Consider the following 57,671-nt stretch of genomic DNA (forward strand, 5'->3'; position numbering starts at 1 on the left):
GTCCTCCCCCGTCCCGAGCCGCACGCCCTCTGATTCCAGCGTGATGCTGGCCAGATTCATGCCCGGCGAGCCGATGAAGTAGCCCACGAAGGTGTGAGCGGGGTCCTCGAACAGCTCGCGCGGGGTACCGAACTGCACGATGCGGCCTTCATACATCACCGCGATCTTGTCGGCGAAGGTCGAGGCCTCCAGCTGATCATGGGTGACGTAGACCATGGTGATGTTGAACTGCTCATGGATCTGCTTGAGCTTGCGCCGCAGCTTCCACTTGAGGTGGGGGTCGATGACGGTCAGCGGTTCATCGAACAGGATGGCGGCCACGTCATCACGCACCAGCCCGCGGCCCATCGAGACCTTCTGCTTCTCGTCGGCCGTCAGGTTGCTGGCACGCCGCGTCAGCAGGTCTTCCAGCTCCAGCACCTGGGCGATCTCACGTACCCGAGACTGCACCTTGTGCTCCGGCTGGCGCTGATTGCGCAGCGGGAAGGCCAGATTGTCGAAGACGGTCATGGTGTCGTAGACCACCGGGAACTGGAACACCTGAGCGATGTTGCGCTCTTCCGGCGGCAGCCGATTGACCACGCGATCATCGAAGCGCACCTCGCCCTCGGAGGGGGCCAGCAGCCCGGAGATGATGTTGAGCAGCGTGCTCTTGCCACAGCCCGACGGGCCGAGCAGCGCATAGGCACCGCCCTGCTGCCAGACATGGTTCATGCGCCGGATGGCGTAGTCACTGTCAGCCGTAGGCGCCGCCAGGTAGCTGTGCGCCAGATCATTGAGGTGTATTTCCGCCATCAGGCCAGCCCTCCGCCAGTCGTGGTGGGTCGCTCGGGCGAGCGGATCAGTGCCCCGTCGCCGCCCGGGCCTGCCACTTCACCGCCAGCGCGGCCCTTGTCATCCGCGAAGACGAACAACTTGTGCGCGGGGGCATAGACCCGGATGGCATCATCCACGGCGAAGTCGTGGATACCGGACAGGTGCAGCACCAGGGAGTGATCGTCATTGCTGACATGCAGGAAGGTTTCGGAGCCGGAGATCTCGGCGATATCCACCGTGACGGCGAACTCGAGATCATCGTCGGCCAGCGGCGCCAACCCCAGATGACTGGGACGGATACCGAAGCGATAGGCCCCGCTCTCGAGCCCCACCAGTGGTGTGGGCAGCACGAACCGGCTGCCCTGCTCGCCGGCACTGGCGGCACCGGAGAACGCCAGTTCACGCCCACGCACCTCGGCCTCGAACAGATTGATCTGCGGCTCGGAGTAGAGCTTCGCCGCCTCGACACTCACCGGATGATGGTAGACGGCCTCGGTAGGCCCGGACTGCAACACCCGCCCTTCATGCATCAGGGTGGTGGTGCCACCGAGCGCCAGCGCCTCACCGGGTTCGGTGGTGGCGTAGACGGCGATGGTGTTGCGGGTCGCGAACAGGCTGCGCATCTCGTGGCGCAGCTCTTCGCGCAGCTTGTAATCAAGATTGACCAGCGGCTCATCGAACAGCACCAGGTCAGCATCCTTGACCAGCGCCCGCGCCATGGCCGTACGCTGCTGCTGACCGCCGGAGAGCTCCGCCGGCTGACGCGCGAGGAACTGCTCGATATGCAGCATCTCGGCGATCTCGTGCACGCGGCGACGGATTTCCTCCGGCGCCATGCGCGCCAGCTTCAGCGGCGAGGCGATGTTGTCGTAGACGCTCAGACTCGGGTAGTTGATGAACTGCTGATAGACCATCGAGATATTGCGCTCGCGCACCGGGCGGCCGGTCACGTCCTCGCCGTTCATCACGATTCGCCCATCACTGGGCACATCGAGGCCTGCCATCAGGCGCATCAGTGAGGTCTTGCCGGACAAGGTGCGTCCCAGCAGCACATTGAAGGAGCCGGGCTCGAAGGTCAGGTCCACCCTGTCGATATGGGTCTCGCGGCCAACCCGGCGGGTGACCGCCTCAAGGCTCAAGGACATGGCGCTGTCTCGTCTGGTGAAAGTCATCGGGGCAGGGACACGGCCAACCACTGCCGAGTGTTCATACCCACCTGGTGACTCTCATCTAGCGAACCCTGTGCCAGCCGCGCGCAATCCCGTCGTCACAGACGCCCTCCACACGCCCTCGGATACCGCCAGATCGCCCTCTTTCGCTGATCATTCAGCCACTTGCCAGATGCGACCAAGGCAGGGGCAGACCATGGTCTAGCCCGTCAACCACCCCGTCTGCCGCTACTCTGATGAACAGTGTCTGAACACTGGAGTCCTCGGAACTGAACACTCGCCACGCACAAGTGAACATTGCCGTGAACACTCCCCCAGACCGATAACAGCATCAATAACAACAGAGGCCTGAAAGGCCCGCCGCACAAGGGATGTCTCATGACAGCACGCCATCATTCCGCCAGCCACGTCGACAACCATGTCGATAACCACACCGCCGCCACCCCAGCTCACTCCACGCCCCATCCCGCCGCTGCTCCCGTGGCACTTCAGCATTCCTCACTGGTGTGTCCGCCGGAAGAGCTCGTCTGGCGTCAGCGTCAGGCCGCCAGCCTGATGGCGACGGTGGCGTCAGCGGTGGCCGGTCATACCCTTAACCTGCTCGATCACTGGCAGGCGTGTCTGGTACTGACCGACCGCGACGGCGTGGTGCTGGCAAGCTACGGCCATCAACAGCTCCTGGGCAATGACGCCACCCTGCTGCGCCCCGGCGCGCGCTGGCGCGAGGAATCGCTGGGGCATAACGCCATCGCCGAGACGCTGAATGCGCCACGTGCCAATCGCCTGGCACGCATCGCGCTTGACGCGCATGACGCCGAGTGCCTCAAGGGGCTGGCCAGTGCCAGTGCCGCCCTGCTGGCGCCCGCGAGCTGGAACAGTCGCCGCGGGCTGACCCCCGGTGCCTGCGAGGGCTGCCTGGGGCTGATCTGCGACCCCTATCGCGTCCGCCAGTACAGTCTCGGCATGCTCGGCGTCCTGGCGGATGACATCGAGCAACGCCGTCTGGGCGAGGCGCTCGGACATGATCATCATCTGTTGCGCCTGCATCTCAACCGTTCTCAGCTGGACTCGCCCAGCGCCGCCCTGCTGGCTGTCACGCCGCAGGGCCAGGTCGCGGCCGCCAGTCGCAGAGGGCTGCAGCTGCTGGCAGCGCACCTTGAGCTCCCGCCATCGCCAGATTGCGCGGAACACCCGGCGGACAACGACAGCTGCGCCACGCGCGATGACCTCCATCTGTTGCTGGGCCAGCCCCTGGCTCGCTGGCAGCTGGACTGGGCACCGCTGGCCCAGCTTGACGACGCGGAGTGCCTGACGCTCACGCAACACCCGCATTTCACGGGCTACGCCTTGTGCGGTGTCCTGCCCAGGCCACGCATTCAGGCACGCGCTCCAGCCACTCACCCCACCGATGAGCGAACTGGCCCGCTGGCCACTCAGGCCGCTGCCTGCCATCCGAGCCTTGCGCGCCTGCATCATGGCGATGCCGGCTGGGCCCGAGTCTGCGAGCTGCTGGCACGGCTGGTGAACGCTCGCCTGCCACTGCTGCTGCAGGGCGAGACAGGTGTCGGCAAGGAAGAGGTGGTCAAGGCGCTGCATCAGGCCAGTCATCGCGCCCATCAGCCACTGGTCGCCATCAATTGCGCGGCATTGCCCGATGAGCTGGTCGAGGCTGAGCTGTTCGGGTATCGGCGCGGCGCCTTCACCGGTGCCGACCCTGCGGGGCGCGAGGGCCGACTGATCGAGGCCAATGGCGGACGCCTGTTTCTGGATGAAATCGGCGATATGCCACTGCATGTCCAGGCGCGTCTGCTGCGCGTGCTGCAGGAGCGTGAAGTCACCCCGCTGGGCGGCGGCAAGCCGCAGCGAGTCGACTTCGAACTGGTGGCCGCCACCCATCAGCCTCTCAGCGAGCTGGTCAAGGCAGGTCACTTCCGGGCGGACCTCTACTACCGACTGTGTGGCGCCAGCATCGCCCTGCCGCCACTGCGCGATCGCCAGGACATGGCTGGATTGAGCCATGCCCTGCTGACACGGCTGTGCCGGGAGCAGCAACGCGAGCTGCCACGCATCACCCCTGATTTCCTGAACCGTCTCATGCAGCATGATTGGCCGGGCAACGTGCGTGAGCTGGACAATGTGTTGCGTCTGGCACTGGCGCTGTGCGATGGGCCGTCTCTTGAAGCGTGCCACGTGATGCTGTCGGGCGAATTCAGCAGCGCATCGCATGCACAACATTGCGCCATGCTGCCGCCCGAGAAGCCTCCCCTGCCCCCGCTGCATGACCTCTCCAGTGCCGAGGAGCTGCAGAGCGCGCTGGACGCGCTGGGCGGCAACGTCTCGCGTCTCGCTCGGGAGCTGGGCATCAGTCGCACCACGCTCTACAAGCGACTCGGCGCGGCCTGACGCAGCAGGCTTCTCCTTAAGCCCCGGCCCTGAAACGCCCGTGCCCCCGCAGACAGACTCTGCGGGGGCACGGGCGTTTCTTGCGACCCCTATTTCTCACAGCCATCAAGCGCTCAGCACTCAAGGGCAGAGGGTCGAGGAAAAAGATCAGCTCGGCGTCAGGCCGCGTAGGCGCTCATTGCGACGGCGAATCAGCTCCAGTGTCGTCAACAGCAGGATCGAGACCAGCACCAGCAGCGTGGCCACCGCCAGAATCGTCGGACTGATCTCCTCGCGGATACCGGACCACATCTGGATCGGGATGGTGGTCTGCGCCGGCCCGGCGATGAACAGCACCACCACGACTTCATCGAACGAGGTGATGAAGGCGAACAGCGCACCGGACACCACGCCCGGCGTCACCAGCGGCAGGATGATGCGGAAGAAGGTGCGACTCGGGCTGGCCCCCAGCGAGTGCGCCGCACGCGTCAGAGAGTGATCGAATCCGGACAGCGTCGCCGTCACCGTGATCACCACGAAGGGAATGCCAAGCGCGGTGTGCGCCAGAATCACGCCCAGATAGGTCTGCGTCAGCCCCAGCTTCGAGAAGAAGAAGAACATCGCCGCGGCACTGATGATCAATGGCACGATCATCGGCGAGATCAGGATCGCCATGATCGTGTTGCGAAACGGCATGAAGCGACTCGAAAGCCCAAGCGCGGCAAGCGTGCCCAGCACCGTGGCCAGCACCGTGGCACACACCGCGACGAAGATGCTGTTCTTGATCGAGCGCATCCACTCATCCGACGTGAAGAACTCCTGATACCAGCGCAGCGAGTAACCCTCCGGGTCCAGCGACAGCATCTTCTCCGAGAAGGTGAAGTAGGGTTCGGCATTGAACGAGAGCGGAATGATCACCAGGATCGGGCCGATCAGGAACAGGAAGATCAGCGCACAGAGTGCGCAGAACACCCAATGCCAGATCCGCTCACCACGTGTTGCATAGGAAGGTATGGCCATCTGTCACCCCAGTTTGACCTTGTCGACACCGATCAGGCGGTTGTAGACGAGATAGAAGAGGATCACCACGACCAGCAGGATCGAGCCAATGGCCGCTGCCAGTCCCCAGTTGAGCGAGGTCTGCATGTGATAGGCGATGAAGTTGGTGATGAAGCGGCCCGACTGCCCGCCCACCAGTGCCGGCGTGATGTAGTAGCCGATGGAGAGAATGAAGACCAGAATCGAGCCTGCTCCGATACCCGGCAGGGTCTGCGGGAAGTAGACGCGTCGGAAGGCGGTGATCGGCCCGGCACCCAGCGAGCGCGCCGCGTGCATGTAGCTGGGCGGAATGGTCTTCATGACCGAGTACAGCGGCAGGATCATGAAGGGCAGCAGGATGTGGGTCATCGCGATGATAGTGCCGGTCTTGTTGTAGATCATCTGGATGCGCGCCTCCTCGGCGAGTATCCCGACGCCTACCAGCATGTCGTTGAGCACCCCCTGCTGCTGCAGGATCGCGATCCATGTCGTGGTGCGTACCAGAAGCGAAGTCCAGAACGGCAGCAACACCAGAATCATCAGCAGATTGCCGCGCCCGGCAGGCAGGGTCGCCAGCAGCCAGGCCACCGGATAGGCCAGCAACAGACATAGCCCGGTGATCGCGGCGCTCATCCAGAAGGTCCGGATGAACAGCGAGACATGGATCTGCAGATATTCCGGCTTCTCGACGATCTCGCCAGTGGGAGAGAACTGACGATCCACCGCGGCCAGATAGTAGGAAGCCGTGTAAGGCGTGGACTCGCGCTTGATCAAGCGCCAGATGTCCGGGTCCTGCCAGTCCTCATCGGCCTCGATCAATGCCGCCTTGTAAGGGGCCTCCATGCGAGCGGCCTTGCGTGCACTCTTCATGAACAGTGAGCGCATGCCCGACATTTCATAGTTGAGACGTGAAGCGACACGCCCGAGATTGCGCGCCTTGAGGCCCGCGGCAAGGTCATCTGCCAGCGCGGCGTAGGTAGCCTCATCCGGCAATCCCTCGCCGTCCCAGTCAACCAGCGCCTCACTGGTGCGCGGCAGATAGGTGGAGACTTCCGGGTTGTCGACACTGCGCGACAGCATGTCGAAGATGGGCATGACGAAGGCCAGCCCGATGAAGATCAACAGCGGTGCCACCAGCAGCAACGCCTTGAGACGGCTGCGGCGGATGGCACGATTGAGACTCTGTTTCAGGGGCACGCCGTCGGCGGTGGTCAGTGCCGCGCCGGGTGCTCCATTGGGGTCATGTTCTGCGCTTCCGGACGTGGCCGGGGCGGAGGAATCGCTCATCCTGCACTCCTTGATCGGCTATCCGAGGATGCCTGAGCCGTCAGCCGATTCCCGCACGTGAAGGCGGGGACGAGCACGAACTGCCGGGCGATCAGGCATGATCAAAAAGGCCCCGGCGCGCGGTCGTGCGCCACCGGGGCCATCGGGTCAGTGCGGAATCAGCGTGCCAGCCAGGCGTTGAAGCGCTGGCTCAGCTCATCGAGGTTGTCGGCCCAGAACTCGTCATCCTTGGGAATGGCGGTCTCGAAGTTGGGGCCGTAGGTCGGCATGTGCGGCTTCATGTCGATGCCCGTATCGGCGTGGGTCGAGACCAGCGCCGCAGACGAGGTACGTGCCGGGCCGTAGGAGATGTACTTGGCCTGGTCCGCCAGACGCTGGGTGTCGGTGGCAAACATCAGGTAATCCTTGACCTTGTCGAGCTTGCCGGTCGGGACGACCCAGCCGTCCAGCTCGAACACCTGAGCATCCCAGACGATGGCGAAGGGCTGCTTCTCGTTGACCTCGGCATTGAAGATACGGCCGTTGTAGGCAGAGGCGAAGGCCACTTCCTTGTCCGCCAGCAGCTGCGGCGGCTGGGCACCCTCCTCCCACCAGATGACGCTGTCCTTGATGGTATCGAGCTTGGCGAAGGCACGCTCGATGCCTTCATCGGTCTCCAGCATGTCGTAGACCTCTTCCGGTGCCACACCATCAGCGACCAGTGCCCATTCCATGTTGTTGATCGGCTTCTTCTGCAACGCACGCTTGCCGGGGAACTCCTCGAGATTGAAGACATCATCGATGGAATCCGGCTGCTTGTCCTCGGGGAACATCTCGGTATTGAAGGCCACGATGTTGGAATAGACGATCTGCGGCACGAAGCACTCACTGAGCGAGCCTTCGATGAAATCCTCACTGGCCGGTGTTCCATCCGGCGCTGCCGCGAACAGGGTGTCCGGGTCCAGCGGCTCGATCAGCCCTTCGGAGCAGGCGATCAGCGCGTCGCTGGGCAACATGTCGACCAGATCCCAGGTGACGTTGCCTGCCTGTACCTGGGCACGCAGCCCCGAGAGCGCATTGGACGACTTGTCGATATTGACGACGGTATCGCCGCTCTTCTCTTCCCATGGCTCGTGATAGGCCTTGAGCTGGCTTTCACTGTACGCCCCGCCCCACGACACGATATTGAGTGTCTCGGCCTGAGCCGCGGTGGCGCCAAGGCTTGCCGTGGCGACCGCCACGACCAGAGCGGCACGCAGTGGCATGCTGGCCCCTGCGCAGGAACGCGACACCTGGGCGATGCGACGTGAAGAGATGAATCGATTGATCACTGACATGGGTGAATCTCCCTGAATTCTTGTTGTTGTACTGCACTCTTGTCGCGAATCGTGCTGTTGCTCTCTCGGGTAAGGCCTGCGTTCGTCTCCTGTGCTGTCGTCAGGCATCCAGTGCTCGGCAATCGCAGGCATCCCACCCGACCTGCAATGTCTGTCCGGGCCGCAAGGGTGGATAGCCTTCGGCATTGGGTGTCTTGATGATGAATTCGTCACTGCCACATACCGCCACTCGCGTGCGCAGATGATCTCCAAGATAGATCACCTCAAGCACCTCGGCGGTAAAGACATTGTCGGGGGGGGATGAAACACCTGCCTCTTCGCTGGACAGCAGGCGCACCCGCTCCGGGCGGAGCGACAGCTGGGTACGCTCGCCAATCTCATTGACGGCGACCTTGAGTGCCCGCACCTGCTCGCCACTGTCGAGGGTCACGGTGCAATGCGCGTCTTGTGCTTCCAGCTGTGTGACCTGCCCGTTGAGGCGGTTGTTCTCGCCGATGAAATAGGCGACGAAGGCATTCTCCGGCGCTTCATATAGCGCCTCGGGGGTCGCCAGCTGCTGGACGATGCCATCATTGAAGACCGCGATGCGGTCCGACATGGTCAGCGCTTCCGTCTGATCATGGGTCACGTAGAGCATGGTGACGCCGAGACGCTGGTGGATGCGCTTGATCTCGAACTGCATCTCTTCACGCAGATTCTTGTCAAGCGCCCCCAGCGGCTCATCCATCAGCACCAGTTCCGGCTCGAAGACCAGCGCGCGCGCCAGGGCGACCCGCTGTTGCTGTCCGCCGGAGAGTTGCCCCGGGCGGCGATCCCCGAATTCGCCGAGCCGCACCATGTCCAGTGCATTGGCCACCTTGGTGGAAATCTCTTCCTTGCTCATGCCGCGCACTTCCAGCGGAAATGCCAGGTTCTCGGCCACGCTCATGTGCGGAAACAGGGCGTAATTCTGGAAGACCATGCCGATGCCGCGCTTGTGCGGTGGCAAGTCGTTGATGGGGGTACCGTCGAGAAGGATGTCGCCATGAGTCGGCGTTTCGAAGCCCGCCATCATCATCAGGCAGGTGGTCTTGCCGGAACCGGACGGCCCCAGCAGGGTGACGAACTCGCCGCGCCGAACTTCAAGATTGAAGCCCTTGACCACCAGCGTTTCGCCGTCATAGCTCTTTTGCACATCATTGAAGATCGCGAAGCAGGAGCTGGTCTCCTGCGGCGCGTCGGGCTCTGCAGTCATGACCATGCGTGGTATCCATCATGTTGTTGTTATCGCGAAGCCCGCGATCGACCGGGCTTCACCCGCCCCGTGATCACTGCTCTCACTGCCATTTGACCCTACGGCGGCAGACCAAAGGCGACAAGCGGCACTCCCGCTGAATAGCGTTGAAAGCAGGCTATGCGAAAGTCTGAACATTGGACTATAGGCACGTTGCTTCCCGCCGCGAACCTCTCTCGCGGGACTCACGGGGCAAGGGCCGTGCCCGGCGAGCGCCCACTAGAAAGCCCCGCCTGCACGAATGTCAGACGGGGCTTCAGGTCTTTCAACTTTCCAGGCCAGGTGGCGGCACCGATCATGTCAGCCGGTCGAATCAGCCGGTCAAGTTCGCAATGCCTCACGGGATGCGAACCCGCCACACGGGGCCCGGACCGGGTCGCCCGGACCGGGTCAGAACTTGGTGATGACCCACACGGCGTGGATGATCCCCGGCAGGAAGCCGAAACAGGTCAGGATGATGTTGATCCAGAAATGCTTGTTGGCGACCCCCACCTGCATCAGTACGCCCAGCGGCGGAAGGATGATGGCCAGAATGATGCGAATGATATCCATAGTTTGCTCCTTGCGGGTGGAATTGGGTGACCTGATCCTCTCGTCCAACGTCTACCTGCAGCGTGACACACGAATGACGCACTCATGGCTTCCGTGGCGGTTCGTCCTCATCTGTCGAGTCCTGCGACTTGACCCGGGAGTCACGATTGACCTTCTGTGCAAGCGACTCGGACTCCGCTGCCAGTTGCTCGTGATAACGCTCCCAGTCCTCCCAGTCATGTGGCGTGCCACTGCGGGGGCGGTGACTGCCCGACTCACGTGCACGTGCCCAGGCGTGTTCTTCCAGACTCTGAGGCTTGTCCTCCTCCTTGTCCTTGTCGCCATCCAGGCCGTGCTTTGCCATGTACTCTCTTGCGTTCATCTGCTGCCTCGCTTGTCAGGCGCGAAACCTGACGATGCTGTGACTTACCCACTATCTGCGGCTGACACCGAGCAATATCAAGCCTGCACACCGCTTTCGAACAAAAAACTCCGCAAACGTTCAGTCGTCCAGGCTCACGTCATCAAGAAAAGCTATCGCATCGCTTGATGCAATCAAATTCACCCGCCCCCGGCATCTGCATAGACTGGCTCCAGTTTCGCAAGGCACTGATTCTTCGAGGTCCTGCTTTCCTTTTCGAAGTCTTCATCGCCTGCCAACCCATTCAACATTCTCTTGTCGAGATCGGAGCCAATTTCATGCAACTCGAGTCACACGAAGGCCAGCAAGTCCCCAACGTCAGCTTCAAGATTCGCCGCGACGGCCGTCTGGTCGAGCGCACCAGCGAGGAGATCTTCTCGGGCCGCAACGTGGTGGTCTTCGCCCTGCCGGGTGCCTTCACCCCGACCTGCTCTTCCACCCACCTGCCGCGTTACAACGAACTGGCCGATCGTTTCTATGCGGTCGGGATCGACGAGATCGTCTGCCTGTCGGTCAACGACGCCTTCGTCATGGAATCCTGGGGCGAGCATCAGGAAGCCGAGAACCTGAGCCTGATCGCCGATGGCAACGGTGACTTCGCACAGGGCATGGGCATGCTGGTGGACAAGAGCGATATCGGCTTCGGCAAGCGCAGCTGGCGCTACTCCATGCTGGTGCGCAACGGCGTGGTCGAGAAGCAGTTCATCGAGCCGCAGAAACCGGGCGACCCCTTTGAAGTCTCCGACGCCGACACCATGCTGGATTATCTGGACCCGGAAGCCGGCCGTCCCAGCTTCGCCACCCTGTTCAGCAAGCCGGGCTGCCCGTACTGCGCACGTGCCAAGCAGATGCTTGATGAAGCCCGCATCAGCTACGAAGTCATCGAAGTCGGCACCCGTGGCGTGACCTCTCGCACCCTGCGCGCCATGACCGGCCAGGCCACCGTGCCTCAGGTCTGGATCGACGGTGAGCACGTCGGCGGCAGCGATGAAGTCGCCCGCTACTTCGGCAGCCTGACCAGCGCCTGAGCGCTTCACGCTGACGTAACCCCATCGCCATCTCGTTTCATCATGCGCGGGTCACCCCGCGCCTGAGACCCCATTCAGTCAGGTGCGCCGCTGGCGCACCTTGAGGAGTACTACGTGAACGAACGCCAGGTTGAAGTCGCCATCATCGGCGCAGGCAGTGCAGGACTCGGCGCCTATCGCGCCGCCAAGGCCCACACCGATTCCGTGGTCATGATCGAGGGCGGCCCCTACGGCACCACCTGTGCCCGTGTCGGCTGCATGCCCTCCAAGCTCTTGATCAGTGCGGCGGAAGCCGCGCATCACGCCCGTGATACCGCACCGTTCGGCATCAATATCGAAGGCGAGGTCAAGGTGGATGGCCGCGCCGTGATGGACCGCGTCAAGCGGGAGCGCGACCGCTTCGTCGGTTTCGTGGTCGAGTCCGTGGAAGGCATCCCGCCGCAGGACAAGCTGCGCGGCAATGCACGTTTCGAGACCGCCAACAGCCTGATCATCGGCGACAACGAGACCCGCGTGACCTTCGAGCGTGTCGTGATCGCCACCGGCTCGCGCCCCAGCTACCCGGGCTTCTTCGAGAATGCCGGTGATCGCCTGATCATCAACGACAACGTCTTCGAGTGGGACGACCTGCCGGAATCCGTCGCCGTCTTCGGCCCGGGCGTCATCGGGCTGGAGCTGGGTCAGGCGCTCACGCGTCTCGGCGTGCGCATCCGCATGTTCGGTGTCGGCGGTGCCATCGGCCCGCTGCGTGACGAGAAGCTGCGTGCCAATGCCGATCGCGTCTTCAACGAGGAGTTCTATCTGGACCCGGACGCCAAGGTCGAGAAGATCGAACGTGTCGAGGACGAGAACGGTGCCGGCGTCGAGATCACCTTCATCGAGCGTGGCAGCGAAGCTCGCCTGACCGAGCGTTTCGACTATCTGCTCGCGGCGACCGGTCGTCGCCCGAATGTCGATCGTCTCAATATCGACGCCCTCGGGCTGAAGCTGGACGAGCGCGGCGTGCCGATCTTCAATCGCCACACCCTGCAGACTCGCCTGAGCGATGACACCCCGAGCCATGTCTTCATCGCCGGCGACGCCAACAACGACCTGCCGCTGCTGCACGAGGCCTCCGACGAGGGCCGTATCGCCGGTGACAACGCCGGTCGCTTCCCCGAGGTGCGTGCCGGTCACCGCAAGAGCACCATCGCCGTCGTCTTCAGCGATCCGCAGATGGCGACCATCGGCCTCTCCACCGCCGAGATCGAACAGCGCTACGGTGCCTGCGACTGCTACGCGGTCGGCGAAGTCGACTTCACCGGCCAGGGCCGCTCCCGCGTGATGCGCATGAATAAGGGCATGCTGCGCGTCTATGGCGAGCAAGGCACTGGCCTGCTGCTGGGTGCCGAGATCTTCGGTCCCCGTGCCGAGCACCTCGCCCACCTGCTGGCCTGGTCCCATCAGCAGCGCATGACCATCGAGCAGATGCTGGAAATGCCCTTCTATCACCCGGTGATCGAGGAAGGTCTGCGCACCGCGCTGCGGGATCTCAATGCCAACCTGCAGCTGGGGCCGGCCGTGGTCGAACGCTGCATGGAGTGCGGCCCGGGCGACTGATCTCGCCGCACGACGCTCGGGGAGTCTGATGGCCACTGGCGATCGGACTCCCCGAGACAAGGCGACAAGCGGCGTCGGGCAGCTCACGATTGGATGCTCTATGCTCTGAACGAGACGTCGACATGCCGTCGGCTACCGCCTGGCGGGTAGCCGACATCCATCGAACGACCCCCTGCCCGGGCGTCGTCAGCGGCGAAGCAGGAGACCTGCCCATGAAAGCCACACAACTGAAGGTCCCTTCGACCCTTCGCGACATCATGTCCCGCGACTGTTATCGGGTGAAGGCACGCACCAGCATTCTGGAATTCGCCCACGGCCTGACCCATCACCGTCTGCCGGGTGCGCCTGTGGTCGATGACCTGGATCGTCTGGTCGGTTTCATCTCGGAGCAGGACATCCTCGGCAAGCTGCTCGACAGCGCCTATCACTGCGGCCAACACGCACAGGTCGGTGACCTCATGCGTCACGAGGTCCTGAGTGTCGGCCCCAATGACAGCATCACCGACCTTGCACAGCGCATGAATGGTCATCAGCCCAAGGTCTATCCCGTGGTGGAACAGGGACGCCTGATCGGTGTGGTGACACGTCGTGATGTCCTGAGTGCCCTGCTCACCATGCAGGCGGGTTGCTGAACTGACATCCGGCACGTGATTGCCTGACGACGCTGGCCAGACATGGCGCCGCATGAAGGAGCATGCAGAAGCATGCAGCGCCCATGAAAAAGCCCGCGCAGACATCCTGTCTGCGCGGGCTTTTTCATGTCGCTCCGACCATCCGATGTGCGAGGCCTTGCCTCACATGATTACCTGCCAGCTAACCCATTCATGTCCGGGTCATGATCTCTGGAGCGTCACCCCAGGACGGAAAAGTGCTTGCGAACGCAAGCCATGACGTTCTCTCGGGCAATGACGCCGTAGCATTGACTCGATGACCACGCCCTCGTGACCAAAAAAAACCGCCAAGCAGTGCATGGCGGTGGATAAGAACAGTTAAAGCCAGACATAACATCGCGATAACATCATGTCCTTGCCAACTATGACTGCAGCTTTGGCATTTCTATCCCGAGGGTGGCCAAAAAAATCGGCCTTTTTTGTCACAGACCTTTACCAGATGTGAAAGCTGGGCTACGTGCGTTGCCTGATGAAGACGCATGAGTCGGCTCGCATCATGTGCAGGGCCGAATGTGCAGGCCCGATTGATCCGAGACATGTCGGGCAAGGACGCGCTAGCCTGAGGCCTGTTCCACATTGCTGCGCAATCGAGCCCCCCATCACAAGGACATCGCATGTCTGCCACGCCCCATGATCTGAGTGCCCTCACCCTGCATCATCCGGAAATTGCCACCTTGAGGGCTCGCCGGGAAATCAGCTGGCTGAATCCCGGACGACTCGACATCACGCAAGCGCAGGCCTCGCCGGCATTGCAGGCAAGTGGCGTGGGCGAACAGGATATCGAGGCTGCCGAGGCGCGCCTGGCACGTTTCGCGCCCTGGATTGCCGAGGCCTTTCCTGAGACGGCCGCCGCGTCAGGGCGCATCGAATCACCGCTGGTGGCAGCGCCCAGCTTGCAGCAGGCGCTGGGCGAGTCCCTTGCCACGCCTGATACCTCCCATGCCTCCGGGCAGACACTCCCCGGCCGCCTGATGATCAAATGTGACCATCAACTGCCGATCTCAGGGTCCATCAAGGCACGTGGTGGCATCCACGAGGTGCTCAAGCATGCCGAGCGTCTCGCCGTTGACGCAGGGCTTGTGCGTCTTGATGACGACTATCGCGCCTTCGAACACCCCGCGATTCAGGCACTGCTGGCCAACCAGCGGATACTGGTGGGCTCCACCGGCAACCTGGGACTCAGCATCGGGATCATGAGTGCCCGACTCGGCTTTCGCGTCACCGTCCACATGTCGGCGGATGCCAAGCAGTGGAAGAAGGATCTGCTGCGCTCGCGTGGCGCAGAGGTCGTGGAGCACAGCGGCGATTACAGCAAGGCGGTCGAGGCTGGACGCCGGGAGGCGCAGCAGCCAGACGCCCACTTCATCGATGATGAAAGCTCGCGGGATCTGTTCATGGGCTACGCCACGGCAGCCGGCCGCCTCGCGCGGCAGCTCGAGGATCAGGGGATTGCCGTGGATGCCCGCCATCCGCTGTGCGTCTACCTGCCGTGTGGCGTCGGCGGCGGCCCGGGCGGCGTGGCCTACGGCCTCAAGCAGGTCTTCGGTGACGCCGTGCACTGCTTCTTCGCCGAGCCGGTCAATTCCCCCTGCATGCTGCTGGGCATGTTGACCGGGAAGCATGACGGCATCGCGGTGGAGGATATCGGACTGGACAATCGCACCTGTGCCGATGGCCTGGCGGTGGGGCGCGCCTCGGCCTTCGTCGGACAGGTGATGGCACCGCTGCTCAGTGGCATCTACACCCTGTCGGATGACAGCATGCTCGAATGGCTGGCACTGGCGCATGACAGCGAAGGGCTCAAGCTTGAGCCATCGGCGCTGGCCGGGGTGCCCGGCATCATCCGCGTGCTGCGCAATGACGCTCCCGAGTGGCACGCCTGGCGAGCGGCTGTCGGGCTGGATGACGGCGAAGTACAGGCCAACACCACCCATGTCATATGGGCCACCGGCGGCAGCATGGTGCCCGATGAGATCTGGCAGGCCGACTATCAGCGTGGCAAGGCGTTGCTGGCGACTGCCGGCAGATCAAGCGATGAACGCCTGCCATAACCACACGCCCGTCAGGGTCAGCCCGATCACGCCCAGCGGGCGTGAATAGCGTTGCCAGAGGGCCATCGCCTGATCCTCGACCAGTGCCACCAGGGCCGCCAGTCCGAAATAGCGCACTCCGCGCCCGACCAGTGCCGCCAGCAGGAACAGCCCGACCGGATACCCGCTGGCACCGGCGACCAGCATGGCGCTCTGAAAGGGAATCGGCACGATGCCGATCAGCATGATGGCGAGGAAGCCCTGCTCGCTGAAGCGCTGCTGGAAGGCTTCGAAGGCCTGCTGGCCGCCGAAGAAGCTGATCAACCCATCGCCCCACGCCGCCAGTGCATAGGCCCCGAGATAGAACCCCAGCAGCGCCGCGGTGAGGTTGCCGGCCAATGCCACCGCGGCCACTCGCCAGCGGCGCTCGGGATGGCGCAGCATCCACGGGATCAGGATGACCTCGATGGGAATCGGGATCAAAAGGGTTTCCAGCATCGAGGCGATGAACAGCCACAGCATGGCGTGGCGGGATTGATTGAGGCGGTCGAGCCAATCACTCGCGGAAGAGAGTTTCCACATGAAGGCAGCACGTTGTCCTGGATGATGAGCTGACCACTTTGCCTTGAGTCCGCCCCGCTTGCCAGCCTGGCCACACGCCTGACCTCGAAGCCTGTTCTCAAGGCCAGCTCTCAAGATCAGCTCTCAAGGCCAGCTCTCAAACCCTGCGCGCTACTCGAAGCCTTCCAGACGCATGGCAGAGCGGATGAGCCGCTCATCTTCCGCTTCCAGCTCACGCAGACTGTCGCGAATGCCGTGCAGGTGGTCCAGCGCCGCTCTTTCGGCAGCGTCCGGCTGCTGGTCCATCACCGCACGATAGATGGCCGTGTGCTGAGCATTGATCTGGCCGCGGGGAATCGGCCGATGATAGAGATTGCGCAGCGAGGCGAACACCGAGCTGAGCAGCAGGTCATTGATGCCCTTGAGCGTATGCACCAGCACCGGATTGTGGGACGCCTCACAGATGGCGTGGTGAAAGGCGTGGTCGTGACGCGCCAGCTGCTGGGCATCCGGCAGCACCTCATCGCCCTGGGCTGAGGACGGGAAGTCCGGCGGATACTCGCGCACGCAGGCCGCCATTGCCTCGTAATGACGCCGGATCAGTACTCTATCCGCCGGCGTGCCCCGCTGGGCGGCCAGTCGCGCCGACTGCCCCTCCAGCAGCGCGCGCACCTCGAGCAGGTCATACAAGGTGCGCGGCTGGTCCCGAAACAGGTGCATCAACGGACTGATATCGCCGCTCGGCAACAGCTGAGCGACGCTGGAGCCCTTGCCGTGGCGAGTCTCGATGATGCCCTTGCCACGCAACAGCCTCAGCCCTTCGCGCAGCGAGGCGCGTGAGATACCCAGTCGCTCACAGAGCCTGCGTTCCGAAGGAATCATCTGCCCCGGCTTGAGCACACCATCCAGTATCAACTGCTCGAGGCGCGCCGCCGCATGCTCCGGCGCACGCTGCTCACCGCACGCCATTCTCTCTGACACCTGCATCCCTGCCCCTCCCCTGATGAACCGGCCGAGCCAGTCCGGCTGGCCTCTCCCGGGGTGCTCGTCTCTCGTCTGCCGCTCGCCTGCCCACATGCGGCAAGGAGACTGCCGCCTTTCTCACTGGTCAGACCACGCTCTCTACCCTAGCGAGCTCTCCTGTCGGCAGCGATACCCGATGACATGAACTAGACGAATGTCTGGTCAGACCACTGTGGCTTCGCATGGACAAGGCGCAGCCCTCACTGCCAGATTGGAGACACACCCACGCATCGTGACCTGCACACCCGACACGCCGCATGCATCACCGGCGCAATGGACACCTGACACGGCATCGCGAGTACCGGACTCTCCTGGAGGCATGGCATGAATATCCTGTATGACCCGACGCTGGATGGCCCTCTCCCCCAGCACGACAAGTCCCGGGTACTGGCGCACCTCACCACGCTGCTGCCCGACCTCACCCTGCTGCATCGCGAAGAGGATCTGCATCCCTTCGAATGTGATGGACTGGCGGCCTATCGCGTCATGCCGATGCTGGTCGCGCTGCCCGAGCGTGTCGAACAGGTCGCCGCCCTGCTGCGCGAATGCCACTCGCTGGGGGTTCCGGTGGTCACGCGCGGTGCTGGCACTGGCCTTTCCGGCGGCGCCTTGCCGCTGGAACAAGGCGTGCTGCTGGTGATGTCGCGCATGGCGCGCATTCTCGAGATCGACCCCGATGCGCGTACCGCGCGCCTGCAACCCGGGGTGCGCAACCTGGCCATTTCAGAAGCTGCCGCCCCATACGGGCTCTACTACGCGCCGGACCCCTCCTCGCAGATCGCCTGCTCCATCGGCGGCAACGTGGCCGAGAATGCCGGCGGTGTGCACTGTCTCAAGTACGGCCTCACCGTGCACAACCTGCTCAAGCTCGAGGTGCTGACCATCGAGGGCGAGGCGATGACGATCGGCGCCGACAGCCTTGACTCCCCCGGACTGGACCTGCTGGCGCTGATGACAGGCTCCGAAGGCATGCTGGGCGTGGTCACGGAAGTCACGGTGCGTCTGCTGCCCCGCCCCGAGACGGCCAAGGTGCTGATGGCAAGCTTCGCCGATATCGACAAGGCCGGCCGTGCGGTGGGCGACATCATCGCCTGCGGCATCATCCCCGGCGGGCTCGAGATGATGGACAACCTCGCCATCCGCGCCGCCGAGGACTTCATCCACGCGGGCTATCCGGTGGAGGCCGCGGCCATCCTGCTCTGCGAGCTGGATGGTGCCGAGGCCGATGTCGTTGATGATTGCGCACGGGTTCGCGAGGTGCTGGAACGCGCCGGTGCCACCGAGATCCGGCTCGCCCGTGATGAGGCCGAGCGCGCGCGCTTCTGGGCCGGACGCAAGAATGCCTTCCCTGCCGTGGGTCGCATGTCGCCCGATTATTACTGCATGGATGGCACCATCCCGCGCCGCGAACTGCCCGCCGTGCTCAACGGTATCGCCGAACTCTCGCGCCAATCGGGGCTCGCGGTGGCCAATGTCTTCCATGCCGGTGACGGCAACATGCACCCGCTGATCCTGTTCGATGCCAACAAGCCCGGGGAGCTTGAGCTGGCCGAGGAGGTCGGCGGCAGGATTCTGGAACTGTGCGTGGCCGCCGGCGGCAGCATCACCGGCGAACATGGCGTGGGCCGCGAGAAGATCAACCAGATGTGCGCGCAGTTCAATCACGAGGAGATCAGCGTCTTCCATGCCGTGAAGGCTGCCTTCGACCCCACCGGGCTGCTCAATCCCGGCAAGAACATCCCGACGCTGGCGCGCTGTGCCGAATTCGGTGCCATGCATGTGCATCACAACCAGCTGCCACATCCGGAGCTTCCGCGTTTCTAGACAGCTCTTGAATTCGCCGCCACCAGACCTTCTGCCACCTGATTTTCGCCACTTCATCGCCACTTCATAGCCACTTCATAGAGATATGCCATGCCAGAGCCAGATGATTCGCTCCAGGATCAGGTGCCAAGCCATGCCGAGTGCGCCACACCTGCCGCCAGCCAGCACAGGCAGGAACACGATGCCAGTGAGGCACTTTGCGAGCAGGTCCGCGCCGCCCATGAGGCGAGACGCCCGCTGCGCATCGCCGGCAGTGGCAGCAAGGCCTTTCTCGGGCGTAATGTCGAGGCCGAAGGTGTCCTGGACATGCGCACGCACCACGGCATCACCCACTATGACCCCGTGGAGCTGATGGTCTCGGTACGTGCCGGCACACCACTGGCGACGCTGGAGGCCGTGCTCGCCGAACAAGGCCAGCATCTGAGCTGCGAGCCGCCCCACTTCGGCCCCGAAGCGACCGTCGGCGGCACTCTCGCCTCTGGACTCAGCGGTCCACGCCGCCCCTGGAGCGGCAGCCTGCGCGACCTGGTGCTGGGCACGCGCATCATCAGTGCCGACGGCAAGGCGCTGCGCTTCGGCGGCGAAGTGATGAAGAACGTGGCGGGCTACGACCTGTCGCGCCTGATGTGCGGTGCCCAGGGCACGCTGGGCGTGATCAGCGAAGTCTCGCTCAAGGTGATGCCGCGCCCGGTGGCGAGCGAATCGCTGTGCCTGGAGCTCAGTCTCGCCGAGGCGCTGACTCGCCTGGATGCCTGGGGGCGCACGCCGCTGCCGGTCACGGCGACCAGCTGGCATGACGGTCGCCTCACCCTGCGCCTGGAAGGGGGCGAGCGTTCGGTCCAGGCCGGGCGCGAGCAATTGGGCGGCGAAGTGTTGATGCCTGATCAGGCATCGGCGCACTGGACCGAGTTGCGTGAGCACCGCCTGCCCTTCTTCACCGCGCGTGCGCCACATCAGGCCCTGTGGCGACTGTCCTTGCCGCTGGCACTGGATCACGTCGAATGGCAAGCCGCCGTCAGCGAGCTGCTGGGTCATCTTGAGGACGCCGACCTGCTGTGTGACTGGGCGGGCGCCCAGCGCTGGCTTTACAGCGACGCCCCTGCTGACAGGGTTCGTTCGCTGGCCAGCCGGCTGGGTGGCCATGCCATCTGCTACACCCCGGGAGCCGTCGCTGCCGAGGACAGTCCACTGATGCCACTGGCTGCCATCAATGCCCGCTATCACCTCCAGCTCAAGCAGCAGCTGGATCCTCACGGCATCCTCAATCCCGGTCGTCTATATGCCGAGATGTGATTCACTTCATGACGGGAGACGCACCTGAATGCAGACCCACTTCAGTGACGCCGCACTTGCCAGGCCGCACATCCAGCGAGCCGACAAGGTTCTGCGCAGCTGTGTGCATTGCGGCTTCTGCAATGCCACCTGCCCGACCTATCAGCTGCTGGGCGATGAGCGCGATGGACCGCGTGGACGCATCTATCTGATCAAGCAGCTGCTGGAAAGCGACCCCGAAAGTCCCGACGAGGCAGTTCGCGAGCAGGCAACGCAGATCACCCGCGAGACACAGCAGCATCTGGATCGCTGCCTGAGCTGTCGCAGCTGCGAGACCACCTGCCCGTCAGGCGTGCAATATCACACCCTGCTGGATATCGGCCGTCAGGAACTGGAACGCCGCGTCGGACGCCCCTGGCGTGAGCGCCTGCTGCGCACCGGGCTGCGCCATGCGCTGGTCGAGCCTGCTCGCTTCAAGGCCTTGCTGGCACTCGGGGTGCGCTTCCGCCCGCTCGCCCCGGGCGCGCTGGCCGACAAGATCCCGCTGGCCCGCGAGCACGACCGTCACGCTGAGCACCCGGCCGTCCCCGTCACCGCGACGCCTTCTGATCAGGCGCTTTCGCGCCAGGTGCTGATGCTGGAGGGCTGCGTGCAACCGGGCCTGGCTCCCAACATCAACGCCGCCACCGCCCGTGTGCTGGCGCGCTTCGGCATCGGCGTCACGCCGATCCGCGAGGCCGGCTGCTGCGGCGCCATCGACTATCATCTCAACGCCCAGCAGGCAGGGCGCGCGCGCATGCGTGCCAACATCGATGCCTGGTGGCCGGCCATCGAGGCGGGCGCGGAAGCGATCGTGCAGACCGCCAGTGGCTGCGGCGCCTTCGTCAAGGAATATGGCGAGATGCTGGCCGATGACCCGGACTATGCTGAGCGCGCCGCGCGCGTCAGTGCCCTGGCGCGTGACATCGTCGAGGTGCTCGGTGAGGAGATCGCCCGCGATGACCGACCGACACTTTCCGCCGCCTCCCCCGACCCGCAGCCGCTGGCCTTCCACTGCCCGTGCACCCTGCAACATGCCCAGGGTCTGGGCGGTGAAGTGGAGAAGATATTGCGCGCGCTGGGCTTCACCCTGACCCCGGTCGCCGAGGGGCATCTGTGCTGCGGTTCCGCCGGCACCTACTCGATCACGCAACCGGAGTTGTCACGCCAGCTGCGAGACCGCAAGCTTGAGGCGCTGGAGGCCAACGGGCCTGCGCGCATCGCCACTGCCAACATCGGCTGTCAGACGCATCTCTCGAGCGCCGGACGCACGCCGGTCAGTCACTGGATCGAACTGGTGGATGACGCCCTGCCCGAGACGCTGCCGCAGGCATGACGATTCACCGTTATTGTTATTGTTACTCTTGCTGTCACTTTCACTCACTCGCACCACTTGCCAAGGAAGCCCGATGATCACTCGCCACGTACTGACCCTCGCTGACGTCAATCAGATGCTGGACGCCGCCCAGAAGGAAGCCGAGACCAACGGCTGGGCCGTTTCCATCGCCGTTGCCGACGATGGCGGCCACCCGCTGGGCCTGCGTCGCCTGGACGACACGCCGGCGATGACCGGCTACTTCGCCCAGCAAAAGGCCAAGAGCGCTGCCCTGGGGCGCCGCGAGACCCAGCTGTTCGAGGACTCCATCAACGGCGGACGCACCGCCTTCCTGTCAGCGCCGGAGCTGGAAGGCATGCTGGGCGGCGGCGTGCCGGTGATGGTCGAGGGCCAGATCGCCGGCAGCATCGGCGTATCCGGCGTCAAGCCGGAGCAGGATGCCCAGATCGCCAAGGCCGGGGTCGCCGCACTGGGTCTCTGAGACCCCGCCAGCCTGGTCAAGAGGCCTCACCGGTCTGAATAAAAGGCGATTAAAAAGACCGCCGCGCCCATCAGGGCACGGCGGTCTTTTTGCATACGCCACTCTTGCGTCTGTGTCTTTCGGTCACGCACTGCGAGGTGGCATGGCGGCTTCCACCGCCGCCATGAAGGCGCGCAGCTTGCCCGACTGCGGCAGGCGCTGGGGATAGAGCATGTAGATGCTGTTGGGCTCGCCCTCCTCGTGCGCCAGCAGACGTACCAGACGCCCCTCGGCCAGCTCACGATCCACCAGGTAATGAGCGACCCGGATGATGCCGGCGTGATCCAGCGCCTGCTGCTTGAGCAGACGATGATCATTGATCGCCAGTCCGCCAGCGGGGCTTATCTCACCACTGGCCAGCGGCCAGCCGGATTGCCCGGCCCAGCGGTGGCAACGGTGGTCGGCAAGTGCTGCGGCCGTGTGCGGGGTGCCCTGCGCCGCAAGGTACTCGGGCGAGGCACAGCAACAGTGGACGTAATCCAGCAGGCGCCGCGCGATCAGGTTGTCCGGTGGCGTGCGCGTGGCGCGAAACGCCACGTCAAACGGTTCGCGCGTCAGATCATGACTCTCGTAACTGACGTCCAGGCGCAGCTCGACCGCCGGGTGGCGGGCCTGGAAGGCATTGCAGACCCCGATCAGATAGCGCTCGGCAAACAGCACCGGCGCAGTGATGCGCAATACGCCGCTGAACCCCTGTCGTGGGTGATCCCTCCCATGCTCGAGGTCGTGCTCGAGGTCACGCTCCAGTGCCAGCAGCTCGCTGCGCACGCCTTGCATGCGCTGGCGGATACGCTCGCCCTCCTCGGTCAGGCGCACCGCCCGCGTGGTGCGAATCAGCAAGGGCGCCCCGATATCGTGCTCAAGCCGCCGCACCTGCTCGGAGAGATGGGCGCGCGAGATGCCCAGCACCCTGGCCGCCTGCGTGAAGCTGAGCGATTCCGCCACCTGAGCGAACAACATCAGGCGCTCTACCTGCTTGTGATGCTGCATCCAGCCTGCTCCTCATGCCAGCTAACCGGGATTGGAGGGATCGAGACTGCCACAGCATTGTGCGCTATGGCGAACAATCTATTCGTTCGCATGTACTTATCAGACCGACAGACGCGACCTAGACTGAAGGCGTCATCCGAGGTCATTTCCTCCCTGAGACATCCCCGCCTTCACTCGCGAAAGGACTCCGCCATGCGCTATACCCCGGCTGAAGATCGCTACGAACGCATGCAATACCAGCGCTGCGGCAAGAGCGGCCTCAAACTGCCCCGCCTGTCACTGGGGCTTTGGCACAACTTCGGCAACAACGCCCATGAAGACAATGCGCGCGCCATCTGCCACACCGCCTTCGATCTGGGCATCACCCACTTTGATCTGGCCAACAACTACGGGCCGCCCCCGGGCAGCGCCGAGGAAATGTTCGGCCGCATGCTCAAGCGCGACTTCGCCGGCTATCGCGATGAGATGGTGATCTCCACCAAGGCGGGCTATCACATGTGGCCTGGCCCCTACGGCGAATGGGGCAGCCGCAAGTACCTGCTCTCGAGTCTGGATCAGAGCCTCAAGCGCATGGATCTCGATTACGTCGACATCTTCTACTCGCACCGCTTCGACCCCGACACGCCGCTGGAAGAGACGATGGGGGCGCTGGACAGCGCCGTGCGTTCCGGCAAGGCGCTCTATGCGGGCATCTCCTCCTACAATGCCCAGCGCACCCGCGAAGCGGCCGCCATCCTGCGCGAGCTGGGCACGCCGTGCATCATCCATCAGCCCAGCTACTCGATGATCAATCGCTGGATCGAGGAAGACGGCCTGCTCGACACCCTCGATGACGAGGGCATCGGCTCCATCGTGTTCTCGCCGCTGGCCCAGGGCGTGCTGACCGACAAGTATCTGGGCGGCGTGCCACAGGACAGCCGCCTGGCACGTGGCGGGGCGATCAAGGAAGACCACCTCACCGAGGACAACCTGGAGCGGGTGCGCGCCCTCAATGCCATCGCCGAGCGGCGTGGCCAGTCGCTGGCGCAGATGGCGCTCGCCTGGGCACTGCGCGGCAACCGCGTCACCACCGCACTGATCGGCGCCAGCCGTCCGCAGCAGGTCAGTGATTGCGTCAAGGCGCTGGATCACCTCGACTTCACCCAGGCGGAGCTTGATGAGATCGACCGCTACGCCGTCGATGGCGGCGTCAATCTATGGGCGCGCTCGTCCAATGCCTAAGCTCGTGCATAAGCTCGCATCCAAGTTCTCGCTCAAGCACGCAATATAGAGCCTGATAGCGTACGAGAGCCTGATAGCGTACGTATGAGCTGAGACTGATACAGTGAAGTGCCTGAAACACATCGCCCCCGCCGAGTGAGTCTCGACGGGGGCGATGTTGTCTGGCTTGAAGCGCTGATGGCAGGAATTCAGCCGCCGGTGGGAATGCCGTGCTCGCTGGCCAGCAGCGCGCGGTAATCGGCATAGCCCTTGCGGTAGGCGGCCACTCCCTCGGGCTGGGGCTGGGTGTGGGTCGTCAGGTCCAGCGCCACCAGCCGATCACACAGCGCCTTCAGCGTCTCGCTGCGGGGCCCCTCTCCCTGCGCGTCCCGCTGGCGCAGACACCAGCCGGCCTGAATGGCGGCGCCCAATGCGGCGGCCTCGGTCACCTGCGGGCAGACCACCTCGAGGTCGAGAATGTCCGCCAGCATCTGACGCCACAGCGGGCTCTTGGCACCTCCCCCCACCAGCCGAATCTGGCGCGCCGCACTGCCCAGCGGCCCCATGCACTCAAGCGCGTAGCGCAGGCCGTAGCTTGCGCCTTCCATGGTCGCGCGGCACAGGTTGGCCGGGGTGGTGTTGCGGCTGTCCAGCCCATGGAAACTGGCCTGGGCACGCGGCAGCATCGGCACGCGCTCGCCATTGAAGAACGGCAGGATCTGCACGCCCTCGGCCCCGGGAGGCGCACTTGCCACCTGCGCGGAGAAGGTATCGATGTCGAAGCCGAACATCTCGCGCACCCGTGTGGTGGCAGAGGTGACATTCATGGTGCACACCAGCGGCAACCAGCCGCCATCGCTGGCGCTGAAGGCAGCCACCTGAGGGTCACAGCCCTCGGGATACTGAGCTGACCACGCGCATACCGTGCCGGAGGTGCCCATGCTCAGCGTGACGCGCCCCGGCGCGATGTTGCCGGTACCGATGGCACTCATCATGTTGTCCCCACCACCACTGGAGACGGCGACATCCGGGCGCAGTCCGAAGCGCGCGGCGATCTCGGGCCGGATATGCCCGGCGGGCTCATGGGATTCGATGAGTCTGGGCAACACGCGCCGGGCATCAAGCTCCGGGGCGATCTGCGCGAAGACATCCTGATGCCAGCAGCGGCGCCGGGTATCGAAATAGCCGGTGCCCGAAGCGTCGCCATATTCGGCGACATGCTCCCCGGTCAGCCAGAAATTGAGATAGTCATGCGGCAGCAGGATGCTGGCGATGCGCTGATAGCGCTCGGGATGCTGCTCACGCAGCCAGGCGAGCTTGGAGGCGGTGTAACCGGTCTGCAGCACCAGTCCCAATGCCTCCAGACAGCCCGCCTCTCCTCCCAGCGCCTCGACCAACGCGGCGTTATGCTCGCGGGTCTCGGTATCACACCACAGCTTGGCCGGATAAAGGGGCACGCCCGCCTCATCCAACACCACCATGCCATGCTGCTGACCGGACACCCCGATCGCCTCGATGCGCAGCGGGTCCAGCCGCGAGGTGGTCAGTGCCTCATCGAAGGCACCTTCCAGCGCGGCGACCCAGTCGAGCGGGTCCTGCTCACGGCGCCCGTTGGCCCCTTCCTGCAGCGCATGACTGCGCTGGCCCTGGGCCACGATCCGCCCGAAGTCCGGGTCGAGAATCACCACCTTGGTGCTCTGGGTTCCACAGTCAACGCCAACCCACATGCGGCTCTCCTTGCCATCCATCATTCAGCTGTCATCCGCGTCGGGGCCGATGGGGTCGTTCGCCAGACGCCAGCGCCAGTCGGCGTTGAGCGAGTCCTGCTTGATCAGATGCGCATTGAGCATGTCCTTGTGATGGGTACGCTCATGGGCACCCCGCGCATCCTGGCCCATCTCGCGCCAGCGATGCAGCAGGCGCGGCACCAGGACCTCATCCTCGATGTCCAGGAAGATGCGGATATCGAACAATTCCAGCAATGCATCCCAGGGCGCGTGGCGCAGCAGCAGATAGTTGCCCTCGACCAGCACGATGCGATGACGGGGCTCGACCACGCGGCCTCCGGCACGCGCCAGATCCAGCGGGCGGTCGAACACCGGCACGGCCACCGGGCCATCATCGGCGCGCACCCTGACGAGGTCGTGATAGAGCCCGCGCGCATCGAAGGTCTCCGGAGCGCCCTTGACGTAGAGCAGCCCCAGAGGGGCCAGCACGGCGTTGTCGTAGTGATAGCCATCCATCGGCACCACCACGGCGATGCCGGGTTCCAGCGCGTTGAGGGTCTCGCACAGGGATTCCGACAGCGTCGACTTGCCCGCCGCCGGCGGACCGGCGAGGGCCACGATGGTACGTGTGCGCTGACTGGAGGCATGTTCCGCCAGCACACGGCTGGCCATGTCGTCCAGTGAGGGCGACATGTGGGCCAGGCGAGAATCGGGTAAAGATGTCACGTGACTACCTCATTCATGGATGCACACCGCTTGCAGCAGGACGGAAGGTGTCTTTCATCCTTAGCTCATCCAGTTGCCACCGTCGACATTGAGTGTCTGGGCGACGACGAAATCACTGTCTTCACAGGCCAGGAATACCGCAGCGCCGGCGTGGTCATCCGGCAGCCCCATGCGCCCATAGGGCACGGCCTCCCCGACCAACCGCTTCTTCTCTCCCAGCGGGCGCTGTTCGTGATGGGCAAACAGCGCATCGACCTGATCCCACATCGGCGTATCCACCACGCCCGGCGCGATGCCATTGACATTGATGCCATGGCGGATGAGATCAAGCCCGCAGGACTGGGTGAGACTGATCACCGCCGCCTTGGAGGCGCAATAGGCGCTGACCAGCGCCTCACCCCGCCGCCCTGCCTGCGAGGCCATGTTGATGATCTTGCCGCCCTGCCCGCGCTCGACCATCGTCCTGGCCACCGCCTGCAGGGTGAAGAACAGCCCTTCGACATTGACCGCCAGCTGGTGGCGCAACATGCCTTCGCTGACCTCAAGCACCGGCGCCATGGCGAAGACGGCCGCATTGTTGACCAGAATGTCGATCGGGCCCAGCTGGGCCTGCACGCACTCCAGCATGCTCTGACGCGAGACGCTGGAGGTCACGTCCAGCGTCACCGCCAGCACCCGCGCCTGCGGCCCGGCCTGTGCACGCAGTCGCTTCGCGGCACGCTCGGCCGCCTCGCCATTGATGTCTGCCAATGCCACATAGGCACCTTCCGCGACATACCGGGTGGCGATGGCCAGACCGATGCCTCCCGCACCGCCCGTGACCACGGCCACCTTGCCCTTGAGCCTTGCACTGCGGGACACCGGCGACGTCACGGAGTCACTGTCAGTACGTCCTGAGGTCATGTGCATGTGTCACCCCCCTGACGGTGCTCATGTGGCGCTCAGGTCACTGGCCTGTCCAGCATGCAGCTGGCGAATCAGACCGTTGACCTCTTCCATGGTCGCACAGCTCTGCCAAGCACCCGCCTCCTGCTGACGCTGCGCATGCCCCGGCGGAATATGTCCGGCACCGGTAAAGCCGATCACGCGCAGGCCGGCCGCGACCGCCGCGCTGACACCGGCCAGGCTGTCCTCGACCACCACGCATTCCTCGACATCACGCCCCAGCTGACGCAGTGCCAACTGATAGACATCCGGCGCAGGTTTCGGCCGTGCGACCTGCTCGGCCGTGAACAGCGGCACCTTTCCCAACCAGCGATCCAGACCCGTGGCGGCCAGCGAGGCACGCACTCGTCGCTCGGCGCTGTTGGAGACGATCGCCACCGCCAGACCCCGGGTCATCAGCTCGCCCAGCAGTTCCGCCATGCCCTGGATGGGCGCAAGCTCACTGGCCAGACGCGACTCGATGGCGTGATCGATGCGCTCCATCGCCTGCGGCGGCAGCGTGTGTGCGCTCATGGCCTCCAGATGCCCCAGAATGGCATCAGTGGTCATGCCCAGCGCCGCACGCAGCTCCGCCTCGGTATCCAGGTCCGGCAGCCATTCCCCCAACTGACGTGACAGCACCTCCTCCGCCAGTATCTCGCTGTCCACCAGCACGCCATCACAATCGAAGATCACCTGCTGCAAGGGTGTACTCATGTCGGCCTCCTCCTCGGGCTTCCCGTTCATGCGCGGGCTGCCTGTGCGGCACCGGCACTGGACAGTGAATTGTCCTGGCGCGTCAGGCTGGTCAGCGGGTGACGGTTGAGATTCTGCAATGCCAGGCCCGCGGCGGTGAACAGGTGCGCACGCTCGGTCTCGAAGCCGTAGCGGATGCGGTCTCCCACACGGCTGTCGACGTCGCCATCCGCCATCAGAATCCAGCCGCTGTCGGACTGCTCGTCAGACTTGAGGCCGCCGATCGGCGCATCGCCGGAGCCGTCCGGGGTCGCCAGATAGAGCGACGTCACCCCACCCAGACGCTCGATGACCTGAATCTGACCCGTGAACGGGCCATTCTCGTCGAGCACCAGATGCTCCGGCCGCACGCCCAGCGTCAGGGTATCGCCGACACACACCGAGGCACCGTCTTCCGTCTGACTCACGACCGGAATCAGGTGCTCACTGCCATCCGGCAGACGCACCGTGACCCCTTCGACCGCCACGGAGGTAACGGTGAGGTCGAGGAAGTTCATCTTCGGTGAGCCGATGAAACCGGCCACGAAGCGATTGCGCGGGTGATGGTAGAGCTCCATCGGCGAGCCGACCTGCTCGACCACACCGCCCTGCAGCACGACGATCTTGTCAGCCATGGTCATGGCCTCGACCTGATCGTGGGTCACGTAGATCATGGTCGCCTTGAGCTCGGCATGCAGGCGCGCCAGTTCGATGCGCATCTGCACGCGCAGCGCGGCGTCCAGGTTGGAGAGCGGCTCATCGAACAGGAAGATGCTCGGGTTGCGCACGATGGCACGCCCGATGGCGACACGCTGACGCTGTCCACCGGACAGTGCCTTGGGCTTGCGATCCAGCAGCGGACCCAGTTGCAGCACCTCGGCGGCCGCGTTGACCTTCTCGGCACGCTCTTCCTTGGAGACGCCGGCGAGCTTGAGGCTGAAGCCCATGTTCTCGCCCACCGTCATGTGCGGGTAGAGCGCATAGCTCTGGAAGACCATCGCCAGGCCGCGCTCGGCCGGGCCGACATCGTTCATGCGATTGCCGTCGATCAGGATGTCACCGGACGTCGCGTTCTCGAGACCGGCGATCATGCGCATCAGCGTGGACTTGCCGCAGCCGGACGGGCCGACGAAGACCACGAATTCCTGGTCCTTCACTTCCAGATCGACCCCCTTGATGACCTGGGTCGTCGTGGCGCTGGCGCCACTGCCGGAGGTGAATTCCTTGACGATGTTCTTGAGCGTGAGTGTGGACATGGGAAGTTTCCTTATCCGCACCTGCCCTCGGGCAGGTGATGGCAAAATTTGGGTGGCATGGCATCAAGGCGACATGCGTATGGCGCGCCGTTACTTGACGGCACCGAAGGTCAGGCCGCGAACCATCTGCTTCTGGGTCATCCAGCCGAAGATCAGGATCGGCGCGATGGCGAGCGTGGAAGCCGCGGAGAGCTTGGCCCAGAACAACCCTTCAGGACTGGAGAAGGAGGCGATGTAGGCGGTCAGCGGTGCGGCGTTGGAGGTGGTCAGATTCAGGCTCCAGAACGCCTCGTTCCAGCTCAGGATCACGCACAGCAGGCCGGTGGAGGCGATGCCCGGCAGGGTCAGCGGCAGCAGCAGATGGAAGATCTCCTGCAGCGTGCTGGCGCCGTCCATGCGTCCGGCCTCCAGGATGTCCTTGGGAATGTCCTTGAAGAAGGTGTAGAGCATCCAGACCACGATCGGCAGGTTCATCAGCATGTAGATGATGATCAGGCCGGTACGGCTATCCAGCAGCCCCAGATCGCGGAAGATCAGGTAGACCGGCAGCAGCACGCCCACGGACGGCAGCATCTTGGTGGAGAGCATCCACAGCAGCGTGCCCTGGGTGCGCTTGGTGGGCAGGAAGGCCATCGAGTAGGCGGACGGAATCGCGATCAGCAACGCCAGCAGCGTGGCACCCAGCGAGATCACCACGCTGTTGAGGGCATACTTGAAGTAGTCCGCACGCGCCTGGATCTCGATATAGCCCTCGATGCTGGGCGTGAAGAACAGGCTCGGCGGCGTGGCGATCGCCTCGGCCTCGGTCTTGAAGCTGGTGAGGATCATCCAGAAGATCGGGAAGAACATCACCAGCGCGATGGTCCAGGCCACCAGGGTCAGGACAAGTTTCTTGTTGATCACGCTGCGGCGCGCACGACTGGCGCTCACTGCTGCGCTGGCGGCGGCCACGGAATTGGAAGTTGAAGTCGACATCATTGAGTCTCCCTGTGCTGAGCGCTTGTCATCAGTTCTCGAGATTCTTGGCGACGGTACGCACCAGGAAGAAGGCCACGATATTGGCCAGGATGATGGCGATCACGCCACCGGCGGAGGCACCCCCTACATCGAAGTCCAGCAGGGCGCGGATGTAGATCAGGTACGCCAGGTTGGTCGAGGCCAGCCCCGGACCACCGGAGGTGGTGACGAAGATCTCGGCGAAGATGGTCAGCAGGAAGATCATCTCGATCATCACCACCACGCTGATGGCACGCTTCAAGTGCGGCAAGGTGATGTAGAAGAAGATCGCCACCGGCCCTGCCCCGTCCATGCGTGCCGCCTCGACCTGGTCGTCATCCAGTGACTGGATGGCGGTCAGCAGGATCAACACCGCGAACGGCAGCCACTGCCAGGTGACGATGATCACGATGGAGGTCAGCGGCAGGCTGGCGAACCAGTCGATGGCCGGCAGACCGAACAGCCCGGCGACCCAGGCCAGAATGCCGTTGACCGGGTGCATCATCATGTTCTTCCACACCAGCGCACTCACGGTGGGCATGATGAAGAACGGCGCGATCACGAACAGACGCGCGACGCCACGCCCGAAGAATTCCTGCTGCAGCAATACCGCCAGCAGCGTACCGCCGACCACGGTGGCCACCAGCACCCAGCCCACCAGCAGCAGGGTATTGCCCATGGCCGTCCACAGGGACGGGTCGGTCAGCAGATAGTAATAGTTGTCGACGCCGGCAAAACCGGACACCGACGGCATCATCAGGTTGTAACGCTGGAAGGAGAACCACAGGGTCATGACCAGTGGTACCAGCATCCACATCAACAACAGGCTTACGGCTGGGGCTTGCAGCGACAGGGTTCGCAATCCCCCGACGGTGCGTCCGGATGCTCTCGTGCGCATGGTGAGTCCTTCGATACGGTGAGGAAGTCCGGCAATGCGGTGGGCTTCAGGCCGAGGCTCGCCGTGCCACGCCGCGAGGGCGTTGCAGGAGTCTCGAGAGGAAGAGGTTGCCGCGGGTGCCGGACGGGCTCCCGCCGTGCTTCGAGTCAATTCGTGTTGAGGCTCAAGGCAAGGCGGGAGGCCGTTGGAACATTCAGGTCAGATCAGACCAGATCCTTTGAGATCACAGCTGTTGAGATCACAGCCGTTGAGATCAGATCAATAGCCCGACTGGCGCATGGTGCGCTCGGTGGAACGCTGGGCGGAGGACAGCGCCTGCTCGACCGACATCTGGCCCGCCAGCGCCGCGGCGATCATCTGACCCACCTGGGTACCGATGGACTGGAATTCCGGGATGGTCACCATCTGCACGCCGACATACGGCACCGGCTCAAGCGTCGGATCGGTCGGGTCGGCACTGGTGATGGCGTCCATCACGAAGCCGGCGAAGGGGGCGGCGTCCTTGTAGGACTGATTCTCGTAGGTGGAGACACGGGTGCCCGGCGGAATGCTGGCCCAGCCTTCACGCTCGCCGACCAGATTCACGTATTCCTGGGATGTGGCCCAGGTGATGAAGGTCTGGGCGGCATCCTTGGACTTGGAAGACTCAGGAATGGCCAGTGCCCAGGACCACAGCCAATGCGAGCCCTTCTCCGTCTTGGCGATCGGCGCCGGCGCGAAGCCCAGCTTGTCAGCCACGGAAGATTCCTTCGGGTTGTAGAGTTTGCCGGCTGCGGAGGTGGCATCGACCCACATGCCGCACTTGCCGCTGGAGAACAGCGCCAGGTTCTCGTTGAAGCCGTTGGAGGTCGCCCCCGGCGGGCCGTACTTGCCCATCATGTCGACGTAGAAGTTGATGGCCTCGCTCCAGGCCGGCGAGTCCAGCTGCGGCTCCCACTCCTCATTGAACCAGCGGCCACCGAAGCTGTTGACCATCGTGCCCAGCACCGCCATGTTCTCGCCCCAGCCCGGCTTGCCACGCAGGCAGATCCCGTAGACACCTTCATCCGCGGAGTTGAGCTTGGCGGCCCAGTCGTTGACCTGTGTCCAGGTCGGCTGCTCCGGCATCTCGATACCGGCCTTCTCGAAGAGGTCCTTGCGGTAGTAGAGCATGGAGCTCTCGCCATAGAACGGCAGCGCGTAGAGGCCCTGGTTCTCGCCTTCGGTCAGGCTCAGACCATCACGCACCGGCTTGATCAGGTCATCGACCTGATAGTCGTCCGGCAGATTGTCGAGCTTGGTCAGCCAGCCGTGCTTGGCCCAGATAGGTACTTCATAGGTACCGATGGTCATGACATCGAACTGGCCACCCTGGGTCGCGACATCGGTGGTCAGGCGCTGACGCAGCACGTTCTCTTCCAGCACCACCCAGTCGAGAGTGATATCCGGATGCGCCTTCTCGAATTCGCTGGTCAGGCTCTGCATGACCACCATGTCGGCGTTGTTGACGGTCGCCACGGTGATGGTCTCGGCACTCACCTGTGCGCTGAGCGGCGCAATGGCGGCGACGCTGGCGAGCGTGAGCAGATGACGGCGGGGCTTGGTGATGTGAGGTAGGCGCATGAGGGCACTCCATCGGGCGTTATTGGCATTGTTCTTTTCGAGGGTAGCGGCACCTGAGGCACCGATACCTTCCCATCTACCGGTCTGGTGCTCGAATGTCCTGGCGAGACATCTCGGCACAAATACGTTCGATCAAAACGTCATTCAGTGAACAAATGATCGGATCAGACCTTTGAAAAAGCAAACTCTGAAGCGCTATACCTTGGGCTATACCACCTTGGGATCTGATCCTTTGGGTGTAGACCGATAGCCGGCATGACCTCTGAGCTTGCGACCCGATCAGCCTATACAGATATTAGCGTTAAACGAAACAACGCAGCCCTTGATCGAGGCGGAATTCGCCGCCATTGAGTCGAACAATCCTGCCGGAATGTCTGACAAGAGATGGCAGGTTTCGCAGCAAAAGCCGTGGGCCAGACGAAGGAAGGAGAGAAAGAGAAAAGAAGGTGAGAAATAAGAGGGAGAAAAAGAACAGAAATGGCGGCGCGATGTTGTGTGCATCCCCCAGGCATCGCGCCAGCAAGACAACGCCAGACACTGCCCCCGCCCTGCTCCCGACGACTCGCTCGACGCCTTGTACGGCGTCTATTCACGAGAGCCTGTCATCGGGAGCCTGTCGTCGAGCGCAAGCCGTCAGCAGAACGCCATCAGAATGCCCCCATCACTCTGAAGCCATTCGAAGGCAGCCGTCCCCTGCTCAGTCCTTGAGTACCGCGCAGACCCGCTGGGCGGCCACCTCATCGATGATCAGCCCCTGCAGCCAGCCACCGCGCAATGCACTCAGAATGGCCGGCACCTTGTCGTGCCCGCCCGCCAGCCCGATCAGCGGCTGTGCCTTGAGCGAGGTCAGCGGCACGCTGGTGATGCGCTGCGCCAGCGGGCAATCGATCAGCTGTCCATTCATGTCCAGCGGCCAGCCCATCAACTCGCCCACGGCACCGACTTCCATCAACTCATCGCGCTCGGCGGCGCTGATGAACTGATCTTGGAACAAGGTCGCCTGGGCATCGAGTCGCCCGATGCCGATCATCCCCACATCGGCCTCGCAGGCGACGCTGAACACCGCCTTGACCAGACTCTGACTGAGCAGTGACTCCTTCTCCTCGACACTGGCCGCCACCACCGGCGCGGGCAGCAGAAAGCGGTCCGCGCCGATCTTGTCCGCCAGCAGCATCACGCCGTCATAGCGGTTCGAGGAGCCATTCAGTGCGACATTGCCGACCAGCGACACGATACGGTGCTGGGGCCGCTCACTGCGGCTCAGGGCTTCCACCGCCGCACGCACCGCGCGTCCGGTACTCAACGAGATGGTCTGTGGCTGCTGTCGACCGAGATAGAACGACAAGCGCTCGGCACCGGCCACCGCGAGATACTCCGCAATGCTTTCCGGCGACTGGGTGTCCGAGGGCACCACATCGCAGAAGCTCAGACCGAATCGCTCCACCAGCGCATCCGACAGCGCCATGCTGCTGGCCACGGGGTGATCGATGGAGATCTTGACCAGGCGTTCCTGACGCGCCAGCGACAGCAGGCGCTGTATTCCCGGGCGAGAGACCCCAAGCTGGGTGGCAATCTCATCCTGGGTTCGCCCTCCCACATAGGACAACCATGCGGCACGCGCAGCCTGCTCCAGTCTCAGCTCAAACTTGTCCATGCGCTTTCTTCCACACTGTCTATTGAGTCCAACACTTTCCACGCCGCTGCCGCCGAGCACAAGAGCCACGGACCAACACGGTCACGAAACGGCGACGCCCCGCCGGTGAAGGCGAGGCGTCGAAGGTGTGTTTTCTCGAGCAGATGGCATCACGTCACTGACATCGGGGTCGTTGCCTCACGGGCTACATGAACCAGCGTGCGCCGTACCCCCACAGCAGCACGGTCACCGCCAGCAGTCCTTCCAGCACCAGCACCCCGATCCCGAGCGTGGAGCCGGTGACCAGAAAGCCTTCCTTGTTGGAGATGTCCAGCAGTGGCGGGATGCCCAGATACAGCAGATAGGCGCTGTAACACAGGCCGATGGTACCGGCGAGAATGCACAGCCAGATGATGGGATACAGCGCCACCAGACCTGCCAGGAACATCGGCGTGGCCACATAGCCTGCGAAGATGATACAGCGACGACGACTGGGATGACCCGAGAAGCGTTGCGACAGCAGGTGTATGACGGTGCCCATGAAGGCGATCGCCGTCAGGATGGCGATGTAGAAGGCGATACCGGCATAGAAGGCATCGAGGGGTTCCAGCAGGATGGCGTGGCCTTCCGTCAGGCTCCAGCCGACCTGGGTGGTACCGATGTAAGCGCAGATGACAGGCACCAGCGCCATGAGCAGCACATGATGTGCGTAGAGGTGGGTGATGGATTCGTGTTCCTTGCGGATGGTCTGCCATTCCCGTTGCGGATGTGCCATCAAGCCCCATACGTGGGTCAGCATGTGGTCTACCTCCCGTTGACAGTCGTCGACAATCCGGTCATGCGGTCCCGGCGCGGAATTCGTGTCAGGGCAGTTGCACGGCCTTGTTCTGAGCGTAGACCACATTGCGTCAACTGGCAGTTCAACGCCCGTTGCGCCGCCCTGAACCCTGCGTTGGTGCAGGGGAAAGGAGAGCGGCGGCTTGCGTTGACCGAAACACCAACGGCAAGGGAGGCGCGAATGAGAGATACTGGATGTATCAGACACAACGGATGGATGACGACACATGCCAACTGGACAGCGCTCAAGCATGAAGAGAGTGCTCGGAGTGATCCTTGCCCTGGGTCTGGCGCCAATGGGCGCGGACGCCCGGGCTGACTCGGTCGAGCTGACCATGAGCCGGGAGTATGGCCCCCAGACCATGATGGGGCAGCGTGCCCAGGCATTCGTCGAGAAGGTGGCCTCGCTCAGCGAGGGAGAACTGGTGATCCATTTCGGTGAAGGCCCGCTGACTCGCCTGCGGTCAGTGAATCATCTTGAAGCCATCAACGCCGATATCATTCAACTGGCGGACTCCCACAGCGGCGCCCTCGCCACCAGCATGCCGCTGTTCAGCATCAGCTCACTGCCCACGCTGGTCGACAATCCGCGCCAGGCCCGAGAGCTCTATCGCCTGGCTCGCCCGAGTTACGAGGCACTGCTGGCGCGCCATGATCAGATTCTGCTCTACGCCCTGCCCTGGCCTCCCAGCGGACTCTGGTCGCGCAAGCCGATCGCCGAGCGCCAGGACCTCCAGGGGCTGACCGTGCGTGCCTATGACCGCAATACCCAGCGCGTGCTGCTGAACCTCGGCGCCATCGCCAGCGTGCTGAGCTGGGAGCCGATGCAACAGCAACTGGCCGAAGGCCGCATCGAGGCCGTGATGACCTCGGCATTGGGCGGTCTGACAGCCGGGCTCAACCGCACGCTGGATCACTACACCGCCCTGCAATACGCCATGCCGCTCAATATCGTGCACATGAGCCAGGCGAGATTCGAGGCCCTCGACCCCCCCCAGCGCGAGGCGCTGCTCACCGCCGCGGCAGAGATTGAAGATACCAGCTGGGACGCCATCGCCGGCATCCTGGAAGAGACGCACGCCCAGCTTGAACACGTGGGCGTGACTGTCCGCAATCCCCTCACGCCTGATCTCAAGCAGTCACTTTCCCGCGCCAGCATCAGCGTGATCGAAAGCTGGCGCAGCAAGGTAGGCCCGAAGGAAAACGAATTGCTGGATCACTATCTTGACGTGCGCTCCACGCTCTAGCGCCGCCACGCTCTCCAGTCCGCCCAGGTGTCTCGCGACACCCGGGCATGAAGCGCGAGCCATTCGGTCTGGCGGATCAGCCCCGAGCCGAGGGCCGTGGGAGCGCCCTCGAGTGTCCCGATGCCGGACACCCGGAATGACAACAACGAGAAAGGCCCCCTCCATGACGCCATCCTCTCCTCTGCGCCGATTCCGTTCGCTCATGGCGCTCACCGCGCTGTTGACGACCCCCCTTGCCCAGGCCCAGACGACGCTCAGCATGAGCAGCGACTACGAGCCCGATACCCTGATGGGCCAACGCGCGGCAGAATTCAGCCAGGAAGTCACCAGGCAGTCCGATGGTGATCTGGCCCTGACGCTGCGCTCGGACATTCGCTCGGCCAGTCACCTGCAGGCCACTTCCGCCGGCGTCATCGACATTGCCGCGACGCTGAGCGGTGCCCTCGCCGAGGAGATTCCCTTCTTCGGCATCTCGTCGTTGCCGGCCATCGCCTATAACCTCAAGGAAGCGAACCGTCTCTATCAGCTCGCCAAGCCCCGCTATCGCGAGCTGCTCGAGGACCACCACCAGATACTGCTGTTCGCGCTGCCATGGCCCCCAAGCGGCCTGTGGAGCACTCGGCCCATCGCCGATGGTGATGACCTCAAGGACATGCCGATTCGCACCTATGACCGCAACACACAGCGTATCCTGCTCAATCTGGGGGCCGACCCGCGTGTCATGAGCTGGGGGGAACTCAAGCCCCTGCTCGAAGCCGGCAGCATCCACGGCGCCCTCACCTCCGCCATGGGGGGTGTCAGCGCGGAGCTCTACCGGTACATGCCCAATTTCACGACGCTCAACTACGCCATGCCGCTCAATATCGTTCACATGAATCGTGACAGCTTCGATCGTCTCGACAAGCGCCAGCAGACGGCACTGCTCGCTGCCGCGAAGGCAACGGAAGAAAACGCCTGGGCATCTGCTGAAGCCGTGCTCGCCGAGGCCTATACCACCTTGCAAGCCAATGGCGCACGCCTGATCACCCCTGCACCGCCGGCACTCCACCGTGACCTGGAAGCCGCCAGCCAGCATGTCTTCGATAGCTGGAAGCAGAAGGTGTCACGCCAGGACGGCAACCTGCTCGAAGAGTATCTGGAATCACGCCCTGAACGCTGAGCCTTAAAGCACTGATGATCGACAGGCTCCAGACACGACAACGGCACCCGAGGGTGCCGTTGTCGTCTTCGTGCGCTTCATTTCTTGTGCGATGGCAGCCAACGCTCGGCTCACCGATGCGACGCCGCCAGTCCCGCGCCGGCCACGACGAACAGACTGCCCGTGGTGCGATTGAACAGCCGCACGCGCCGGTGGCTATCAAACCAGCGACTGATGCTGGAACCCGCATGGGCGTAGGTGCTCATCGTCAGCAGGTCCACCACCAGCCAGGTCAGCGCCAGCACCACGAACTGGGGCAGCTGCGGCTGGGCCATGTCGATGAAGTTGGGGAACAGCGCGCCGAAGAACAGCAGGTCCTTCGGGTTGCTGATCCCGATACCGAAGCCCTTGCGGCACAGTTGCCAACGCGTGGCTCTGGCGCGGGTCTGCCCGTCTTCCCCCACGGCATCGAACACCACCGGCTGGGATGGCGCCCGCCAGGCCTGAATGCCCAGATAGATGAGATAGAGCGCCCCGACGATCTTCAGCACCAGAAACCCCGTCTCCGACGCCGCCAAGGCCGCGCCGAGGCCCAGCGACGACAAGGCCATCAACACCAGTGACGCCGCCGCTCCGCCCGCCACCGTTGCGAACGAGCGGCGTCGACCGTGGCGCAGGCCATGATCCATGCACAGCAACGCAAACGGTCCGGGAAACGTGATCAAGGCGGTGATGACGCTGACATATGCCAACCAGACGGTGAGTTCCACTGGGGTTCCTTGTCGTTCAACGAATGACGAACTGCTGAGGGGTGACCTGCCAATATCGCGGCTCTCCGCCGCGTCAGCAACAATTTTCGCTTCGATCGGCTCGGTAAGACAGTCACGTGGCACTTCATCGAGCAGGCTGCTGCTGCCCCCGTTTTCCATCCCCACGCATCCCATCGAATTCCATGCACACGCGTGCCGCATGGAATCCCAAACACAAAAAAGCCTCCCATTCGGGAGGCTTTTTGAAGAATCTGGAGCGGGTGAAGGGAATCGAACCCTCGTCTTAAGCTTGGGAAGCTTCTGCTCTACCATTGAGCTACACCCGCAGGGCGGTGCATTGCGCACGCCAGAACTGCATTGTACTCAACGACTTAGCACGGTCAAGCAACATCTGATGGAGCGCTTGCCGCAGGCGGCGTCATGCTGGCGATGTTGGTGGCCAAGCCGTTGATTACATTCAGTATTCAAGCCCCAGTGATAATTGCGTCACGCCACGCAGCTGTCGAGTTGCGCCAGCAGCACATCACGGCGGGTGTCACTCATGCCGAGGCCTTCGGCGCGCTGCGGGAAGGCGGCATCGATGGCATTGCGACACAGGGTGATCCACTGCGCTTCGCTGAGATCCAGCGCCTGCTGCACGGCGATGAAGTTGTCGAGCATGCCACCGCCGAAATAGGCCGGGTCATCCGAGTTGAGGGTGATATTGAGCCCGGCCTCGATCAGCTTGGGCAGCGGGTGGTCGTCCATGCGCTCCACCACCTTGAGCGCGACATTGGAGAGCGGGCACACCGTCAGCGGGATACGCCGCTCGGCGAGTTCCGCGACCAGCGCCGGGTCTTCCAGGCAGCGCACGCCGTGGTCGATACGCTCCACCCCCAGCACCTCAAGCGCGGTGCGAATGTACGCAGCCGGCCCCTCTTCGCCGGCGTGAGCGACACGGTGCCAGCCGCGCTCCCCCGCCAGCTGGAAGACCTCGGTGAACTTCTCCGGCGGGTTGCCGATCTCGGCGCTGTCCAGCCCGACCCCCACGAAGCGTGACTCGAAGGGAATCAGCGCCTCGAACAGTTCGCGTGCAGATTCCGCGGAGTGGCAACGCAGGAAACTCGGCACCAGTGCCGAGGTGATATCGAATTCCTTCACTGCCTCACGACAGGCGCGCTCCAGCCCCGCGAACTGGGTGGCCAGGCTCACGCCACGTGACAGATGCGCCTGGGGGTCGAAGAACAGCTCCAGATGCTTGACGCCATCGGCACTCGCGCGGCGGAAATAGTCCTGCGCCAGTCGGTAGAAATGCGACTCGTCATTCAGCACGCCCATGCCCTGATAGTAGAGCGCGAGGAAAGCGGGAAGATCCGCGAAGTCATAGGCCGCCTCGACTTCCTCCAGAGTGGCATAGGGCAAGGCGATGCCCTGCTCCGCCGCCAGCTCGAACATCAGCGCAGGGGTCAGCGAGCCCTCGATATGCAGGTGCAGCTCCACCTTGGGCAGGCGGGCGAGAAAGTCATGCATGCGCGGGGTAAGGGTCATGGCCCGTCTCCTCAATGAAAGGCGGCGGCTGGGAGATCGCGAAACGTTCATCACAGCCTGATGGCGCAATTCTAGCAATCCCGGGACCACCTTGAGGAGAGAGGCTTGGGGAAATGCCGATTCCTGCCAGGACGCCTCAGCCCTGCGCCTTTCCGCTGCGCGCCGAAATAGGCTATTTTCGTTCATTCGTACTCTCGCAATGACTCACCATGCCAGAACCCGCGAGTACGCAAGCCAGCCGCAGAAGACACGCCGCCCTGGCTGACATAACCATAACGATCGACGCTGAACACCCAAGGACACCCTGCCATGTACGCCACCTTGCCTGCCCGCCGCACCTTGCTGCGCCGCCTGCATTCTCGCCTTGCTGCGCCTCATCGTGTCGGCGCCCTGCCCGCTGCCCTGCTGCTGAGTCTTGGCCTGATGACACCATTGAGCGCCTCCGCCGAGGAAAGCGCGGCCGATGACGTTGCCCCCAGGGGCAAGACTGAATGTATCGCCCCCGCCAGGCCCGGTGGCGGCTGGGACTTCACCTGTCGTAGCGTGGCACGCCTTCTCGATGAGCAGAATCTGATTCCCGCCGGCATGCAGACACTGAATGTGCCCGGTGCCAGCGGGGGTGTTGCCTTCGCGCACGTGAAGTCAAAACGCCATGACGATGAGCAGGTCATCGTGGCAGCCTCCAGCGCCACCACCACTCGCCTGGGGCAGCACGCCTATCAGGACGGCAAGGTGGACGACGTGCGCTGGCTGGTGACGCTGGGCGCGGATTACGGCGTGATCGCGGTGGCCGCGGATTCCCCCTACCAGACCCTCGGCGACCTGATGAGCGCCATGCAGGCAGACCCCAAATCAATCCGCTTTGCCGGGGGAGATGTCGCGGGCGGCTTTGACCACCTCAAGGTACTGATGGCCGCGCGCGAGGCGGGAATCGAGAATCTGCGCGCCCTGCCCTATCTGGCCTATGACTCCGGCTCCGTGGCCATCACCCAGGTCATGGGCGGCCACCTGGAAGCCTTCACCGGCGACATGACCGAGGCCCGCGGCTTCGTCGAATCCGGCCATCTGCGCCTGCTGGCCGTGTTCAGCGAAGAGCGCCTGCCCGGCCAATACGGCGACATTCCCACCGCACGCGAACAGGGCATCGACGTGGTGGCCCCCAACTGGCGGGGCTTCTATCTGCCGGGTGGCGTCTCCGATGCCGCCTTTGCCTGGTGGGAGCAGACCCTCAACCGCATGGCGGATACGCCCGAGTGGCAACAGGTGATGCAGGACAACGGCCTGATGCCCTTCCACAAGTCCGGCAAGCCGCTGGAGACCTTCATCACCCGCCAGGTCAGCGATGTGGAGCAACTGTCGCGTGAGCTGGGCCTGCTGTGACGGCCTGTCGTCGCAGATAAGCGTGAGACGCGCCCCTCACTGAGCGGACCTCAGGGCGTGGACGGCGGCCACTGGGCCTTGAGCGCGTCGTGAGACGTAGATGTCTGCCACGCCGGCTCGTCTGATCCCCCCGCTGCGGCGGAGTCTGTCCTATCTGACTTCGCGGCGGCGGGGGGGTTTCTGCCGTCTCTCTGATCAGCAGCACCCTGAACGTCCACTGGCGTCTCATTGGCCGCAAAGGCCTCATCGAGAGCCTCTTCCAGCGCCTCCTCGAAGGTTTCCTCCAGTTCATGTTCGAAGGCCTCTTCCTGTGCGGCCGCCTCAGCTGCCGCCAGCGCTTCCTGCTCGTCCTCGGCATGTTCATGCGCCCACTCCACCGCCACTTCCACCGCCATCGGTGACGCCGTCGGCAGGATATTCAGATAGCTGTCGGTGTCCTCCAGCGGCACTCTCGCCTTCTGGGTGACCTGATAGAGCGCATACAGCGAGATGGCCACGAAGGTGACGGCCAGCACCAGCCAGAAGGCATGGGGGTCGAGCATCTCCATCGCGCCCCCTGCCGCCAGCGGCCCGAGGATGGCACCGAGTCCGAAGGAAAAGACCAGCCCGCCCGAGGCGCCCGGCATCTCCTCGGCAGACAGCGAGTCATTGGTGAAGGCCAGCAGCAGGGCATACAGCGGCGTGGTCACCCCACCGGCGAGGAACGCGGCGGCGATCAACGGCCACAGGGCATCTCCCGCCATCCAGCCCAGTGCGCAGGACGCTGCACCGGCGGCGGCCAGAATTCCGATCAGCACTCGGCGATCCATGCGGTCCGACAACCAGCCGATGGGGGTCTGCAGAACCAGTGCGCCGGCGAACAGCGTGGCGATGAACAGCGCGATCTGAGCCCCCGAGAGGCCGATCTGGGTGCCGAATACCGCGCCCATCCCCGACTGGGTGGCGTAGACGCTACCGAGCAGAAAGATGCCGATGGCCCCCAGCGGCGAGGCCCGGAACAGCTGACCGAATGACATGGCCCGCGAGACTTCCACCACGGGCGCCACGACCGCCGACAACAGGATGGGGCCGAAGGAGACCGACACGAGAATGGAGGCGCAGATGAACAGCACGGAAGTCGCGGCATCTCCCAGCGTCAGCAGACCCTGGGCCCCGATGATGCCCAGGGTCTGCGCCATCATGTAGGCCGAGAGCACCTTGCCACGGGTCTCGTTGCTGGCCGCCGCGTTCAGCCAGCTTTCCGCCGTCACATAGATGCCGGACATGCAGAAGCCGATCAACATGCGCAGCAGGGTCCAGGCCCAGGGCTCGGTGAGCAGTGGCAAGGCGATCAGTGCCGCCGAGATGAAACTGCCCAGCGCGGCGAACACCCGCACATGTCCGACCCGCTGGATCAGCACCGGGGTATAACGTGCCCCGGAGAGAAACCCCACGAAGTAGCCCGAGGTGACGATCGCCAGCTCCGCCGAGGAGAAGCCCTCGATGGCGCCACGCAGGCCGATCAGCGTGAAGTGCATGCCGTTGCCGAGCATGATCAGCACGATCCCCAGCAACAACGCCCACACTCCCCCCAGTACCTTGACCATGACGCCTCCTGTTCCTTGCCCCTCGCTCGTCGTCAGGCGATGGCGGGCTTCGGCTACACGCTAGCCCTCGCCAGCCGGCACTGCAGTTGCTGCAACGCCGCATGAGGTCTCATTCACGACATGCCATGCCGTCATGACCGATAGCAGGACAACGTCGAAGTCCCTTCGATGCACCGTCCTGGTGCAGTGAGGCGTCTTTCGACCAAGGTCGGTGCGACGAATGGTGATCTTGCGAGGCAGGGCCGAGGGGACTAATTTCACCATACAGAATAAAGTTCTGCCTTACAGAACTGTAAGGTTGCTGACAGGAAACCGGGAGACGAAGCCCGCCACTGTCCTGCCAGCGCAAAGAGTGCATACCAATAACAAGCTCAACGACATCAGAGGTCGCCATGACACGCCATCTGTCTCTCAAACTCCTGACCGCCGCGGTGGTCACCGCCATGTCCGCCCAGGCCCTCGCCTTCGAGCCCAAGGGCAAGGTCGACTGCATCGCACCGGCAGACCCGGGCGGCGGCTGGGATTTCACCTGCCGCAGCGTCGGCAAGCTGCTGTCTGATCTCGAATACGTGCCAGGCAACGTCCAGACCATCAACATGGCCGGTGCCGGTGGTGGCGTCGCCTTCGCCCATACCGTCTCCAAGCGCGCCGGTGATGAGCAGCTGCTGGTGGCCGCGTCCACCGCGACCACCACGCGTCTGGCCCAGGGTCAGTTCCCGGGCATGAATCAGGATCAGGTCAACTGGATCGGCGCACTGGGCGCGGATTACGGCGCCATCGCCGTCTCCAAGGACTCGCCCTACAACACCTTGAGCGAGGTGATGGAGGCGCTGAAGAAAGACCCGAAATCCGTCAAGTTCGCCGGCGGCAGTGCGGCAGGCGGCTGGGATCACCTCAAGGTGCTGATCGCCGCCCAGGCAGCCGGTGTCGAGAACCTGCCCAAGGTCTCCTACCTGTCCTACAACAACGGTGGTGAGGCGATTACCCAGGTCGTCGGTGGCCACGTGCAGGCCTTCACCGGTGACATCTCCGAGATCCAGGGCTTCATGGAGTCCGGTGATCTGAAGGTACTGGCCGTGCTCTCCGAAGAGCGCCTGCCGGGCAAGCTGGCTGACGTCCCCACCGCACGCGAGCAGGGGATCGATGCCGTCGCGCCCAACTGGCGTGGCTTCTACATGCCGGCCGACATCAGCGATGACGCCGAGCAGTACTGGACCACGACATTGGACAACGTCTACACCAGCGATGAATGGAAGGACGTGATGACCAAGAGCGGCCTGATGCCGTTCCACAAATCGGGTGCCGAGTTTGATGCCTTCGTGAAGGCGCAGATCAAGGACATCCAGACGCTCTCCAAGGACATTGGGCTGATTCGCTGATGAATGACCGCATCTTTGGTCTGCTGATGCTCACCCTGGCCGTCGCGTACGGCTGGGGTGCCCAGCAGTTCCCCGAACCCTTCGGTGGGGCCGAGTCCATCGGTCCTGAAACCTTCCCTACCGTGCTGTCCATCGTGCTGGGCCTGAGCAGTCTGTACCTGATCCTGCGGCCTGACCCTGACCAGCACTGGCCGTGGAGCCGCACCGGCGCCGAGATGGTGCTGGCGATCGTGATCCTGTGCCTCTACACCGCGCTGCTGGAGCCGCTGGGCTTCATCGTCACGACCACCGCTGCGGTCGGCACCCTGTGCTGGCGCATGGGGGCCACGCCGCTCAAGGCCTATGCCACGGGGCTGGTCGGCGGCATCGTCGTCTTCGCCCTGTTCAACTTCGTGCTTGAGCTACCACTGCCGCTGGGCATTCTGGAGGTGGCGTAATGGAAAGTCTTGGCTTCTTGATGCAGGGCTTCGGCATCGCCCTGCAGCCAGAAAATCTGATGTTTGCCGTGCTGGGTGCCTTCCTCGGTACCTTGATCGGCGCCCTGCCGGGTCTGGGCCCGGCCAATGGCGTGGCCATCCTGATTCCGCTGGCCTTCACCCTGGGCCTGAGCCCGGAGACGTCGCTGATCCTGCTGACCTCGGTCTACGCCGGTGCCATGTACGGCGGACGCATCTCCTCGATCCTGCTCAACATCCCGGGCGATGAGCCGGCGATGATGACCTGTCTCGACGGCTATCCGATGGCCCAGAAGGGCAAGGCCGCCGAAGCGATGGCCATCTCGGCGATCGCCTCCTTCATCGGCAGCCTGATCGCCACCATCGGCCTGATCGTGATGGCACCGTGGCTGGCCAGCTTCGCGCTGACCTTCGGCCCGGCGGAGTACTTCGCGCTGTTCGTGCTGGCCTTCGCCACCCTGGGTGGCATCACCGGCAAGAACCCGGTCAAGACCCTGATGGCGGCGGCCATCGGCCTGATGATCGCCACCGTCGGCATCGATGCCTCCACCGGCACCCAGCGCTACACCTACGACATTCTCGAGCTGTATGAAGGCATCGACTTCATCATCGCCATCGTCGGTCTGTTCGCCATCTCGGAACTGCTGTTCTTCATCGAGCAGCACGCCGGGGAAGGCAAGGCGATGATCGCGATGAACAAGATGACCCTGAAGCTCAAGGACATCGTGGCCATCCTGCCGACCGCCTTCCGTGGCGGGGTGCTGGGCTTCATTTCCGGCGTGTTGCCGGGCGCCGGGGCCTCGCTGGGCAGCTTCATCAGCTACACCCTGGAAAAGAAGATCATCGGCAAGAAAGGTCACTTCGGTGAAGGGGACCCGCGTGGGGTCGCCGCGCCGGAAGCCGGCAACAACGGGGCGGCCTCCGGTGCCCTGGTGCCGATGCTGACACTGGGCGTACCCGGTTCCGGTACCACTGCGGTACTGCTGGCGATGCTGATCTCGCTCAACATCACCCCGGGACCGCTGATGTTCTCCCAGCACGGTGACATCGTGTGGGGCGTGATCGCGGCACTGCTGATCGGCAACGTCATCCTGCTGTTGATGAACATTCCGATGGTCGGCATCTTCGTCAAGCTGCTGTCCGTGCCGCCCAAGTACCTGCTGCCGGTGGTGACGATGGTCGCCTTCGTCGGCATCTACTCCATCAGCCACTCCGCCTTCGACCTGTACTTCATGGTCGCCTTCGGGGTCGCCGGCTACTTCCTGCGCAAGCTGGACATCCCGCTGGTACCGGTCATCCTGGGCATGCTGCTGGGCCCGGAAATGGAGAAGAACCTGCGTCACGCCATGCAGCTGTCCGACGGCGACTGGACCATCCTGATCGGCAGCCCGCTGGCCGTGACCCTGTGGTGCATCGCCATCGCCGGCCTGCTGCTGCCGGTGATCGTCGGCCCCATCCTGCGTCGCCGCATGGGGGCCGCCAAGGCCGCCACCGACGCCTGAGGCAAGCGCTTACTGCAAAGGGAAGACGGCCAACCACACGACGCCCCCGCCGGTTACCCGGCGGGGGCGTCGTGTCATTCAGCCCTCCTCTTCACCTGGCGCTCTGCTGCCACTCCTGCATCAGCTGCCGTGCCTGGCCGGGCGTCAAGCGAGCCGATGGGCCGCTGAGCATGATGACTTCCGCCGGGGCCAAGCCCTCATCGTGATGTGGGGCGACGCTCACGGCCAGGGCTGCCACCGTCAGCCCCGCAGCCTCACCGACCTCGATCTCGCCACTGTCGATGCAGTGATGCAGCAAGGCGGATAGCGCCTCCTCGATCCATTCCCCCTCCTCCAGCTGATGGCGCAGCGGCGCCTCACTGACGCGAACATAGCGACAGATCGCCTGCCGGGGGCGGGTCAGCCCCTCGACGGGACGCGCCTGCGCAGCCGGGCCATGCTCGACCAGCAGCAGGCTGGCCGTCTCACCACTGGCCGCATGCAGGCGTGCCAGCCAGCCACGCTGCAGGGTCTCGCGGGCATCGAGTCCGGGCGCCAGCTCGGCGAAGCGCCCCAGCGCCGCGCCGATGGCATAGATTCCATGGCTGTCACGCGTCACGTAGCCGAAATGCTCGAGCGAGCCCATCAGACGCAGAATCGTGCTCTTGTAGAAACCGCTGGCCTGGGCCAGCTCGTTGAGCGTCAGACGAGGCGTCTCGGGGGTGAAGGCTTCCAGCAGGGTCAAGGCACGCTCGACCGCTTCCACGCGTTGATTGGCCATGATTCGGCATTCCCCTTGGATGGACGGGTCACTCATGACCCTGCGGATGTCGCGAGAATCATGCCATATCGTTCTGTCAGACAGAACATCACCCGACACGCCGGACTGACGATGGCGCCGGACAGGCGTGGTAGAATGCCCCATCATTCCCTCGGCTCTGCCCGCACAAGGTTCGCTCATGACCATCTTCATCATTACCTTCGTGGTCTGCCTGATCGTCAGCGTCGGCACTGTCGCTCTGCTCATGATGTCGCGCACGCCGCGATTTCGTACCGATTTCAGTGATATCGCCCGCGTGCTGGATCAGGCGGTCAGCGGCGAGATCAACGAGAACGAGTGGCATAGCGTGATCGGCTACCCGATTCGTCATGATGAATATCTGGAAAGCCTGCGCCGCCGCTGTCAGGGCATCTTCGACAAGCACGCCAGACCCTGGCAACTGGCGCAGGGCGGCGCGCTGTTCTCCCGCGAGGGCCGTGAGGAACTCAACGTCCTGCTGGGACACCTGCGCGCCCGCACGGGCGTGGCGGAGACCCGCGCCTGATGGTCAACAGCGAGATGCGCCTGATCCCGCTTTCCAACCTGCGGGAGCACCATGATCACAGCTACCACCAGCTGGTGATCGGGCTGGATGGGCTGGCCGAATTCGAGATCGAGGGCCAGGGCGGCGAGATTCGCCCCCTGACCGGCTGTATCGTGCCGGCAGACCACGTGCACTATTACGCGGGCATCGGCGAGAATCGCCAGTTGATTCTGGACCTGCCGGATGACGCGCCCTATCTGACCGGTCAGCATCGTGACCTGAAGCGTCTGTTCGAGCGCCCGCGCTTCTTCACGCTGGATACCCGGCTGCGCGGCTATCTGGAATTCATGCTCGCCGAGGTCAATGACTACCAGCAGGCCCCCGGCGACCTGCTGGCTGCCACCTTCCTCGCCTGTCTCAACTCGCGTATCGCCGAGCCGATGAGCGCCCTGAACGGCACCGGCCGCCAGCTGGATCTGGTCGCTCTGAACCGCTTCATCGATGCCAACCTGCATCGCCGACTGAGCGTGGCGGATCTGGCACGTCAGTCCCACCTGTCCGAACAGCATTTCAGTGAGCGCTTTCGCGTGTTGACGGGGCTTTCGCCCTATCAGTACCTGCTGCGCCGCCGCCTGGACGAAGCGCGCCATCTGCTGGACAGCAGCGACCTCTCCCTGTCGCAGATTGCCGAGCGCTGCGGCTTCGCGAATCAGAGCGCACTCTCGCACGCCTTCCGCAAGCACCTCGGTTTCCCGCCTTCCGCACTGCGCAAGTCCTGAACGCCCCGCACCCAGCGCCTCCCGATCGCAAGCTCTGACCACAAGCGCTGAGCGCCAGCGCTGAACAAAAGCCCTGAACGCAAGCCCCGGCCAGGGGCGCTGTCCTTAGAGCGTGACCGGCAGGGATCTGACACAGGACACTCCGACCTTGGTCTAACAAGTTCGCGGCAATTGACGTCATGCTTTTCGACGAAGGTCGCAGATGGCGGCAGGTTTCATGCCACGCCCGTGGATTTGACACGCGCAGCCGAGAAATTGGAAAGACCCGCCCCCCTGCACCACCCTACATTCACCGGTATCCAACAAGACGTGCCGATGTCCCGCCCGGATGCGCCTCGCATCACCTTCGCGCATCGTGCCCGGCAATCCTATCTGGCGTAATGCCACCCAGCAGCAGGGGGTTTGCTCAATGACCACCGTCACTCCGGCCGTTCCGGCCACTACCCAGCCGTCCGATTCCCTCAAGGAAACGCCGCGTACCGCTTGCCCGCTGGGCGAGACGGTGCTGCGTGCCGACGAGATTCTGGCGCCGAATACCTGGCAACGCGATCCGAGCAAGCTGTTCTCACGGGTCAGCGACCACTATCTGGTCGACGAAGATGGTTTCGTGGCTGAGCTGGTCAAGCTGCTGGACGTCAACGATGCCGACATCAAGCGTGTCGGTGACAAGGCCGCGGAGCTTGTCCGCGAGATTCGCACCATGGACACCGCCGTCGATTCCATCGACGAGCTGCTGCAGCAATACAGCCTCGACACCCAGGAAGGCGTGCTGCTGATGTGCCTGGCCGAGGCGCTGCTGCGCATTCCGGACAAGGACACCGCCGATGCGCTGATCGAGGACAAGCTGGGCGTGGCCGACTGGAAATCCCACCTCGGCCAGAGCGAGTCCTGGTTCGTCAATGCCTCCACCTGGGGCCTTCTGATGACCGGCAACGTCATCAAGATGGATCTGCCCAAGAATGACGGCAAGCCGGCGACCTTCATCAATCGCATGGTCAACCGCATGGGCGAGCCGGTCATCCGTCGCGCCATGTATCAGGCCATGAAGATCATGGGCAAGCAGTTCGTGCTGGGCCGTGACATCAAGGAAGCGCTCAAGCGCTCCCAGCCGCAGTTCGAGAAGGGCTACACCTACTCCTACGACATGCTCGGCGAAGCCGCCTGCACGCGTGCCGATGCCAAGGGCTACTTCGATGACTACGCGCGCGCCATTCGCACCGTGGGCGAGACCTCTCGCAAGCTGAAGGCCGCGACGCCGTCACCGTCGGTCTCCATCAAGCTGTCCGCCCTGCACCCGCGCTATGAATTCGGCCGTCGCGAGCAGATTCTGGAAGAGCTGGTCGCCAGCGTGCGCGAACTGGTCAGCATCGCGCGCGAGCTGGAAGTCGCCATCACCATCGATGCCGAAGAGGTCGATCGCCTCGAGCTGTCGCTGGAAGTCTTCCGCGCCGTCTACGAGAGCGACACCTGCCGCGGCTGGGGCAAGTTCGGTCTGGTGGTGCAGGCCTACTCCACCCGCGCTCTGCCGACGCTTCAGTATCTGAACCGCATCGCCGACCTGCAGGGTGACGAGATCCCGCTGCGCCTGGTCAAGGGCGCCTACTGGGACAGCGAGATCAAGGAATCCCAGGAGCTGGGGGTCGACGGTTATCCGGTCTTCACCCGCAAGGCCTCCACCGATGTCAGCTATCTGGCCTGCGTGCGCTTCCTGCTGTCCGAGAACACCCGTGGCCGCATCTATCCGCAGTTCGCGACCCACAACGCTCACACCATCAGCACCATTCTGGACGTGGCCAACTCAGGCGAGACGCGCCAGTTCGAATTCCAGCGTCTGCACGGCATGGGCGAGGCGCTGTACGACGCCGCCCTCAAGCGCGCTCCCGAAGGGACCTGGTGCCGTATCTATGCGCCGGTCGGTGCCCACAAGGACCTGCTCCCCTACCTGGTGCGTCGCCTGCTGGAGAACGGTGCCAACTCCTCGTTCGTCCACCAGCTGGTCGACCCGCGCGTGCCGGTCGAGAGCCTGTGCGTTCACCCGGTCACCACGCTGTCCCAGTTCAAGACCTACCACAATCCGCGTATCGCCCTGCCGCCGCATATCTATGGCGAGGGCCGTCGCAACTCACGCGGCATCAATCTGAACATCAACAGCCAGTACCAGCCGCTTATGGACGAGATGGCCAGGTTCATGGACAGCACCTACGACGTGCGTCCGCAGCTGGCCTTCGATGTCGATGCCAATGCCGAACGCCGTCAGGCCGTGACCTGCCCGTTCGATCGCCGCGTCACCGTGGGCCACGTGCAGTGGACCAGCGCCGATGAAGCCTCCCGCGCCATCGACGCCGCCTGGGCCGCCTTCCCGCGCTGGGAGATGACCCCGGTCGAGGAGCGTGCCGCCATCCTCGAGCGCTTCGGCGATCTGATGGAAACCCATACCGCGGAGCTGATGACCCTGTGCTCCCGCGAGGGCGGCAAGCTTCTGACCGATGGCATCGCCGAGATTCGCGAAGCCGTCGACTTCTGCCGCTACTACGCCAACCGTGCACGTGCCGACTTCGGTGCCCCCACCGTCCTGCGTGGCCCGACCGGCGAGCACAACGAGATCGTGCTGGGCGGCAAGGGCGTGTTCGCCTGCATCAGCCCCTGGAACTTCCCGGTCGCGATCTTCTGCGGTCAGATGGTCGCCGCGGCCGTCACCGGCAACACCGTGGTCGCCAAACCGGCCGAGCAGACCTCGCTGGTCGCGCATCGTGTCGTCGAGCTACTGCGTGAAGCCGGCATGCCGCGGGATGTCGTGCAGCTGCTGCCGGGCGATGGCCCGACCGTGGGCAGCGTGCTCTCCAGCGACCCGCGCATCACCGGTGTCTGCTTCACCGGCTCCACCCAGACCGCCCAGATCATCAACCGCTCTCTGGCGGCACGTGAGAATGCCCCGCTGCCGAGCCTGATCGCCGAGACCGGTGGCCTCAACGCCATGATCGTCGACTCCACCGCCCTGCCGGAGCAGGTCGTCAATGACGTGGTGCAGTCCGCCTTCCAGAGCGCCGGGCAGCGCTGTTCCGCCCTGCGTGTGCTCTACGTCCAGGAAGATGTCGCCGAGCGCGTCATCGGCCTGCTCAAGGGCGCGATGGATGAGCTGAAGATCGGCGATCCGCGCGATCTGGGCACTGATGTCGGCCCGGTCATCGATGAAGAGGCACGTGCCGGTCTGCTCAAGCACATCGAGGAATATCGTGCCCAGGGCCGCGTGGTGGCGGAAGCCAGCATGGACCCGGCGCACACCGCCGAAGGCACCTTCGTCGCGCCGATCGCGCTGCGCATCGACGGCATCGACAGCCTGGAAAGCGAGCAGTTCGGGCCGATCCTGCACATCGCCACCTGGAAAGGCGGCGATATCGACAAGGTCATCGATACCATCAATGGCCTGGGCTATGGCCTGACCTTCGGTGTGCATTCCCGAAACGAAAGTTTTGCTAATGCAGTTGCACAGAAAATTCGTGTTGGTAATGTCTACGTCAACAGGAATATCATCGGCGCAGTGGTGGGTGTACAGCCGTTTGGTGGTCAGGGCTTCTCCGGTACCGGTCCGAAAGCCGGCGGCCCCCACTACCTGCACCGTTTCGCCACCGAGAAGACCCGTACCATCAACACCACGGCACTCGGCGGCAACGCGTCTCTTCTGGCCATGGGCGACGAATGATCGGCGCTATCGCCGGTGACGGGCTCGGCATGACGGGCCTGCACGACGAGTAGCATCGGTCCCGCCTGACAGAGGACTGCATGCCGGACGTGCATGAAGTAGTCAGGCAACGGGCATCAGGACGATGCCTGGCACACCCTCTCTGCAGCACGGGGGGTGTGCTTCGGACACCGACAGGGATGCCACTTGCAGGCAGGCCGATTGACTGGCCTGCCCGCCAGGTGCCCTGCGGTGTCCGTTGCCGTTCTCCTGCTTGATTCGACGGCGACATGCGGGGACGGAGAGGCTTCAGATGATTCGTTTATGCGCTAGTCTGAACATATACAGAATGGCACCAGCCCTTGCAGGACGGTGACATTCGGTAGGTGCTCAGGGCCATGGCGGTGATGCACCAGGCGGTGCCATCTCCTCCGGGATTATCGGAACGCTCGACGTCCGACAACAATAAATGCAAAGGATTTACTCCACGATGGTCGAAAATAGCCCCACAATTCTCATCACGTTTGCCGTCTATCTGGCGGTGATGCTTGGCATCGGCCTGCTGGCCTACAAGCGCACCTCCAACATGTCGGACTACATCCTGGGCGGCCGCTCACTGGGCCCCTGGACCTCCGCGATTTCCGCCGGCGCCTCTGACATGTCCGGCTGGCTGCTGCTGGGCCTGCCGGGTGCGGCCTACCTCAGTGGTCTGTCCGCTGCCTGGATCGGCATCGGCCTGCTGGCCGGTACTTGGCTCAACTGGCTGATCGTCGCCAAGCGCCTGCGTATCTACAGCTTCGTCGCCAGCGACTCCCTGACGCTGCCGGATTACTTCGAGAAGCGCTTCCGCGACAACTCCAAGATGCTGCGTGTCATCTCGGCCGTCTTCATCCTGCTGTTCTTCCTCTTCTACACCAGCTCCGGTCTGGTGGCGGGCGGCAAGCTGTTCGAGACCGTCTTCGGCCTCGACTACACCATCGCCGTGACCGTCGGCACCATCGCCATCGTGTCCTACACCTTCTTCGGCGGCTTCCTCGCCGTGTCGTGGACCGACCTCATCCAGGGTCTGATGATGGCCGCCGCGCTGATCGTGGTGCCCATCGTCGCGCTCACCGACATGGGTGGCGTGGCAGAAGCGAGCTCGCGCATCACCGCCGAGAACCCGCTGCTGCTGGAATGGTTCCGTGACGCCTCCACCGGTGAAGCCCTGACGCTGGTCGGCATCATCTCGTCACTGGCCTGGGGTCTGGGCTACTTCGGTCAGCCGCACATCCTGGCGCGCTTCGCGGCCATCCGCAGCGAGAAGGATGTCGGCACCGCACGCACCATCGCCGTCATCTGGTCAGCCCTGGGGCTGTTCGCCGCCATCTGCATCGGCCTGCTGGGTCTCGTCTATGTGCCGAAGGATCTGGCCGACAGCGAGAAGATCTTCATGGTCATGGTGAACTTCATCTTCCACCCGGCGGTCGCCGGCGTGCTGCTGGCCGCCATCCTGGCTGCCGTGATGTCCACCGCCGACTCCCAGCTGCTGGTGTCTTCCTCTGCGCTGGCCGATGACTTCTACAAGGCGCTGTTCAAGAAGGACGCGACCCAGTCCGAGCTGGTGTGGGTCGGTCGCTTCGCCGTGATCGGCATCGCCATCATCGCGTGGGTGCTGGCACTGGACCCGAACTCCAGCGTACTGGGCCTGGTGTCCTACGCCTGGGCCGGCTTCGGCGCGGCCTTCGGTCCGGCGCTGATCATGTCGCTGTACTGGCGTCGCATGAACCGCTTCGGCGCTCTGGCCGGCATCATCGTCGGTGGCGTGACCGTGGTGGTCTGGAAGCAGCTGTCCGGTGGCATCTTCGACCTCTACGAGATCGTGCCGGGCGTCATCTTCGCCTACATCGCCATCTACGTGGTCAGCATCATGACCGCAGCGCCGAGCGATGAGATCACCGACGAATTCGAACAGGTCGAGAACCACGCCTGATCGAACTCGGCAGCATGATCTGCCGTGAGACACGACAACGCCGCCCCTCGGGGCGGCGTTGTCGTGTCTGGATAAGCGCCTGGGCAAGCGTCTGGACGCACGTCAGGGTCTCACGTCTGCTCGGCGACAGTTCTCGGCGGTGCGAAAGTCGATCACCCAGACACCCTCCCGCAAGGTCTGGGTGAAGATTCTCGGCGATCCCCCCTCATCTCCCGGGGCATCCACTGTCGCGCGCTCGTCACAGACAGGCGGCTCCTTGATACTGGCCTTGCGCTCATCATCGCGCAGCAGGGTCGCCGCACTGGCACCGGCCATGCGCAATCTCACCACAGCCCAATAGTTGTCAGGCGTGAAGGCGGCGATCAGGTTCTGGCGCACGGCGGGCACCTGACGCTCAGCGACCCGCGCCAGCGGTGCCAGCGGCGCCTTCCCCAGCACCTGCACCGCCAGCTCGTCATGGGGCCGATAGGTGTCGCGGTCACGTGGTGAGGTGATCGGCAGTCCCAGCTCACGTGCCTGGGTGACGATCTCACGCGCCAGCTGGGTCTCATGGGCCTGCTGGGCGGCCAGCGCATTGCTCCAGGCCGCGAAGATCAACCAGTGACGCAGCAACAGCAGTGCCGCCACCGCCAGCAGACAGCGCCGCAGCGTGAAGCGCTCGGAGGCTCTCGCCTGCCGGCCCGCCAGGCTCAGCATCAGGGCACCGCCCAGCAGTGCCCCCCAGCCCACCAGGGTGCGCGAGTGAAAGACCGGCTCCGCCAGCATCAGCATCGGCCCCCACAGTGCAGGTATCAGCAGCAGCGCCCACAGCAGACGACTCAGACGCTCCAGCGTCAGCTGGCGCGAGGACACCTGGCGTGCGCCATGCCGCCGGCCTGCTGTCATCAGCGCCGCCCCCAGCGCTACCACCAGCAGGCTGCCACTCAGTGCCCCGCTGACGAGATCCAGCCCGCCACGCAGGGCGGCAAGTGCCTGCGCGAGATGCTGCTCCAAGGCGGCCAGCAGCGCCGGCAGATCCCCCAGCGACAGCATCTCGCCGTGCTGCTGGCTGTAGTCGCCCGCCACCAGCAGTCGTGACAGCGGCAGGTAGAGCAGCAAGGCAGCCAGCACCAGTCCGCCGCGCTGCAGCAGCGCAAGCCAGGCGCGCCATACCGATTCACTCTGTTCGGTCTTTCCCTCTTCGAACTTCCTTTCTTCGGTATTTCTCTCTTCAGCCTCTCTCCTTTCGACCCCGCGCGGGCGCGACCCCATCAGGGCGTCCAGCAGGCTCAGCACCAGAAAGGCGTTCAGCGCCGGCTGGTAGCAGCACAGGGCCAGCAGCAGCAATCCCAGCGCCATCAATGAAGGTTGCCAGCGGCGCTGCGAACGTTGCCCCGGCCCGTGGACACCCGGGCGCAGGATCAGGCTGGCCAGCATCGCGCTGGCAAGCCCGAGACTCATCGGCAGACTGTCATAGGCATAGCTGAAGTTCTGCAGCGTGAAGGGTGTCAGCCAGATGAGCGCATTGCCCAGCACGCAGACGCCCGGCGAGAGTCCCGGCACCCGGCGCCACCAGACCAGCGCCATACCGGCCGCGATGCCCCAGGCCGCCAGCTGCGGCAAGGGCGCGACATTGACAAGCTCTCCCCCGAAGCCCAGCAGGCGCATCACGCCTTCCGCGGCCGGCCGGGCATTCAGCCCCCATCCGAAGTAGCCATCCAGGGTACGACTCATGTCATCCAGATAGAGGGCCTGCTGGCTTAACAGCGGCACGAGCCCGATGCCGAGCACGGCCAGGCTGGCAAGCAGAAGGCGCCACGCCTGGCGACGTTGGCGACGAGTCAGATCCATGATCATGTACAAGAGACGACACTCCCGGTCCTGGAGGATGAACCACTGCCACACTCGAGAGTAGCTGACTCGCGCCACAAAAAAACGCCACCCGAAGGTGGCGTTCTTTTGTGCCATATCACGGCATGTCATGCCATCACGCGAGGACAGGTGGCTTACTCGGCTGCCCTGCCCGGCTGATGGATATGCACATCGCGCTGCGGATAGGGGATGCTGATGCCGCGCTCATCGAAGGTCAGCTTGATGCGCTCGGTCATGTCCCACTTCAGTGCCCAGTAGTCGGAGGCCTGGCACCACATGCGGAAGTTGAAGTTGACCGAGCTGTCGGCCAGTTCCGCCACGGCGATCAGGTAGGACGGCTCCTTCATGATGCGCTCGTCACTGTTGACCAGCTCCTCGAGCACCGCCTTGACCTGACGGATGTCGTCGTCATAGCTGACCCCGACCACCAGATCCAGACGACGTGTCGGCAGTGCCGAATAATTGGTGATGGTCTGGGACATCACGCTGGAGTTGGGCACGGTGACCTTGCGATTGTCCGGCGTCACCAGACGAGTCTGCAGCATGGTGATCTGGTCGACGCTGCCGGACGTCCCGGCGGCCTCGATGTAATCGCCCTTCTTGAACGGACGCAGCGTCACCAGCAAAAAGCCCGAGGCCAGATTGGACAGTGAGCTCTGCAGTGCCAGACCGATGGCCAGACCCGCCGCACCCAGCGCCGCGATCATCGACGTGGTATCGACCCCCACCTGATCCAGCGCGGTCAGCAGCACCATGACCACCAGAATCGCGTAGGCGATCTGACCGACGAAGCCTGCCGCCGCCTCGTCCATGCTCTTGCGTTGCAACAGCGAGGTGACCCAGCGGGTCAGACGCTTGGCCACCCACATCCCGAACACCAGCACGGCCAGTGCTGACAACAGGGTCCCGCCCCACCACAACGCCAGCTCGAACAACTGGTCGGTTTCCATGGGAATGGCATTCAGAAAATCCACACTAACTCCTTGTAAGCCCCTTGCGATGACAGTCACTGACTACCGGGCGCTTTCTCTTGATAGGACACGAGCCGTTCACCATCAGGCGAACTGCCGCTCGGTCGGACGGATCATTCACGTTGCCGCGCGCACAATTTACCTGACTATCGTCGCCGCGTCAGTGCCATCGCGCGCCGCCGGTCAGGGTCATGGAGCACTGTCGGGCGGCGTCAGCCCCAGGGTCGAGCGCAACATCACGCTATCCAGGCGCAGGCCGACGGGAAACTTGTTGCCATCGATCCCGACATCCCGCGGGGCAATGGGCGGCGGCCCCTTGAGCGTCAGATGCAGGCTGCCGTCCGGCTGGATCAACCGCTCCGGCACCTCCACCTCGTGGCTGGCCTGACGACCGCCCACCGGCCAGCGGGCCAACAGCTCGCCTTCCCCCCACACCTCCACCGGGCGGGGTTCGGCGTCATCGGGATAGCGTGACAGCGCGAGTGCCACCAC

At 63.9% G+C, this 57,671-nt stretch carries 48 protein-coding genes and 1 tRNA gene (2 of these 49 only partly in view); 20 read left to right on the top strand and 29 right to left on the bottom strand.

Annotation, left to right across the window (positions count from 1 at the left end):
- Both QD228_RS14685 and QD228_RS14690 read right to left on the bottom strand, forming a co-directional pair.
- Positions 1–795: the 5' portion of an ABC transporter ATP-binding protein gene (locus QD228_RS14685; protein WP_279875966.1), read on the bottom strand. 420 nt of this gene lie to the left of the window's left edge; the window shows 795 of its 1,215 coding nt (coding positions 1–795); its start codon is at positions 793–795; its stop codon lies beyond the left edge, outside the window.
- Positions 795–1,961, bottom strand: a complete 1,167-nt coding sequence (locus tag QD228_RS14690) for an ABC transporter ATP-binding protein (protein WP_084209007.1) — start codon at positions 1,959–1,961, stop codon at positions 795–797. The genes QD228_RS14685 and QD228_RS14690 overlap by 1 nt, the downstream gene beginning before the upstream one ends.
- Before the next feature lie 402 nt (positions 1,962–2,363).
- Between QD228_RS14690 and QD228_RS14695 the strand changes: the two genes are divergently transcribed.
- Complete coding sequence (locus QD228_RS14695) at positions 2,364–4,388, top strand: sigma 54-interacting transcriptional regulator (RefSeq protein ID WP_279875967.1); 2,025 nt, start codon at positions 2,364–2,366, stop codon at positions 4,386–4,388.
- Between the two features lie 147 nt (positions 4,389–4,535).
- Here QD228_RS14695 and QD228_RS14700 read toward each other — a convergent pair whose 3' ends face one another.
- The 6 genes from QD228_RS14700 to QD228_RS14725 form a co-directional block, all read right to left on the bottom strand.
- Complete coding sequence (locus QD228_RS14700) at positions 4,536–5,387, bottom strand: ABC transporter permease (protein ID WP_077372706.1); 852 nt, start codon at positions 5,385–5,387, stop codon at positions 4,536–4,538.
- 3 nt (positions 5,388–5,390) lie between these two features.
- On the bottom strand, positions 5,391–6,692 hold the full coding sequence (locus tag QD228_RS14705) for an ABC transporter permease (protein WP_077372703.1): 1,302 nt from the start codon (positions 6,690–6,692) through the stop codon (positions 5,391–5,393).
- A 158-nt stretch (positions 6,693–6,850) separates the two neighbouring features.
- Positions 6,851–8,008: an extracellular solute-binding protein gene (locus QD228_RS14710; RefSeq protein WP_240499558.1), complete on the bottom strand. Its 1,158-nt coding sequence runs from the start codon at positions 8,006–8,008 to the stop codon at positions 6,851–6,853.
- A 100-nt stretch (positions 8,009–8,108) separates the two neighbouring features.
- Entirely contained in the window at positions 8,109–9,242 is a 1,134-nt protein-coding gene (locus tag QD228_RS14715) for an ABC transporter ATP-binding protein (RefSeq protein ID WP_077373231.1), read from the bottom strand.
- 429 nt (positions 9,243–9,671) lie between these two features.
- The gene (locus tag QD228_RS14720) at positions 9,672–9,833 is read right to left on the bottom strand and encodes a YqaE/Pmp3 family membrane protein (protein ID WP_043334518.1); all 162 of its coding nucleotides are present in this window, start codon (positions 9,831–9,833) and stop codon (positions 9,672–9,674) included.
- A gap of 82 nt (positions 9,834–9,915) precedes the next feature.
- Complete coding sequence (locus QD228_RS14725) at positions 9,916–10,176, bottom strand: hypothetical protein (RefSeq protein WP_240499559.1); 261 nt, start codon at positions 10,174–10,176, stop codon at positions 9,916–9,918.
- Positions 10,177–10,511: 335 nt separating this feature from the next.
- Here QD228_RS14725 and QD228_RS14730 point away from each other — a divergent pair, with 335 nt between their 5' ends.
- The 4 genes from QD228_RS14730 to QD228_RS14745 all read left to right on the top strand — a co-directional run bounded on the left by QD228_RS14730 (position 10,512) and on the right by QD228_RS14745 (position 15,582).
- The gene (locus QD228_RS14730; RefSeq protein ID WP_077372697.1) at positions 10,512–11,261 is read left to right on the top strand and encodes a glutathione peroxidase; all 750 of its coding nucleotides are present in this window, start codon (positions 10,512–10,514) and stop codon (positions 11,259–11,261) included.
- A gap of 114 nt (positions 11,262–11,375) precedes the next feature.
- Positions 11,376–12,860, top strand: coding sequence for a dihydrolipoyl dehydrogenase (locus QD228_RS14735; RefSeq protein ID WP_077372695.1), 1,485 nt, complete (start codon positions 11,376–11,378; stop codon positions 12,858–12,860).
- A 212-nt stretch (positions 12,861–13,072) separates the two neighbouring features.
- Positions 13,073–13,492 carry a CBS domain-containing protein gene (locus QD228_RS14740; protein ID WP_084209010.1) on the top strand — a complete coding sequence of 140 codons (420 nt, stop codon included), beginning with the start codon at positions 13,073–13,075 and terminating at the stop codon, positions 13,490–13,492.
- A gap of 653 nt (positions 13,493–14,145) precedes the next feature.
- Complete coding sequence (locus QD228_RS14745; protein ID WP_279875968.1) at positions 14,146–15,582, top strand: D-serine ammonia-lyase; 1,437 nt, start codon at positions 14,146–14,148, stop codon at positions 15,580–15,582.
- Here QD228_RS14745 and QD228_RS14750 read toward each other — a convergent pair.
- Positions 15,559–16,143 (bottom strand): VTT domain-containing protein, encoded by a 585-nt coding sequence (locus QD228_RS14750; protein ID WP_084209012.1) that lies wholly within the window; start codon positions 16,141–16,143, stop codon positions 15,559–15,561. The genes QD228_RS14745 and QD228_RS14750 overlap by 24 nt on opposite strands.
- A 150-nt stretch (positions 16,144–16,293) precedes the next feature.
- Positions 16,294–17,109, bottom strand: coding sequence for a transcriptional regulator GlcC (gene glcC / locus QD228_RS14755; protein ID WP_217622018.1), 816 nt, complete (start codon positions 17,107–17,109; stop codon positions 16,294–16,296).
- Between the two features lie 360 nt (positions 17,110–17,469).
- Here glcC and glcD point away from each other — a divergent pair, with 360 nt between their 5' ends.
- The 4 genes from glcD (at position 17,470) to QD228_RS14775 (ending at position 22,097) form a co-directional block, all read left to right on the top strand.
- On the top strand, positions 17,470–18,969 hold the full coding sequence (gene glcD, locus QD228_RS14760; RefSeq protein WP_136938139.1) for a glycolate oxidase subunit GlcD: 1,500 nt from the start codon (positions 17,470–17,472) through the stop codon (positions 18,967–18,969).
- Positions 18,970–19,059: 90 nt separating this feature from the next.
- Positions 19,060–20,262 (top strand): glycolate oxidase subunit GlcE, encoded by a 1,203-nt coding sequence (gene glcE / locus QD228_RS14765; protein WP_279875969.1) that lies wholly within the window; start codon positions 19,060–19,062, stop codon positions 20,260–20,262.
- A gap of 28 nt (positions 20,263–20,290) precedes the next feature.
- The gene (gene glcF, locus QD228_RS14770) at positions 20,291–21,616 is read left to right on the top strand and encodes a glycolate oxidase subunit GlcF (protein ID WP_279875970.1); all 1,326 of its coding nucleotides are present in this window, start codon (positions 20,291–20,293) and stop codon (positions 21,614–21,616) included.
- Between the two features lie 73 nt (positions 21,617–21,689).
- Positions 21,690–22,097: a heme-binding protein gene (locus QD228_RS14775; protein WP_077372671.1), complete on the top strand. Its 408-nt coding sequence runs from the start codon at positions 21,690–21,692 to the stop codon at positions 22,095–22,097.
- 123 nt (positions 22,098–22,220) lie between these two features.
- Here QD228_RS14775 and QD228_RS14780 read toward each other — a convergent pair whose 3' ends face one another.
- A complete protein-coding gene (locus QD228_RS14780) occupies positions 22,221–23,126 on the bottom strand; it encodes a LysR family transcriptional regulator (protein ID WP_279875971.1) in 906 nt (301 codons plus the stop codon).
- A gap of 192 nt (positions 23,127–23,318) precedes the next feature.
- Between QD228_RS14780 and mgrA the strand changes: the two genes are divergently transcribed.
- Entirely contained in the window at positions 23,319–24,347 is a 1,029-nt protein-coding gene (mgrA, locus tag QD228_RS14785; protein ID WP_054556771.1) for an L-glyceraldehyde 3-phosphate reductase, read from the top strand.
- 188 nt (positions 24,348–24,535) lie between these two features.
- On the opposite strand, the gene xylB is transcribed toward mgrA, so the two are convergent.
- The 10 genes from xylB to QD228_RS14835 all read right to left on the bottom strand — a co-directional run bounded on the left by xylB (position 24,536) and on the right by QD228_RS14835 (position 35,622).
- Positions 24,536–26,053: a xylulokinase gene (gene xylB, locus QD228_RS14790; RefSeq protein WP_279875972.1), complete on the bottom strand. Its 1,518-nt coding sequence runs from the start codon at positions 26,051–26,053 to the stop codon at positions 24,536–24,538.
- A gap of 24 nt (positions 26,054–26,077) precedes the next feature.
- A complete protein-coding gene (locus tag QD228_RS14795; RefSeq protein ID WP_307722823.1) occupies positions 26,078–26,779 on the bottom strand; it encodes a nucleoside/nucleotide kinase family protein in 702 nt (233 codons plus the stop codon).
- Between the two features lie 60 nt (positions 26,780–26,839).
- On the bottom strand, positions 26,840–27,682 hold the full coding sequence (locus tag QD228_RS14800) for an L-iditol 2-dehydrogenase (RefSeq protein WP_279875981.1): 843 nt from the start codon (positions 27,680–27,682) through the stop codon (positions 26,840–26,842).
- 27 nt (positions 27,683–27,709) lie between these two features.
- Positions 27,710–28,420: an HAD family phosphatase gene (locus tag QD228_RS14805; protein WP_240499560.1), complete on the bottom strand. Its 711-nt coding sequence runs from the start codon at positions 28,418–28,420 to the stop codon at positions 27,710–27,712.
- 26 nt (positions 28,421–28,446) lie between these two features.
- Complete coding sequence (ugpC, locus tag QD228_RS14810; protein ID WP_077372662.1) at positions 28,447–29,694, bottom strand: sn-glycerol-3-phosphate ABC transporter ATP-binding protein UgpC; 1,248 nt, start codon at positions 29,692–29,694, stop codon at positions 28,447–28,449.
- A 90-nt stretch (positions 29,695–29,784) separates the two neighbouring features.
- Positions 29,785–30,672, bottom strand: a complete 888-nt coding sequence (locus QD228_RS14815) for a carbohydrate ABC transporter permease (protein WP_205632704.1) — start codon at positions 30,670–30,672, stop codon at positions 29,785–29,787.
- A 28-nt stretch (positions 30,673–30,700) separates the two neighbouring features.
- Positions 30,701–31,588, bottom strand: coding sequence for a sugar ABC transporter permease (locus QD228_RS14820; protein ID WP_043334545.1), 888 nt, complete (start codon positions 31,586–31,588; stop codon positions 30,701–30,703).
- A gap of 258 nt (positions 31,589–31,846) precedes the next feature.
- Entirely contained in the window at positions 31,847–33,190 is a 1,344-nt protein-coding gene (locus QD228_RS14825; RefSeq protein WP_077372660.1) for a sugar ABC transporter substrate-binding protein, read from the bottom strand.
- A gap of 697 nt (positions 33,191–33,887) precedes the next feature.
- Positions 33,888–34,844 (bottom strand): sugar-binding transcriptional regulator, encoded by a 957-nt coding sequence (locus tag QD228_RS14830; protein ID WP_176493030.1) that lies wholly within the window; start codon positions 34,842–34,844, stop codon positions 33,888–33,890.
- 184 nt (positions 34,845–35,028) lie between these two features.
- Complete coding sequence (locus QD228_RS14835; protein WP_077372653.1) at positions 35,029–35,622, bottom strand: Yip1 family protein; 594 nt, start codon at positions 35,620–35,622, stop codon at positions 35,029–35,031.
- 289 nt (positions 35,623–35,911) lie between these two features.
- On the opposite strand from QD228_RS14835, the gene dctP reads away from it, so the two are divergent.
- On the top strand, positions 35,912–36,907 hold the full coding sequence (gene dctP, locus QD228_RS14840; RefSeq protein WP_279875973.1) for a TRAP transporter substrate-binding protein DctP: 996 nt from the start codon (positions 35,912–35,914) through the stop codon (positions 36,905–36,907).
- A 163-nt stretch (positions 36,908–37,070) separates the two neighbouring features.
- On the top strand, positions 37,071–38,066 hold the full coding sequence (locus QD228_RS14845) for a TRAP transporter substrate-binding protein (protein WP_170877354.1): 996 nt from the start codon (positions 37,071–37,073) through the stop codon (positions 38,064–38,066).
- A 110-nt stretch (positions 38,067–38,176) separates the two neighbouring features.
- Here QD228_RS14845 and QD228_RS14850 read toward each other — a convergent pair whose 3' ends face one another.
- The 3 genes from QD228_RS14850 to QD228_RS14860 all read right to left on the bottom strand — a co-directional run bounded on the left by QD228_RS14850 (position 38,177) and on the right by QD228_RS14860 (position 40,342).
- On the bottom strand, positions 38,177–38,815 hold the full coding sequence (locus QD228_RS14850) for a LysE family transporter (protein ID WP_279875974.1): 639 nt from the start codon (positions 38,813–38,815) through the stop codon (positions 38,177–38,179).
- A 252-nt stretch (positions 38,816–39,067) separates the two neighbouring features.
- Positions 39,068–39,141, bottom strand: a tRNA-Gly gene (locus tag QD228_RS14855).
- 160 nt (positions 39,142–39,301) lie between these two features.
- Positions 39,302–40,342 carry an adenosine deaminase gene (locus QD228_RS14860; RefSeq protein ID WP_347882137.1) on the bottom strand — a complete coding sequence of 347 codons (1,041 nt, stop codon included), beginning with the start codon at positions 40,340–40,342 and terminating at the stop codon, positions 39,302–39,304.
- Positions 40,343–40,651: 309 nt separating this feature from the next.
- On the opposite strand from QD228_RS14860, the gene QD228_RS14865 reads away from it, so the two are divergent.
- Positions 40,652–41,722: a tripartite tricarboxylate transporter substrate-binding protein gene (locus QD228_RS14865; protein ID WP_279875975.1), complete on the top strand. Its 1,071-nt coding sequence runs from the start codon at positions 40,652–40,654 to the stop codon at positions 41,720–41,722.
- 50 nt (positions 41,723–41,772) lie between these two features.
- Here QD228_RS14865 and QD228_RS14870 read toward each other — a convergent pair whose 3' ends face one another.
- A complete protein-coding gene (locus QD228_RS14870; RefSeq protein ID WP_279875976.1) occupies positions 41,773–43,308 on the bottom strand; it encodes an MFS transporter in 1,536 nt (511 codons plus the stop codon).
- Between the two features lie 392 nt (positions 43,309–43,700).
- On the opposite strand from QD228_RS14870, the gene QD228_RS14875 reads away from it, so the two are divergent.
- Genes QD228_RS14875 through QD228_RS14885 form a run of 3 tightly spaced genes read left to right on the top strand, consistent with a single transcriptional unit; the run spans position 43,701 to position 46,644 of the window.
- Positions 43,701–44,687 carry a tripartite tricarboxylate transporter substrate-binding protein gene (locus QD228_RS14875; RefSeq protein WP_084209024.1) on the top strand — a complete coding sequence of 329 codons (987 nt, stop codon included), beginning with the start codon at positions 43,701–43,703 and terminating at the stop codon, positions 44,685–44,687.
- Positions 44,687–45,124, top strand: a complete 438-nt coding sequence (locus tag QD228_RS14880) for a tripartite tricarboxylate transporter TctB family protein (RefSeq protein ID WP_077372626.1) — start codon at positions 44,687–44,689, stop codon at positions 45,122–45,124. Before QD228_RS14875 ends, QD228_RS14880 begins: the two co-directional genes overlap by 1 nt.
- The gene (locus QD228_RS14885) at positions 45,124–46,644 is read left to right on the top strand and encodes a tripartite tricarboxylate transporter permease (protein ID WP_077372623.1); all 1,521 of its coding nucleotides are present in this window, start codon (positions 45,124–45,126) and stop codon (positions 46,642–46,644) included. Before QD228_RS14880 ends, QD228_RS14885 begins: the two co-directional genes overlap by 1 nt.
- A gap of 91 nt (positions 46,645–46,735) precedes the next feature.
- Here the strand turns inward: QD228_RS14885 and QD228_RS14890 are convergent, their stop codons facing one another.
- On the bottom strand, positions 46,736–47,404 hold the full coding sequence (locus QD228_RS14890; protein WP_176493023.1) for a helix-turn-helix domain-containing protein: 669 nt from the start codon (positions 47,402–47,404) through the stop codon (positions 46,736–46,738).
- Positions 47,405–47,582: 178 nt separating this feature from the next.
- Here QD228_RS14890 and QD228_RS14895 point away from each other — a divergent pair, with 178 nt between their 5' ends.
- The 4 genes from QD228_RS14895 (at position 47,583) to putP (ending at position 54,357) form a co-directional block, all read left to right on the top strand.
- Positions 47,583–47,948, top strand: a complete 366-nt coding sequence (locus QD228_RS14895; protein ID WP_077372617.1) for a hypothetical protein — start codon at positions 47,583–47,585, stop codon at positions 47,946–47,948.
- Positions 47,948–48,706: an AraC family transcriptional regulator gene (locus tag QD228_RS14900; RefSeq protein WP_077372614.1), complete on the top strand. Its 759-nt coding sequence runs from the start codon at positions 47,948–47,950 to the stop codon at positions 48,704–48,706. Before QD228_RS14895 ends, QD228_RS14900 begins: the two co-directional genes overlap by 1 nt.
- Before the next feature lie 502 nt (positions 48,707–49,208).
- The gene (gene putA, locus QD228_RS14905; protein WP_279875983.1) at positions 49,209–52,406 is read left to right on the top strand and encodes a bifunctional proline dehydrogenase/L-glutamate gamma-semialdehyde dehydrogenase PutA; all 3,198 of its coding nucleotides are present in this window, start codon (positions 49,209–49,211) and stop codon (positions 52,404–52,406) included.
- Positions 52,407–52,875: 469 nt separating this feature from the next.
- Positions 52,876–54,357 (top strand): sodium/proline symporter PutP, encoded by a 1,482-nt coding sequence (putP, locus tag QD228_RS14910; RefSeq protein WP_077372611.1) that lies wholly within the window; start codon positions 52,876–52,878, stop codon positions 54,355–54,357.
- 102 nt (positions 54,358–54,459) lie between these two features.
- On the opposite strand, the gene QD228_RS14915 is transcribed toward putP, so the two are convergent.
- The 3 genes from QD228_RS14915 to QD228_RS14925 all read right to left on the bottom strand — a co-directional run.
- Positions 54,460–56,187: a glucosyltransferase domain-containing protein gene (locus QD228_RS14915; protein WP_279875977.1), complete on the bottom strand. Its 1,728-nt coding sequence runs from the start codon at positions 56,185–56,187 to the stop codon at positions 54,460–54,462.
- 155 nt (positions 56,188–56,342) lie between these two features.
- Entirely contained in the window at positions 56,343–57,182 is an 840-nt protein-coding gene (locus tag QD228_RS14920; RefSeq protein ID WP_240499561.1) for a mechanosensitive ion channel domain-containing protein, read from the bottom strand.
- Between the two features lie 186 nt (positions 57,183–57,368).
- Positions 57,369–57,671 carry the 3' portion of a hypothetical protein gene (locus QD228_RS14925; RefSeq protein ID WP_077372605.1) on the bottom strand. The gene runs 423 nt beyond the window's last position, so the window shows 303 of its 726 coding nt (coding positions 424–726); its start codon lies beyond the right edge, outside the window — the gene reads right to left on this strand; it ends in the stop codon at positions 57,369–57,371.

This window comes from Cobetia sp. 3AK (genome assembly GCF_029846335.1).
Classification (GTDB): domain Bacteria; phylum Pseudomonadota; class Gammaproteobacteria; order Pseudomonadales; family Halomonadaceae; genus Cobetia; species Cobetia marina.

Excerpts from the sequence above, each read along its gene's own strand:
- QD228_RS14815 (WP_205632704.1), bottom strand. The coding sequence starts at position 30,672 with ATGATGTCGACTTCAACTTCCAATTCCGTGGCCGCCGCCAGCGCAGCA.
- QD228_RS14835 (WP_077372653.1), bottom strand. The coding sequence starts at position 35,622 with ATGCTGACCCACGTATGGGGCTTGATGGCACATCCGCAACGGGAATGG.
- QD228_RS14875 (WP_084209024.1), top strand. The coding sequence starts at position 43,701 with ATGACACGCCATCTGTCTCTCAAACTCCTGACCGCCGCGGTGGTCACC.
- QD228_RS14710 (WP_240499558.1), bottom strand. The coding sequence starts at position 8,008 with ATGTCAGTGATCAATCGATTCATCTCTTCACGTCGCATCGCCCAGGTG.
- QD228_RS14750 (WP_084209012.1), bottom strand. The coding sequence starts at position 16,143 with ATGTGGAAACTCTCTTCCGCGAGTGATTGGCTCGACCGCCTCAATCAA.
- QD228_RS14780 (WP_279875971.1), bottom strand. The coding sequence starts at position 23,126 with ATGCAGCATCACAAGCAGGTAGAGCGCCTGATGTTGTTCGCTCAGGTG.
- QD228_RS14745 (WP_279875968.1), top strand. The coding sequence starts at position 14,146 with ATGTCTGCCACGCCCCATGATCTGAGTGCCCTCACCCTGCATCATCCG.
- mgrA (WP_054556771.1), top strand. The coding sequence starts at position 23,319 with ATGCGCTATACCCCGGCTGAAGATCGCTACGAACGCATGCAATACCAG.
- QD228_RS14880 (WP_077372626.1), top strand. The coding sequence starts at position 44,687 with ATGAATGACCGCATCTTTGGTCTGCTGATGCTCACCCTGGCCGTCGCG.
- QD228_RS14890 (WP_176493023.1), bottom strand. The coding sequence starts at position 47,404 with ATGGCCAATCAACGCGTGGAAGCGGTCGAGCGTGCCTTGACCCTGCTG.
- xylB (WP_279875972.1), bottom strand. The coding sequence starts at position 26,053 with ATGTGGGTTGGCGTTGACTGTGGAACCCAGAGCACCAAGGTGGTGATT.
- ugpC (WP_077372662.1), bottom strand. The coding sequence starts at position 29,694 with ATGTCCACACTCACGCTCAAGAACATCGTCAAGGAATTCACCTCCGGC.
- QD228_RS14705 (WP_077372703.1), bottom strand. The coding sequence starts at position 6,692 with ATGAGCGATTCCTCCGCCCCGGCCACGTCCGGAAGCGCAGAACATGAC.
- QD228_RS14885 (WP_077372623.1), top strand. The coding sequence starts at position 45,124 with ATGGAAAGTCTTGGCTTCTTGATGCAGGGCTTCGGCATCGCCCTGCAG.
- glcF (WP_279875970.1), top strand. The coding sequence starts at position 20,291 with ATGCAGACCCACTTCAGTGACGCCGCACTTGCCAGGCCGCACATCCAG.
- putP (WP_077372611.1), top strand. The coding sequence starts at position 52,876 with ATGGTCGAAAATAGCCCCACAATTCTCATCACGTTTGCCGTCTATCTG.
- QD228_RS14820 (WP_043334545.1), bottom strand. The coding sequence starts at position 31,588 with ATGCGCACGAGAGCATCCGGACGCACCGTCGGGGGATTGCGAACCCTG.
- QD228_RS14690 (WP_084209007.1), bottom strand. The coding sequence starts at position 1,961 with ATGTCCTTGAGCCTTGAGGCGGTCACCCGCCGGGTTGGCCGCGAGACC.
- QD228_RS14720 (WP_043334518.1), bottom strand. The coding sequence starts at position 9,833 with ATGGATATCATTCGCATCATTCTGGCCATCATCCTTCCGCCGCTGGGC.
- QD228_RS14870 (WP_279875976.1), bottom strand. The coding sequence starts at position 43,308 with ATGGTCAAGGTACTGGGGGGAGTGTGGGCGTTGTTGCTGGGGATCGTG.
- QD228_RS14805 (WP_240499560.1), bottom strand. The coding sequence starts at position 28,420 with ATGAGTACACCCTTGCAGCAGGTGATCTTCGATTGTGATGGCGTGCTG.
- QD228_RS14860 (WP_347882137.1), bottom strand. The coding sequence starts at position 40,342 with ATGACCCTTACCCCGCGCATGCATGACTTTCTCGCCCGCCTGCCCAAG.
- QD228_RS14895 (WP_077372617.1), top strand. The coding sequence starts at position 47,583 with ATGACCATCTTCATCATTACCTTCGTGGTCTGCCTGATCGTCAGCGTC.
- QD228_RS14865 (WP_279875975.1), top strand. The coding sequence starts at position 40,652 with ATGTACGCCACCTTGCCTGCCCGCCGCACCTTGCTGCGCCGCCTGCAT.
- dctP (WP_279875973.1), top strand. The coding sequence starts at position 35,912 with ATGAAGAGAGTGCTCGGAGTGATCCTTGCCCTGGGTCTGGCGCCAATG.
- QD228_RS14695 (WP_279875967.1), top strand. The coding sequence starts at position 2,364 with ATGACAGCACGCCATCATTCCGCCAGCCACGTCGACAACCATGTCGAT.
- QD228_RS14825 (WP_077372660.1), bottom strand. The coding sequence starts at position 33,190 with ATGCGCCTACCTCACATCACCAAGCCCCGCCGTCATCTGCTCACGCTC.
- glcE (WP_279875969.1), top strand. The coding sequence starts at position 19,060 with ATGCCAGAGCCAGATGATTCGCTCCAGGATCAGGTGCCAAGCCATGCC.
- glcC (WP_217622018.1), bottom strand. The coding sequence starts at position 17,109 with ATGCAGGTGTCAGAGAGAATGGCGTGCGGTGAGCAGCGTGCGCCGGAG.
- QD228_RS14700 (WP_077372706.1), bottom strand. The coding sequence starts at position 5,387 with ATGGCCATACCTTCCTATGCAACACGTGGTGAGCGGATCTGGCATTGG.
- QD228_RS14740 (WP_084209010.1), top strand. The coding sequence starts at position 13,073 with ATGAAAGCCACACAACTGAAGGTCCCTTCGACCCTTCGCGACATCATG.
- QD228_RS14845 (WP_170877354.1), top strand. The coding sequence starts at position 37,071 with ATGACGCCATCCTCTCCTCTGCGCCGATTCCGTTCGCTCATGGCGCTC.
- glcD (WP_136938139.1), top strand. The coding sequence starts at position 17,470 with ATGAATATCCTGTATGACCCGACGCTGGATGGCCCTCTCCCCCAGCAC.
- QD228_RS14830 (WP_176493030.1), bottom strand. The coding sequence starts at position 34,844 with ATGGACAAGTTTGAGCTGAGACTGGAGCAGGCTGCGCGTGCCGCATGG.
- QD228_RS14800 (WP_279875981.1), bottom strand. The coding sequence starts at position 27,682 with ATGACCTCAGGACGTACTGACAGTGACTCCGTGACGTCGCCGGTGTCC.
- QD228_RS14900 (WP_077372614.1), top strand. The coding sequence starts at position 47,948 with ATGGTCAACAGCGAGATGCGCCTGATCCCGCTTTCCAACCTGCGGGAG.
- QD228_RS14715 (WP_077373231.1), bottom strand. The coding sequence starts at position 9,242 with ATGACTGCAGAGCCCGACGCGCCGCAGGAGACCAGCTCCTGCTTCGCG.
- QD228_RS14775 (WP_077372671.1), top strand. The coding sequence starts at position 21,690 with ATGATCACTCGCCACGTACTGACCCTCGCTGACGTCAATCAGATGCTG.
- QD228_RS14725 (WP_240499559.1), bottom strand. The coding sequence starts at position 10,176 with ATGGCAAAGCACGGCCTGGATGGCGACAAGGACAAGGAGGAGGACAAG.
- QD228_RS14730 (WP_077372697.1), top strand. The coding sequence starts at position 10,512 with ATGCAACTCGAGTCACACGAAGGCCAGCAAGTCCCCAACGTCAGCTTC.
- QD228_RS14915 (WP_279875977.1), bottom strand. The coding sequence starts at position 56,187 with ATGGATCTGACTCGTCGCCAACGTCGCCAGGCGTGGCGCCTTCTGCTT.